This is a genomic window from Streptomyces sp. NPDC005805 (assembly GCF_040630445.1).
GTDB lineage: Bacteria > Actinomycetota > Actinomycetes > Streptomycetales > Streptomycetaceae > Streptomyces.
The window spans coordinates 1-57499 of the sequence record NZ_JBEXXN010000024.1; the positions used below are offsets into that span (position 1 = coordinate 1).

Below are 57499 nucleotides of genomic sequence, written 5' to 3' on the forward strand. Positions count from 1 at the left end.
CTACCCTCTTGTTCTCACCGTGTCTCCCACCCCTCCCCTAGTCGTATCCCCGCCGGCCGGGGGCGCGGCGTGGCCCCGGGTGGCCGCCCCGCCCCCCCCGGGGGCGGCGGCCGCCCCGGCGGCCCGCGCCCCCGCACTCTCGGCGGCTTCGCCGCCCCCCGTGCCCCCGGCAGCCGGCGGCGCGGGCACGGTGGCGTCCCCGTCGGTCTCCGCCGCCGCCCCGGCGGCTGCCGCGCCCCCCACCCCCTCCGGGGCGGGCCCCTCCACGCCCCCGGGCGGGGCCGGGTCCGTCCCGGCGGCCGGGGGCGCGGAGGGGGCGTCGGGGGACGGCGGGGTGGGGGCGCTCACAGCGTGCTCCAGTCCTGGTCGGGATAGCGGTGCACGGGCGCGGACACATCGTCCAGCGCCTGGCAGATCTCGTCAGGAAGACTAAGCGCCTCCACCGACAACGCGGCCGTGAGCTGCTGCGCGTTGCGCGCGCCGAGGATCGGGGCGACGACGCCCGGGCGGTCCCGGACCCACGCCAGGGCCACCGCGAGCGGGGTCGACGCCAGGCCGTCCGCCGCCGTGGCGACCGCGTCCACGATGCGGGCCGCCGCGTCGTCGAGGTACGGCTCGACGAACGGGGCCATGTGCTCGGACGCGCCCCGCGAGTCCGCCGGGACCGCCGTGCGGTACTTGCCCGTGAGCACGCCCCGCCCCAGCGGCGAGGACGGCAGCAGCCCGATGCCCAGGTCCAGCGCGGCCGGCAGCACCTCCCGCTCCACGCCCCGCTGGAGGAGCGAGTACTCCATCTGCGTGCTCGCCAGCCGGGTGCGCGGCCCGGGCGCCGCGAGCTGCCAGGTGCCTGCCTTGGCGAGCTGCCAGCCGCAGAAGTTCGACACGCCCGCGTACCGCGCCCGCCCGCTGCTCACCGAGATGTCGAGTGCCTGGAGGGTCTCCTCCAGCGGGGTGTCCGGGTCGAAGGCGTGGACCTGCCACAGGTCCACGTACTCCGTGCCCAGCCGCGCCAGCGACGCGTCCAGCGCGGCGAGCAGATGCCCGCGCGAGCCGTCGAACCGGCGGTCCGGATCGCGCACGCTGCCCGCCTTCGTCGCGATGACCAGGTCCTGCCGGGGCACCAGCCGTTCGACCAGCTGGCCCAGCAGGTACTCGGCCTCGCCGCCGCCGTAGACGTCCGCCGTGTCGACGAGCGTGCCCCCGGCCTCCCAGAACGCCTTCAACTGCTCCGCGGCGTCGTGCTCGCCCGTGTCCCGGCCCCAGGTGAGGGTGCCGAGCCCGATCCGGGACACGCGCAGGCCGGTGCGGCCGAGATGCCTCTGCTCCATGGGCGCTGAGATTACTGGCCAGGGGCGCACGCTGAGAGACCCTGTGGACAACGTCCCCCTGCCGGTCGCCCCGCTCGCGCGCTAGAGTCACCGGAAAGGGACGTTACTGATCAGTAAGAGGGAGCGACATGCGGCTCGGCATCAACCTCGGTTACTGGGGCGCGGGGATGGACGGCGACAACCTCGCGGTCGCGCAGGAGGCCGACAGGCTCGGCTACGACGTCTGCTGGGCGGCGGAGGCGTACGGCTCCGACGCCCCCACCGTGCTGAGCTGGGTCGCCGCCCAGACGGAGCGCATCGACGTCGGCTCCGCGATCCTCCAGATCCCCGCCCGCCAGCCAGCGATGACGGCGATGACGGCGGCCACCCTCGACTCGCTCTCCGGCGGCCGCTTCCGCCTCGGCCTCGGTGTGTCCGGCCCGCAGGTCTCCGAGGGCTGGTACGGCGTGAAGTTCGACAAGCCGCTGGCCCGCACCCGCGAGTACGTGGAGATCGTCCGCAAGGCGATGACCCGCGAGCGGCTGAGCTACGAGGGTGAGCACTGGACCCTGCCCCTCCCGGACGGGCCCGGCAAGCCACTGAAGCTCACCGTGCACCCGGAGCGCGAGCACATCCCGCTCTACATCGCCGCGATCGGCCCGAAGAACCTGGAGCAGACCGGCGAGATCGCCGACGGCGCCCTGCTGATCTTCCCCTCCGCCGAGCACCTGGAGGAGACCGCGGTCCGCCACATCCGCGCGGGCCGGGAGAAGGCCGGGAAGACGATGGACGGCTTCGACGTCTGCCCGACCCTCCCGCTGGCCGTCGGCGACGACGTGACCGGCCTCGCCGACATGTTCCGCCCGTACACCGCGCTGTACGTGGGCGGCATGGGCAGCCGCAAGCAGAACTTCTACAACCAGCTCGCGCAGCGCATGGGCTACGAGAAGGAGGCGGCGGAGATCCAGGACAAGTACCTGGACGGGGACAAGGCGGCCGCGGCCGCCGCCGTGCCGCACCAGCTGATCGACCAGACCGCCCTGCTCGGCCCGGTCCAGCGCATCGCGGACCGGATGACGGCCTACGCGGCCGCCGGGGTCACCACCCTCACCCTCGCCCCGGCCGGCTTCACCCTGGACGAGCGGATCACGGCCCTCCGGGCCGGCACCGAGGCCCTGGAGCTGGCCGGCCTCGCCTAGACCCGCGCGGCGGGGGACCCACGCAACACGCAGACCCCCGCACATGGCGAACGGCCGGTCCCCGGAGCGCGAGGCGCCCCGGGGACCGGCCGTGCTCCGGGAGGTTCTGCGGCCGTGGTGGGGGCTCGGGGGTCTTCCCCGCCACGGCCGTCACGCGGTACAACGCGCCGGCCGCGCCGTGGTTACTGCCTGCGTGCCACCGAATAACATCCCCCATTCGGGCGAGTTTGGGCCCTCAGGTGTTGGCTCGCCCGGCATGTCGCATGTGACCCTTTTCTCTGCGGTCGTCCCAAGGCGTCCGCTGTGAAGGAGGTGGCAGACATGCTCTCGGCACGCAGTCTCTTCCAGGAGATCATCGACAGCGACGACAGCTATCAGTTGTTCTGCTCCATCGCGGCCAGCGGCGAGGCCCAGGGCGGCTGGGAGAACGCCCGTATCGCCGCTCTGGTCCCCGAGAGCATGCGGGACATGGCGCCCAGGATCACCCGGCACGGCGCCGACGAGGACAAGCACGGGCGCATCTTCAACGCCCTGCTCAAGAAGCGCCAGCTCGAACCCGTGCCCGTCCCGCCCGACACCGACTACACGATGCTGCTGGAGCGGCAGGGCATCGGGCTCGCCCACGACAAGCTGCGGCGGGACGAGTCGCTGTCCGAGCAGGACATCGTCGTCTACCTCTCCCACAGCCGGGTCACCGAGCAGCGGGCCGCCGACCAGATGGAGATGCTGACGAAGTACTTCGGCGACCACCCCGAGGTCGGCAAGGCCATCCGGCAGATCTCGCACGACGAGGACAACCACCTCGCCTACTGCCACGAGGAACTGCTCCGCCTCGCGGCCGAGGGCCACGGCCGCACGATCCACCGGGTGCTCCGCGAGAGCGCGCTCGCCGAGATCAGGATCTACCGGGACGTCTCCCTCGCCGTGATGAGCCACATGGGCCGGCTGCTGAAGTGGCCCCGCGCCAAGTCCGCGGCGCTCGCGGCCGGCATCCACGCGATGTACGCGTACGAACGGCTCGGCGGCTGGCACCGGATGATCACCCTCAGGATGCCCGAGCGGCGCGGCGCCCTCGACGGCCCCCCGGCCCCCGCCCCCGCCTTCTGACGCTCCCCGCACGCCCCGGCGCACCCCGCGCCGGCCCGCACGCCCCGACCGGCCGCCCCCGGCGCACCCCGCGCCGGGGGCGGCCGGACGCCGTCACAGCCAGCCGTTCCGCTTGAACAGCCGGTACAGACCCGCCATCGCCCCCGCCATCAGCAGCACCACCAGCGGGTAGCCCCAGGTCTGCCGCAGCTCCGGCATGTGCTCGAAGTTCATCCCGTACACCCCGGCGACCATCGTCGGCACCGCGGCCATCGCCGCCCAGGCCGAGATCTTGCGCATGTCGTCGTTCTGCCGCACGCCCATCTGCGCCAGATGCGCGGCCAGGATGTCCGACACCAGCCGGTCCAGGCTCTCGACCAGCTCGTTCGCCCGGGTCAGATGATCGCTGACGTCCCGGAAGAAGGGCTGGGAGTGTTCGTGGACGAACGGGACCCCCGCGCTCGCCAGCCGGGTCATCGGTGCGGCGAGCGGGCCCGCCGCGCGGCGGAACTCCAGCACCTGCCGCTTGAAGGTGTAGATCCTCGCCGCCGTGTTCTTCGCGTCCCGGCCGCCCGGCGCGAAGACCTTGGTCTCCATCTCCTCCAGGTCCACCTGGAGTTCGGCCGCGACCTCGATGTAGTGGTCCACGACCGCGTCGCTGATCGCGTAGAGCACCGCGGTCGGCCCGTGCCGCAGCACCGCGGGCTCCGCCTCCAGCCGCTCCCGCACGGCGCCCAGCGGCGCGCCCTCGCCGTGCCGGACGGTCACGACGAAGGAGTCGCCTATGAAGACCATCAGCTCCCCGGCGCTGACCGTGTCGCTCTCCGCCTCGTAGACGATCGGCTTCAGGACGACGAACAGCGAGTCGTCGTAGACCTCCAGCTTCGGCCGCTGATGCGCCTTCAGCGCGTCCTCCACCGCCAGCGGGTGCAGGCCGAACTCCTCCGCCACATGGTCGAACTCGCCCTCCGTCGGCTCGTGCAGGCCGACCCAGAGGAACGCGTCACCGGTCGCCCGCGCCTGGGCGAGGGCCTCGGCGAAGTCCGACGGGCCCTCGGTGCGGCGCCCGTCGCGGTAGATGGCACAGTCCACGATCACGGCGCGCATTCTTCCCCGTCCCGGCCCGTGCACACACCCGGGCGCTCCCACCGGCCCGCGCTGAACCCCTCCGCACCACCCCGCCACGGCCCGGCCGCGGCCGTCGCTCCCGTCCGGGCGGCCCGTGCGGGCGCGGGCCGTAGGCTTGCCGTCATGGCCACGCTGATCCTCGTACGGCACGGACGTTCCACCGCCAACACCGCCGGGGTGCTGGCCGGGCGGACGCCCGGCGTCCACCTCGACGAACGCGGCGCCGCCCAGGCCGCGGCCCTGCCCGCGCGGCTCGCCGCACTGCCGATCGCCGCCGCGGTCTCCAGTCCCCTGGAGCGCTGCCGGGAGACCCTTCAGCCGCTCCTCGACGCCCGTCCCGGCCTCGCCCTGGAGACGGACGAGCGGATCAGCGAGTGCGACTACGGAGACTGGTCGGGCCGCAAACTCGGCGAACTCGCCGACCAGCCCCTGATGGAGATCGTGCAGCAGCACCCCTCCGCCGCCGCCTTCCCCGGCGGCGAGTCGATGCGCGCCATGCAGACCCGCGCCGTGGAGGCGGTCCGCGACTGGAACGCGCGGATCGAGGCGGCGCACGGCGAGCACGCCGTCTACGTCATGTGCTCGCACGGCGACATCATCAAGTCCCTGGTGGCCGACGCCCTCGGGATGCATCTCGACCTGTTCCAGCGGGTCCAGGTCGAGCCCTGCTCGGTGACCGCCGTGCGCTACACCCGCACCCGCCCCTTCCTCCTCAGGCTCGGCGACACCGGCGACTTCGCCGCCCTGGCGCCGCCCGCCCCGGCCGACGGGGCAGCGGAGGCGCGGGACGGAGACAACGGCCGGGCCGTCGTCGGAGGCGGCGCGGGCGCACCGTGATCGCTCCGCGCAGTAGGGTGGACAGGCCACGGCGCAGGGGGAACCCGTAGCCCGGCAGGTGGACCGACAGCCCGATCCGAAGACCGATCCCAAGGGAGATCAGGACGTGTCCCGTCAGGTGTTCCTCTACGACCCGCCGGAACGATTCGTGGCCGGCACGGTCGGGTTGCCTGGACGCCGTACGTTCTTCCTGCAGGCATCCGCCGCAGGGCGCGTCACCAGCGTCGCGCTGGAGAAGACCCAGGTCGCCGCACTCGCCGAACGGATCGACGAACTGCTGGACGAGGTCGTGCGGCGCACCGGGGGCAACGCCCCCGTCCCCGCGATGGCCCCCGCGGACGTCGCGGACACCGCGCCCCTCGACAACCCGGTCGAGGAGGAGTTCCGGGTCGGCACCATGGCGCTCGCCTGGGACGGCGAGGAACAGCGCATGATCGTCGAGGCCCAGGCGCTCGTCGAACTCGACGCGGACTCCGACGAGGACCTCGCCGAGGCCGAGGAGCGCCTGCTCCAGGACGAGGAGAACGGCCCGCCCATGCTGCGGGTGCGCCTCACCGGCGCCCAGGCCCGCGCCTTCGCCAAGCGCGCCCTGGACGTGGTGAACGCCGGCCGCCCGCCGTGCCCGCTGTGCAGCCTGCCGCTCGACCCGGAGGGACACGTATGTCCGCGCCAGAACGGATACCGGCGCGGAGCGTGACCGCGACCGGGCCCGTGAGCGGGGCCGAGGCCGGGACCGGGTCCGTGAGCGGGGCCGGGACCGGGTCCGCCGCCGGCACCGTCGCACTGCTCACCGAGGGCGAGCTGACCGTACGGGGCCGGGTCCGGGAGGCGTCCAACGCGGTCCTCTTCTGCACGGTCGCGCGCGACGGCGAGGAGGCGCACTGCGTCTACAAGCCCGTCGCGGGGGAGCGCCCCCTGTGGGACTTCCCCGACGGCAATCTCGCCCAGCGTGAGATGGCCGCCTACGAGCTGTCCGAGGCGACCGGCTGGGGCCTGGTGCCGCCCACCGTCCTGCGCGACGGCCCCTACGGGCGGGGCATGGTCCAGCTCTGGGTGGACACCGCCCCCGCCGACGGCGACGGGCTGCTGGCCCTGGTGGAGGGCGAGGAGCCCGGCGCGGGCTGGAAGGCGGTCGGCTTCGCGGACGTGGGGGAGGGCCGCACCGCCCTGCTGGTCCACGCCGACGACGAGCGGCTGCGCCGCCTCGCGGTCCTCGACGCGGTGATCAACAACGGCGACCGCAAGGGCGGCCATCTGCTGCCGACCGGCGACGGCGGGCTGTACGCCATCGACCACGGCGTCAGCTTCCACACCGACGACAAGCTGCGCACCCTGCTCTGGGGCTGGGCCGGCGAACCCCTGACCGCCGACGCCCGCGAGGCCCTCGGCTCGGTGGCCGCCTCCCTCACCGAGGGGGCGCCGCTCACCACCCGTCTGGCCGAACTGCTGACCGCGGCGGAGGTGGCCGCCCTGCGCACCCGCGTCGGCACCCTGCTGGAGAGGGGCACCCACCCCGTGCCGTCCGGCGAGTGGCCCGCGATCCCCTGGCCGCCGGTGTGACCGCGGGGGGCCACCGGCCCCCGGCACCCCGCGCTGCCAGGCACAACGCGCCCCGGAGCGCAAGAGTGCCCAACCGGCCAACAGCACAGATCCGGTTCGTATCCGGAACAGGCGTCCGGTTAGGCTCGACGCATGCATGCCTGGCCCGCTTCCGAGGTCCCCGCCCTGCCCGGCAAGGGCCGCGACCTCAGGATCCACGACACCGCGACCGGTGGTCCCGTGACCCTCGACCCCGGTCCCGTCGCCCGTATCTACGTGTGCGGCATCACGCCGTACGACGCCACCCACCTGGGACACGCGGCGACCTACAACGCGTTCGACCTCGTGCAGCGCGTGTGGCTCGACACCAAGCGGCAGGTCCACTACGTCCAGAACGTGACGGACGTCGACGACCCCCTGCTCGAACGCGCGATCCGCGACGGGCACGACTGGGCCGACCTCGCCGAGCGGGAAACGGCCCTGTTCCGTGAGGACATGACCGCCCTGCGGATGCTCCCCCCGAAGCACTACATCGGCGCCGTGGAGGCGATACCCGGCATCGTCCCCCTCGTGGAACGGCTCCGGGACGCGGGCGCCGCGTACGAGCTGGAGGGCGACGTCTACTTCTCCGTCGAGGCGGACCCCCACTTCGGGGAGGTCTCCCACCTGGACGCGGAGGCGATGCGGCTGCTCTCCGCCGAGCGCGGCGGCGACCCCGAGCGCCCCGGCAAGAAGAACCCCCTCGACCCGATGCTCTGGATGGCCGCCCGCGAGGGCGAGCCGAGCTGGGACGGCGGCAGCCTCGGCCGCGGCCGGCCGGGCTGGCACATCGAGTGCGTCGCCATCGCCCTGGACCACCTCGGGATGGGCTTCGACGTCCAGGGCGGCGGCTCCGACCTGGTCTTCCCCCACCATGAGATGGGCGCCTCGCACGCCCAGGTCCTCACCGGCGAGCACCCCTTCGCCAAGGCGTACGTCCACGCCGGCATGGTCGGCCTGGACGGCGAGAAGATGTCCAAGTCCAAGGGCAACCTGGTCTTCGTCTCCGCCCTGCGCCGCGAGGGCGTCGACCCGGCCGCGATCCGGCTCGCGCTCCTCGCCCACCACTACCGGGCCGACTGGGAGTGGACCGACACCGTGCTGCGGGAGGCCGTGGAGCGCCTCGGCCGCTGGCGCGCGGCGGTCTCCCGGCCCGACGGCCCGTCGGCGGACGGTCTGCTGGACGAGATCCGCGCGGCCCTCGCCGACGACCTGAACGCCCCCGCCGCGCTCGCCGCCGTCGACCGCTGGGCCGAGCGGCAGCAGTCCGAGGGCGGTACGGACGAGGGCGCGCCCGGTCTGGTGTCCCGTTCGGTCGACGCGCTGCTGGGCGTGGCGCTCTGACGGCCCGTTCGCGTCCCTGAGCCCGGGCCCCGGGCACGGGGGAGGGGCGGCACCCGCTGCGGGTGCCGCCCCTCCGTCCGTTTGTGTGCGTGTACCGCCGGGCGGTCACTTCCCCTGGGGGTCGTCCCCCTCCGAGGACTCGGACGACGGCGCTTCGGACGAGGGCGCTTCGGACGACGGGGACCCGTCCGGGCCCGTGTCCGGTCCGGTGGCGTCCTCGGCCGGGGCGTCCGACGCCTCCCGCGCCGAGCCGTCCGCTCCGGCAACGCCCGGGGCGCCGCTGTCACTGTCGTCGTCACCGGCATCGGGGCCCTGCTCCGCGTCCGGGCCGGTCTCGGGCCGGGACGGCATCGGCGGGCGGGTGCGGCCGCCGCCCGTGGCGGTGTCCCGCAGATAGGAGCTGCCCTCGCCGCCGTCCGTCGCGTGCCCGCCCGGACCGCCGGGGACGCCCGGGCCCGTGCCGCCGTCCCGCCGGCGCAGATAGCGCTCGAACTCGCGGGCGATGGCCTCGCCGGACGCCTCCGGGAGGTCCGCCGTGTCGCGGGCCTCCTCCAGCGTCTGCACGTACTCCGCCACCTCGCTGTCCTCGGCGGCCAGTTGGTCCACCCCGAGCTGCCACGCCCGTGCGTCCTCGGGGAGTTCGCCGAGCGGGATGCGCAGATCGATCAGGTCCTCCAGGCGGTTGAGCAGCGCCAGGGTGGCCTTGGGGTTGGGCGGCTGGGAGACGTAGTGCGGGACGGCGGCCCAGAGGCTGACCGCGGGGACGCCCGCGTGGGTGCACGCCTCCTGGAGGATGCCGACGATGCCGGTCGGCCCCTCGTAGCGGGTCTCCTCCAGGTCCATGGTGCGGGCGAGCTCGGGGTCGGAGGTGATGCCGCTGACCGGGACGGGCCGGGTGTGCGGGGTGTCGCCGAGCAGCGCGCCCAGGATGACCACCATCTCGACGCCCAGCTCATGGGCGAAGCCCAGGATCTCGTTGCAGAACGAGCGCCAGCGCATGGACGGTTCGATGCCCCGGACGAGCACCAGGTCACGCGGCTTGTCGCCGCCGATCCGGACCACGGACAGCCGGGTGGTGGGCCACACGATCTTCCGCACGGCGCCGTCCAGGTACACCGTGGGCCGGTTGACCTGGAAGTCGTAGTAGTCCTCGGCGTCGAGCGCCGCGAAGACCTCGCCCTTCCACTCCCTGTCCAGGTGCGCGACCGCCGTGGACGCGGCGTCGCCGGCGTCGTTCCAGCCCTCGAACGCGGCCACCATGACCGGGTCGATCAGCTCGGGAACCCCCTCGAGCTCGATCACCCAGGCCTCCTTCCGAAGTTCCCTCTCGTACCGCCCCAACCTTACGGCTTCCCAGGTACCCCGCCGCAGCCCTCTTGCACAGCGGGGTGAACTTCCGGCCCCCGGGGAACCGGCCCGGCGACGGGTGCGGGGCGGCCCCTCCCGGAGCCGCCCCGCGTCCGCCCCACGGGCCCGCGTCAGCGCGCCCGGAGCATCTCCTCCACCCGGCCGCGGATCTCGTCCGTCGCCAGGCCACGGATGGTGAGGGTGGTGCGGCGGCGCAGCACGTCGTCCGCGGTCTCGGCCCACTCGTGGTCGCGGGCGTAGGCGACCTGGGCCCAGATCTCGGGCGCGTCCGGGTGGACGCGCTCGGCCAGGGCCGGGTTCTCGGTCGCCAGGCGGGCGATGTCGAACGACAGGGAGCCGTAGTGCGTCGCCAGGTGCCGGGCGGTGTCGGCGGCCATCCGCGGACCGGGGGTGCCGCCGTCGACCAGGAGCCGGTGGGCCACCGCGTTCGGGTTGGCGATACCGGGCAGCGGGAGCTTCTTCGGCAGCCGGGCGATGGGCTCCATGTCCTCGGCCAGCGGACGGCCCGGGAGCGTCGCCAGCTTGTTCATGACGGTGCGTCCGATGTGCCGGAAGGTGGTCCACTTGCCACCGGCCACCGACAGCATCCCGCCGCGGCCCTCGGTGACCACGGTCTCCCGCTTGGCCTTCGAGGTGTCGCCCGGGCCGCCGGGGAGCACCCGCAGACCGGCGAAGGAGTAGGTGATCAGGTCCCGGGAGAGCTGCTGGTCGCGGATGGAGAACGCGGCCTCGTCCAGGATCTGCGAGGTGTCCTTCTCGGTCACCGCCACGTCCGCCGGGTCGCCCTCGAACTCCTCGTCCGTGGTGCCGAGCAGGAGCATGTCCTCCCAGGGCAGGGCGAAGGTGATCCGGTACTTGTCGATCGGGGTGGCGAGCGCCGCCTTCCACGGGGAGGTGCGCTTGAGGACCAGGTGGGCGCCCTTGGAGAGGCGGATCGACGGGGCCGCGCCCGCGTCCTCCATCCGGCGCAGGTGGTCCACCCACGGGCCGGTGGCGTTGAGCACCAGGCGGGCGTCGACGCCGAACTCGGCGCCGTCCGTGCGGTCCTTCAGCTCCGCGCCGGTGACCCGGCCTCGGGTGAAGCGCAGTCCGGTGACCTCGGCGTGGTTGAGGACGGTGGCGCCCGCCTCGACGGCCGCGCGGACCGTCATCAGGGCCATGCGGGCGTCGTTCATCTGGTCGTCGCCGTAGACCGCGACGGCCTTGAGGTTGTCGGTGCGCAGCTCGGGCACGTCGGCCGCGGCCTTCGCCGGGCCGAGCAGGTGGCCGACGCCGTCGCCGAAGGCGGAGAGCGCCGAGTAGGCGAAGACGCCGGCGCCCAGCTTGGCGGCGCCGTGCGGGCCGCCCTTGTAGACGGGGAGGTAGAAGGTGAGCGGGTTCGCCAGGTGCGGCGCCACCTGGCGGGAGACCGCGCGCCGCTCGAAGTGGTTCTCCGCGACCAGCTTCACCGCGCCGGTCTGCAGGTAGCGCAGACCGCCGTGGAGGAGCTTGGAGGAGGCGGAGGAGGTGGCGCCGGCGAAGTCGCCGGCGTCCACCAGGGCCACCCGCAGCCCGGACTGAGCGGCGTGCCAGGCGGTGGAGATGCCCAGGATGCCGCCGCCGATCACCAGGAGGTCGTACGTCGCCGTGGAGAGCTGCTCCCGGGTCTCGGCGCGGCTCGCCGCCTTGAAGGAGGACACCGAGCCGGATGCCGGGTACGCCCCGGAGGGGGCGCTCTGCAGGGTGGTCATTGTTAGCTGCTCCTGTCAGTTTTCCTCGTCGAGCCAGCCCATGGTCCGCTCCACGGCCTTGAGCCAGTTCTTGTACTCGCGCTCACGCTGATCGGCGTCCATGCGCGGGGTCCACTCGGCGGCCCGGCGCCAGTTGGCGCGCAGGGCGTCGGTGTCGGGCCAGAAGCCGACGGCCAGGCCGGCGGCGTAGGCGGCGCCGAGGCAGGTCGTCTCGGCGACCATCGGGCGCACCACGGGGGCGTCCAGGAAGTCCGAGAGGGTCTGCATCAGCAGGTTGTTGGAGGTCATGCCGCCGTCGACCTTGAGCGCGGTCAGCTCGACGCCGGAGTCCTTGGTCATGGCGTCGGTGATCTCGCGGGTCTGCCAGGCGGTGGCCTCCAGGACGGCGCGGGCGATGTGCGCCTTGGTGACGTACCGGGTCAGGCCGGCGATCACACCGCGGGCGTCGGAGCGCCAGTACGGGGCGAACAGGCCGGAGAACGCCGGGACGAAGTACGCGCCGCCGTTGTCCCCGACCGAGAGCGCGAGGGTCTCGATCTCGGCGGCGGAGTTGATGAGGCCCATCTGGTCGCGCATCCACTGCACCAGCGAGCCGGTGACGGCGATGGAGCCTTCCAGGGCGTAGACGGCCTTCTGGTCGCCGATGCGGTAACCGACCGTGGTGAGCAGGCCGTTGTAGGAGTTCACCGGCGTCTCGCCGGTGTTCATCAGCATGAAGGTGCCGGTGCCGTAGGTGGACTTGGCCTCGCCCTTGGCGAAACAGGTCTGGCCGAAGAGGGCGGCCTGCTGGTCGCCGAGCGCGGAGGCGACCGGGACGCCGTCGAGGGCGCCGCCCTTGGCGAGCCCGTAGACCTCGGCCGAGGACCGGATCTCGGGCAGGATCTCGGCGGGGACCTCCATGGAGGTGAGGATCTTGTCGTCCCACTCCATGGTGTGCAGGTTCATCAGCATGGTGCGGGAGGCGTTGGTGACGTCGGTGACGTGGACGCCGCCCTCGGTGCCGCCGGTCAGGTTCCAGATGACCCAGGAGTCCATGGTGCCGAAGAGGATCTCGCCGCGCTCGGCGCGCTCGCGCAGGCCCTCGACGTTGTCCAGCAGCCAGCGGGCCTTGGGGCCGGCGAAGTAGGAGGCCAGCGGGAGGCCGGTCTCGCGGCGGAAGCGGTCCTGGCCGACGTTGCGGCCCAGCTCCTTGCAGAGGGCGTCGGTGCGGGTGTCCTGCCAGACGATGGCGTTGTGGACGGGCTCACCGGTGTTCTTGTCCCAGAGCAGCGTGGTCTCGCGCTGGTTGGTGATGCCGATGGCCTTGACGTCGGCGGCGGTGATGCCGGCCTTCTCGATCGCGCCCGCCACGACCTCCTGGACGTTGGTCCAGATCTCGGCGGCGTCGTGCTCGACCCAGCCCGGCTTGGGGAAGATCTGCTCGTGTTCCTTCTGGTCGACGGAGACGATCCGGCCGTCCTTGTCGAAGACGATGCAGCGGCTGGACGTGGTGCCCTGGTCGATGGCGGCGATGAACGGACCGCTGCCGTGGGACGAGGTGGTGGTGTGTGCGTCGGTCACGGTGTGCTCCTGCTCGGGTCGGTCGGGAAGGGGATGCGGTCGGTGCGTCGGATACGGCTCGTGCTCAGGCGAACGCGAGGTTGTAGATACCCGCTGCGGCGGCTCCACCGACCAGCGGACCGACGACGGGGATCCACGCGTAGCTCCAGTCGGAGCCGCCCTTGTTCGGCAGGGGGAGCAGGGAGTGCACGATGCGCGGGCCGAGGTCGCGGGCCGGGTTGATCGCGTATCCGGTCGGGCCGCCGAGGGAGAGGCCGATGCCGACCACGACGAGGGCGGTGATCAGGGCGCCGAGCGGGCCGAGGCCCTTGCCGCTGTCGTTGAGGCCCTGCGTGAGCACGGCGAGGACGAGCACCACGGTGGCGATGATCTCGGTGGCCAGGTTCTGCCAGACGACGCGGACCTCGGGGCCGGTGGAGAAGACGCCGAGCACCGGTCCGGCCTTGGCGGCCTCCGAGTGGGGGCCCTCCTCCGGCTTGCCGGAGGCCGGCCCGCCCACGATCTCGCGGTCGGTCATATGGGCCTGGAACTGCCCGTAGTAGACGACCCAGACCAGTGCGGCGCCGATCATCGCGCCGAGCAGCTGGCCGGCGAAGTAGACCGGGACGTCGCCCCAGGCGCCGTCCTTGATGGCGATGCCGACGGTGACCGCGGGGTTCAGATGGGCCCCGGAGAGGGCACCGGTGGTGTAGACGGCGGTGAGCACCGCGAAGCCCCACCCGAAGGTGATGGCCAGCCAGCCCGCGTTGCGGGCCTTGGAGCTCTTGAGGGTCACGGCGGCGCAGACGCCGCCACCGAGCAGGATGAGCAGGGCGGTACCTATGGTCTCGCCGATGAAGATGTCGGAGCTGGACACCCGCGACTCCTTTGTCCTTCGTCCAGGGGAAGGCGAACCCCGGGTCCCTCCGGTGGTCCGCGCCCTCAGGTGAGGGCGATGGCCGGCCCTTGGCGTTGTCACACTCTAGCGTCTATTGCCGTTTGGTGTTCGACAATGCCGACCGATGAACGGCAGTTTTGTCCTGGGTGAAGACTGCGTCAAGGGGTGTGGTGTCGAAAATCGGATCGTTATCCGATGATGCGCCCGACCGGCCGGGGACGCCCGTCCGTGGGGCGGCGCCCCACCCGGCCGCGGACGGGCCCGGGAAGCGCCGGGGCCCCTGGCGGCGCGCGGAGGCGCCACCGGGGCCGCGGGAGGGGTCCGTGGTGACCCCGGTGGGTCGGCGGTGACCCCGGAAGGCCGGCCTCCGGGCCGCGCCAGGGCTGTGGAGGGGGCCGCAGTACCACCGGAAGGCCGGAAGCGCCCCCGCAGGGTCGGGCGGCCCCGGAAGGGTCGGCGGCGGCCCCCGAGGGGGTCAGAAGCGGCTCGCGCCCAGGTCGCGGGAGACCGCGCGGGCGCAGTCGCGCACCGCCGCGACCAGCTCCGAGCGCAGCTCCCCGCCGTCGCACACCCGCTCCACCGCGCCGGTCACGGCCACCGCGCCGACGGGCATCCGCCGCCGGTCGTGGATCGGCGCCGCCACCGAGGCCACGCCCTCCCAGGTCTCCTCCACGTCCGCCGCCCAGCCCTTGGCGCGGGTCAGGTCCAGCACCGACTCGAAGGCGTCCAGGTCGGTCACGGTCGCCGGGGTGAACGCCTTGCGCTCGACCTCCACCGCCTCGGTGTGCGCCACCGGGTCGTAGGCCGCCAGGACCTTGCCGAGGGCGGTGGAGTGCAGCGGCTGCATGGCGCCGACCTCCAGCACCTGGCGGCTGTCGTCCGGCCGGAAGACGTGGTGCACGATGAGCACGCCGTGCTGGTGCAGGACGCCCAGGTGCACGCTCTCGCCGCTGGAGCGCGCCAGGTCGTCCGTCCACACCAGGGCCCGGGCCCGCAGCTCGTGCACATCGAGGTAGCTGTTGCCCAGGCGCAGCAGCTCCGCGCCGAGCTGGTACCGGCCGGAGGCGGGGTCCTGCTCGACGAAGCCCTCGGCCTGGAGGGTGCGCAGGATCCCGTGGGCCGTGCCCTTGGCCAGGTCCAGTGAGGAGGCGATGTCCGACAGACCCAGCCGGCGCTCGCCGCCCGCGAGGAGGCGCAGCATCGCGGCCGCCCGCTCCAGTGACTGGATGTTCTTCGCCATCGGATCGGCCCTTCTCCACTGCTGTTCGACGAGCGGGGTGCGACTAGCGGGGTACGACAAGCGGTCTAGCGGTGTGCGGCCCCGCGGACGGGACCGGCGGGTGCGGCGGAGTCCGCCGCGAGGGGTTCGGCAATGCTGAACACTATCGGTCGATGCCGACCTTTGACGCGGCGATGCGAGTATCCCCCGGCGGGCCGCGTCACGGAAACCCGCACGCACTCCACCGTCCGGCCCGCAAGACACGAGGACGCCGCGAGGGCACCCACGGCTACCCTGGCTCCGTGCGCCCTCCCCATGGGGGGTGCAAAGCCGACAGCCGTCGCATCCCAGGGAGCTCATCCATGGCCTCGTCGCCGACCCCGTCCCCCGACAGCCGGACCCGTATCGAAGCGCTCCGCGAGGCGCTGGCCACCCGGGTGGTGGTCGCCGACGGCGCGATGGGCACCATGCTCCAGGCCCAGGACCCCACGATGGAGGACTTCCAGCAGCTCGAAGGCTGCAACGAGGTCCTCAACGTGACCCGCCCCGACATCGTCCGCTCGGTCCACAGCGCCTACTTCGAGGTCGGCGTCGACTGCGTCGAGACCAACACCTTCGGTGCCAACCACGCGGCCCTCGGCGAGTACGACATCCCCGAGCGCGTCTTCGAACTCTCCGAGTCCGGCGCCCGGATCGCCCGCGAGACCGCCGACGAGTTCACCGCCGCCACCGGTCAGCAGCGCTGGGTGCTCGGCTCCATCGGCCCCGGCACCAAGCTGCCCACCCTCGGCCACGCCCCCTACACCGTGCTGCGCGACGCCTACCAGCGGAACGCCGAGGGCCTGATCGCCGGCGGCGCCGACGCCCTCCTCGTCGAGACCACCCAGGACCTGCTGCAGACCAAGGCCGCCATCCTCGGCTCCCGGCGGGCCCTGGAAGCCACCGGCACCAACCTCCCGATCATCTGCTCGGTCACCGTCGAGACCACCGGCACCATGCTCCTCGGCTCCGAGATCGGCGCCGCGCTCACCGCGCTGGAGCCCCTCGGCATCGACATGATCGGCCTCAACTGCGCCACCGGCCCGGCCGAGATGAGCGAGCACCTGCGCTACCTCGCCCGCCACTCCCGCATCCCGCTCTCCTGCATGCCCAACGCGGGCCTGCCCGTCCTCGGCAAGGACGGCGCCCACTACCCGCTGACCGCCCCGGAACTCGCCGACGCCCAGGAGACCTTCGTCCGCGACTACGGGCTCTCCCTGGTCGGCGGCTGCTGCGGCACCACCCCCGAGCACCTGCGCCAGGTCGTCGAGCGGGTCCGGGACCTCGCCCCCGCCGCCCGCGAGCCGCGCCCCGAGCCGGGCGCCGCCTCCCTCTACCAGACGGTCCCGTTCCGCCAGGACACCTCCTACATGGCCATCGGCGAGCGCACCAACGCCAACGGCTCCAAGAAGTTCCGCGAGGCCATGCTCGACGGCCGCTGGGACGACTGCGTGGAGATGGCCCGGGACCAGATCCGCGAGGGCGCGCACATGCTCGACCTCTGCGTCGACTACGTCGGCCGGGACGGCGTGGCCGACATGGACGAGCTGGCCGCCCGCTTCGCCACCGCCTGCACCCTGCCGATCGTGCTGGACTCCACCGAGGTCGGCGTCATCCGCGCCGGCCTGGAGCGCCTCGGCGGCCGTGCCGTCATCAACTCCGTCAACTACGAGGACGGCGACGGCCCCGAGTCCCGTTTCGCCCAGGTCACCCGCCTCGCCCAGGAGCACGGCGCCGCGCTGATCGCCCTGACCATCGACGAGGAGGGCCAGGCCCGCACCGTCGAGAACAAGGTCGCCATCGCGGAGCGGCTGATCGAGGACCTGACGGGCAACTGGGGCATCCGCGAGTCGGACATCCTCATCGACACCCTGACCTTCACCATCTGCACCGGTCAGGAGGAGTCCCGCAAGGACGGCATCGCCACCATCGAGGCGGTCCGCGAACTCAAGCGCCGCCACCCGGACGTGCAGACCACCCTCGGCCTGTCGAACATCTCCTTCGGCCTCAACCCGGCGGCCCGGATCCTGCTCAACTCCGTCTTCCTGGACGAGTGCGTCAAGGCGGGCCTGGACTCGGCCATCGTGCACGCCTCCAAGATCCTCCCGATCGCCCGCTTCGACGAGGAGCAGGTCACCACCGCCCTGGACCTGATCTACGACCGCCGGTCCGAGGGCTACGACCCCCTCCAGAAGCTGATGGCCCTCTTCGAGGGCGCCACCGCGAAGTCCATGAAGGCCGGCAAGGCCGAGGAACTGGCCGCCCTGCCCCTGGAGGAGCGCCTCAAGCGCCGCATCATCGACGGCGAGAAGAACGGCCTGGAGGCCGACCTCGAAGCGGCCCTGGAGACCCGCTCGGCCCTCGACATCGTCAACGAGACCCTGCTCGACGGCATGAAGGTCGTCGGCGAGCTGTTCGGCTCCGGGCAGATGCAGCTCCCCTTCGTCCTCCAGTCCGCCGAGGTCATGAAGAACGCGGTCGCCCATCTGGAACCGCACATGGAGAAGACCGACGAGGCCGGCAAGGGCACCATCGTCCTCGCCACCGTCCGCGGCGACGTCCACGACATCGGCAAGAACCTCGTCGACATCATCCTGTCCAACAACGGCTACAACGTGGTCAACCTGGGCATCAAGCAGCCGGTCTCCGCGATCCTGGAGGCCGCCCAGGACCACAAGGCCGATGTCATCGGCATGTCCGGCCTGCTGGTCAAGTCCACGGTGATCATGAAGGAGAACCTGGAGGAGCTGAACCAGCGCAAGCTGGCGGCCGACTACCCGGTCATCCTCGGCGGCGCCGCCCTGACCCGCGCCTATGTCGAGCAGGACCTCCACGAGATCTACGAGGGCGAGGTCCGCTACGCCCGGGACGCCTTCGAGGGCCTGCGCCTGATGGACGCCCTGATCGCCGTCAAGCGCGGCGTCCCCGGCGCCACCCTGCCCGAGCTCAAGCAGCGCCGGGTGCGGTCCACCGCCAACGTGGTGGTCGAGGAGCGCCCCGAGGAGGGCCCCGCCCGCTCCGACGTGGCCACCGACAACCCGATCCCGGCCCCGCCGTTCTGGGGCACCCGCGTGATCAAGGGCATCCAGCTCAAGGAGTACGCCTCCTGGCTCGACGAGGGCGCCCTCTTCAAGGGCCAGTGGGGCCTCAAGCAGAACCGCGCGGGCGACGGGCCGAGCTACGAGGAACTGGTCGAGACCGAGGGCCGCCCCCGGCTGCGCGGCTGGCTGGACCGTTTGCACACCGACAACATGCTGGAGGCGGCCGTCGTCTACGGCTACTTCCCGTGCGTCTCCAAGGGCGACGACCTGATCCTCCTCGGCGAGGACGGCTCGGAGCGGACCCGGTTCTCCTTCCCGCGCCAGCGCCGGGGCCGCCGCCTGTGCCTGGCGGACTTCTTCCGGCCCGTGGAGTCGGGCGAGACGGACGTGGTCGGGCTCCAGGTGGTCACCGTCGGCTCCCGGATCGGCGAGGAGACCGCCAAGCTCTTCGAGTCCGACTCCTACCGCGACTACCTGGAGCTGCACGGCCTCTCGGTGCAGCTCGCCGAGGCGATGGCCGAGTACTGGCACGCCCGGGTCCGCGCCGAGCTGGGCTTCGGCGGTGAGGACCCGGCGGACGTGGAGGACATGTTCGCCCTCAAGTACCGCGGCGCCCGGTTCTCCCTCGGCTACGGGGCGTGCCCGGACCTGGAGGACCGGGCCAAGATCGCCGAGCTGCTGGAGCCGGAGCGGATCGGGGTCCAGCTCTCGGAGGAGTTCCAGCTCCACCCCGAGCAGTCCACCGACGCCATCGTGATCCACCACCCCGAGGCGAAGTACTTCAACGCGCGCTGAGCCGGCCGGGGCGCGCAGGGCCGTACCCCTCCCGGCGCCCCGTCGGTCCGTGCCGGGGCGCGCCCGGAGGTATGTCGGGGCACATTGATCGCGGCAGTCGTACACTGGTCGGTCCATGCAGGCCGGTCACCTGTCACCGCGGCACCGTCGCGGGCGAGGGGTGACCGGCCTTCTCGTCCCTTCCGGAGGTGTGCCCATGACCAGCACGGTCCCCGCGTCCCTGCCCCTGACCGCCGGGGGAGCGGCCCTGCAGGCCGTCTTCCTGGACATGGACGGCACCCTCGTCGACACCGAGGGCTTCTGGTGGGACGCCGAGGTCGCGGTCTTCGCCGACCTGGGGCACCGGCTGAAGGAGGAGTGGCGGGACGTGGTGGTCGGCGGGCCGATGGCCCGCAGTGCCGGCTATCTGATCGAGGCCACGGGCGCGGACATCTCCCTCGCCGAGCTGAGCGTGCTGCTCAACGACAAGTTCGAGGAGCGCATCGACCGGGGCGTGCCGCTGATGCCGGGCGCCGAGCGGCTGCTCGCCGAGCTGGCCCGCCACAACGTCCCCACCGCGCTGGTCTCCGCCTCGCACCGGCGGATCATCGACCGGGTGCTCGACTCCCTGGGCCCGCACCGCTTCACCCTGTCGGTCGCGGGCGACGAGGTGGAGCGGACCAAGCCGCACCCCGACCCCTATCTGCTGGCCGCCCGGGGGATCGGCGCCGAGCCGGTGCGCTGTGCGGTGATCGAGGACACGGCGACCGGGGTGGCGTCCGCCGAGGCCGCCGGCTGCCGGGTGGTCGCGGTGCCGTCGGTCGCGCCGATCCAGCCCGCCGCGGGCCGAATCGTCGTTCAGTCCCTGGAAGAAGTCGACCTGCTCTTTCTGCGCACCCTGATCACCTCACCGCGCTGACGGCCGGGGCCGGTCGTTCCCCTTGTCCGGGGGCGGAACTCAGCGCGCCGGAGCATGTATTTTCCGTGACCATCCACATTACCCAGCGGTAATCGCCTGCGCCTTTCCCGGCGTGACCTTCGTCACTGCGCGTACAACTGCCCGGGGCCGGCGGTGGCCTCCCGGGTGCCCGGCGACGGGTGTCCGGGACTCCCGCGCGCCCGATTTGCCTGAGGAGCGGGTGAAACATCCGGGGTGAGAGTGCCTACGCGCAGGCATAGGTGATCACTCAGCGATTACGGCCCAACTCGGGCCCGTTCACGCTTTCCTGGCACCTCCGACTAATCTCGTCGCGAGAACTCCGCCGCCACGCCACGGTGTTCCGCCGACCCATCAGGACGACGGAAACACCCGGATCGATCGCTCTGTGTCCCCGGCCCGATCGCACCGCCCAGACCGGGCGGAAGCGGCGCAGTGACCTGCCACACGCTGTAGTCCCAGTGCCGGATGGATGAGGGAGAACGTCCACGATGAACCGCAAGACCCTGGTGCCGCTGGCCGTCACCGGCCTGCTCGCCCCCGTCCTCGTCGCATGCGGCAGCACGGACGGCGCCTCGGGCGGCGGTGACGCCATCGTCGTGGGCACCACGGACCAGTTCGTCGCGAGCGCCGATTCCCCCGCCCCCCTGGACCCCGCCTACGCCTACGACACCGGCACCTGGAACGTCCTGCGCCAGACCGTCCAGACCCTGATGCGCTCCCCGCGCGGCGGCGGCGAGCCCGTCCCGGATGCGGCCGAGTCCTGCTCGTTCACCGACAACGCCAGCGAGAGCTACCGCTGCAAGCTGCGCGACGGCCTCACCTTCGCCGACGGCACCCCGGTGACCGCCGAGGACGTGGTCTTCTCCATCCAGCGGGTCCTCGACATCGACGGCGACAACGGCACCGCCGCCCTGCTGTCGAACATCGACACCATGGAGACCAAGGGCGAAGACGAGGTGATCTTCCACCTCTCCACCCCGGACGCGACCTTCCCCTACAAGCTGTCGACGCCGGTGGCCGCCATCGTCAGCCCCGGGAAGTACGACGGCAAGAAGCTCCGCTCGGGCTTCGAGGTCGACGGCAGCGGCCCGTACACGATGAAGACCGAGACCGACGGGGACCGGGTCAGCAAGATCGTCTTCACCCGGAACGAGAAGTACAAGGGCGGGGTCAAGCTCCGCAACGACCGCATCGAGCTGCGCTCCTTCGCCGACTCCGGGTCCATGGGCACCGCCCTGGAGGCCGGCGACATCGACATGATGACCCGCGCGATGTCCCCCGAGCAGATCCGGGAGCTGTCCGAGAGCCCCAAGGAGGGCATCAAGCTCACCGAGGTCCCCGGCCTGGAGATCCGCTACCTCGCCTTCAACACCGCCGACTCCACGGTCAGGAGCAAGGCCGTCCGCCAGGCCATGGCCGCCGTCGTCGACCGCGGCGCGATCGCCGGACAGGTCTACGGCTCCACCGCCGAGCCGCTGTACTCGCTCATCCCCAAGAGCATCGCCGCGCACACCAACTCGTTCTACAACAAGTACGGCGAGCCCAACCGCAAGAAGGCCGCGGGCATCCTCGCCCAGGCGGGCATCGACACCCCGGTCGAGCTGGAGCTGAACTACACCACCGACCACTACGGCGAGGGCACCGCCAAGGAGTTCGAGGCGCTGCGCGACCAGCTCAACGCCACCAAGCTCTTCGACGTGAAGGTCAAGGGCGCCGAGTGGTCCGAGTTCCGCCCCGCCCAGAAGCGCGGCGAGTACGCGGTCTACGGCCTCGGCTGGTTCCCCGACTTCCCGGACCCGGACAACTACACCGCCCCCTTCCTCGACAAGGGCAACTTCCTCAACACGCCCTATGCGAACGAGGAGGCCCGCGGCCTCATCCCGCGGTCCCGCCGCGAGGCCGACCGCACCGCCGCCTCCCCGGCCTTCCAGCGGATCCAGGACATCGTCGCCGACGAGGTCCCCTTCCTCCCGCTGTGGCAGGGCAAGCAGTACGTCGCCGCGCGCGAGGACGTCACCGGTGTCGAGTGGGCCCTCAACACCAGCTCCGACCTCCAGTTGTGGGAGCTGGCCCGCGGCAGCAGCTCCTGACCGGGCGCCCGACCCGCCCGCGGCCGTCCCGGCCGGTTCATGTGAACCGGCCGGCTCCCGAGAACCGGCCGGCCACCCGTACCGGCCGGCTCCCGAGAAACAGAGGCACGTCCTGTGAAGGCTCTACTCACGAAGGGCGCGGCGCCCCTCGCCGTCGTCCTCTCCACGGCCCTGCTCGCCGGCTGCGGCATCGACCAGGGTGACGGGGGCGGCGGTGACGGCGTCGTCGTCGGCATGTCCGACCAGGTCCTCGCCACCGACCCCGCGGACGGCTACGACCCCGGATCGTGGCTGCTCTTCAACAACGTCTTCCAGTCCCTGCTGAGCTTCCCCAAGGGCAGCACCACCCCGCGCCCCGACGCCGCCGAGGCCTGCGGCTTCGACGGCAGCGGCAGCACGGTCTACCGCTGCGTCCTGCGCGACGGCCTCACCTTCAGCAACGGCAACAAGCTGACCTCGAAGGACGTCAAGTTCTCCTTCGAGCGGGCCCTGAAGATCGACAGCGACACCGGCCCGGTGCCGCTGCTCACCACCATCGACCGCATCGAGACCCCCGACGAGCGGACCGTCGTCTTCCGCCTGACCGCCCCCGACGCCACCTTCCCCAGCAAGATAGCCTCGGGCGCCGGCTCGATCGTGGACCACCGCGAGTACGAGGACGGGGAGCTGCGCACCGACGGCAAGGCCGTCGGCTCGGGCCCGTACAAGCTCGACTCCTTCAGCGAGGACCGCGCCGTCTTCTCGGTCAACCCCGAGTACAAGGGCGACGCCGAGCCCCGCAACGGCGGCGTCACGCTGACCTTCTTCGACGGCGACCAGAAGGCCCTCGCCGCCGCCCTCAAGAAGGGCGAGGTCGACATCGCCTACCGCGGTCTCACCGCGAAGGACGTCGCCGACCTCCAGAACTCCGGCTCCTCGGGCGAGGAGCGGATCTCGGTGATCGAGGGCACCAGCGCCGAGGTCCAGCACCTGGTCTTCAACATGGACCACCCCGTCGCCGGCAAGCTCGCCGTCCGCCGCGCCTTCGCCCAGCTCGTCGACCGCGACGCCCTGGTCAGGGACGTCCACCGGGCGACCGCCACCTCGCTCTACTCGATCGTCCCGGCGGGCATCGCGACCCACAACACCGCCTTCTTCGACCGCTACGGCGGCAGCCCCCGGCCCGCCGAGGCCCGCAAGACGCTGCGCGAGGCCGGCATCACCGAGCCCGTCGAGCTGACCCTCTGGTCCACGCCCAGCCGCTACGGCCCGGCCACCGACCAGACCCTGCGCGCCGTCGCCGCCCAGCTCAACAAGAGCGGCCTCTTCCGCGCCACCGTCGAGTCGGTCCCCTTCGAGAAGTACGAGAAGGAGATCCACGCCGGGAAGTACGGCGTCTACGTCAAGGGCTGGGTGCCCGACTACCCGGACCCCGACAACTTCACCCAGCCGTTCTTCGGCCCGGACAACGTCCTCGCCAACAACTACGAGAACAAGAAGATCACCGGGGAGATCATCCCGGGGACCTCGGCGGTGACCGACCGCGCCTCGACCGAGGGCGCCTTCGGCGAGCTCCAGGACCTGGTGGCCGAGGACGTGCCCGTCCTCCCGCTGTGGCAGGGCAAGCAGTACGCCGTCGCCCGCGGGAACGTCACGGGTCTGGAGTGGACCCTCGACGCGTCGACGGTCTTCCGCTTCTGGGAGATCAAGAAGGGCTGACCGGCCCCGGCCTCGCCCGCTGGCACGACGAACGGGACGGCCCCCGGAGCTCCGGGGGCCGTCCCGTCTCGGTTCCGCGATGCCGGCTGGGGGCTCACTGCGCCCCGGGACGCACCAGCCCGCTCTCGTACGCGTAGACCGCGGCCTGCACCCGGTCCCGCAGACCCAGCTTCGTCAGCACATGGCCCACATGCGTCTTGACCGTGGTCTCGCTGACGAACAGGTCCGCCGCGATCTCCGCGTTCGACAGGCCGCGCGCCACCAGCTTCAGGACCTCCACCTCGCGCTCGGTCAGCGTGTTCAGCGCGTCCGGGACGGGCTCCTCGCCCGAGGGCAGATGGTCCGCGTACTTGTCCAGCAGGCGGCGCGTGACGCTCGGCGCCAGCATCGCCTCACCGGCCGCGACCACCCGGATCGCCTGCACCAGCTCGTTCGCCGGGGCGTCCTTGAGCAGGAAGCCGCTGGCCCCCGCGCGCAGCGCCTCCACCACGTACTCGTCCAGGTCGAAGGTGGTCAGCACCAGCACCTTCGCCGGACCGTCCCGGCCCGGGCCGGTGATCTGCCGGGTCGCCTCGACGCCGTCCATCCGCGGCATGCGGATGTCCATCAGCACCACATCGGGCTGGAGCGCCCGCACCTGGTCGAGGGCCTGGAGGCCGTCCCCGGCCTCGCCGACCACCGCGAGATCCGGCTCCGCCTCCAGGATCATGCGGAAACCGGTGCGCAGCAGCGGCTGGTCGTCGACCAGCAGGACGCGGATAGCCACAGGGAGTCCTCCTTCAGACCGGGCCCATTCTGCCCTGACCATCCTCCGCCGACGCGGCCGGGGAGACGCTCAGCGGATAGACCGGGGGAGTCCCGCCGAACTCGGGACAGAACTCCTGGTGGTCGCACCAGCCGCAGAGCTTCGTCCGCCGGGGCCGCCAGTCGCCCGTGCGCGTCGCCAGCTCGATCGCCTCCCACAGCGCGAGCAGCTTGCGCTCCATGCGCTCCAGGTCGGCCATCACGGGGTCGTACGTCAGCACATCGCCGCTGCCCAGGTAGACGAGCTGGAGCCGACGCGGCAGCACCCGCTTCAGCCGCCAGACCACCAGCGCGTAGAAGGTCATCTGGAACAGGGCGCCCTCGTTGTACTCCGGGCGTGGCGCCTTGCCCGTCTTGTAGTCGACGATCCGCACCTCGCCCGTGGGCGCCACGTCCACCCGGTCGATGACCCCGCGCAGCCGCAGCCCGGAGTCCAGCTCGGCCTCCACGAACAGCTCCCGCTCGGCCGGCTCCAGCCGCGTCGGGTCCTCCAGCGAGAACCAGCGCTCCACCAGGTGCTCCGCCTCGCCCAGCCAGCGCGCCAGCCGCTCGCCCTCCGCGTCGTCCGCGAACAGCCCGGCCAGCTCCGGGCGCGACTCCAGCAGACGGTCCCACTGGCCGGGCACCAGCGAACGGGCCCGCGGCGCCGTTCGCTCGGCCGCCGGGGCGTCGAACAGCCGCTCAAGGACCGCGTGCACCAGGGTGCCGCGGGTGGCCGCCTCGCTCGGCTTCTCGGGCAGCCGGTCGATCACCCGGAAGCGGTACAGCAGCGGGCACTGCATGAAGTCGCTCGCCCGCGACGGCGACAACGACGACGGCGGCGCGGCCACGCGCCTGGCCGCACCGGGCGCCCCGCCGGGCTGGGCTCCGCCCGCCTGGGCCCCAGCCGCCTGCGTCCCGCCTGCGCCGGACCGTGCCCCGTCCGGGCCTGCGGCGCTGGACGCGCCGGGTCCGCCCTCGTCCGCGCCGGGCGCGGTAGGCGCCGCGCTGGGCCCGCCCGCCTGGGCCGCCTGCGTTCCGCCCGCTTGAGCCCCAGCCGCCTGCGTCCCGCCCGGCGGGGCCCCTTCCGCGCCTGCGGCGCCGGGCGCGGCCGGCGCCCCGCCGCGCGATGCCTCGCCCGCACCGGGCGCGGACCCTGCCGGGTCCGCTTGCGCGCCGCCCGCGCCGGGCGCGGCACCCGCGCCGGACCGGGCCCCACCCGCGCTGTCGGGCGCCCCCGCCCGCTCCGCGGGCGAGGCGCCGGTCTGCGCGGGGACGGCGGCGGCAGGGCCGCCCGCCGCCGGAGGGGGCCCCGCGGCGGCCCCGCCGCGGGGCCCGTCGGTGGACGGCTGACTCGTACTCATGACGTAAGACCCTACGGCCCGCCACCGACAGTCGTCGGCATACCATCGACGGCAGACCCCCGGACCGGCATGCTCGAACGAGCGGAACCGGTCCGCAAGATCCTCGGCGACGAAGGGACCCCGTGAACGAGGACGAGACGAGCGGCGAGCGCGAGCGGCCGCGGTCCGAAGCGGGCGGCACCACCGGGAAGAACAGCACCCCGGAGCCCCGGGGCACGGAAACGGCGGGGGCGGCCACCGGCAAGGACGCCGCGACGCCCGACCCGCACCGCTCCGCACCCGGCGGCGGCATCCTGATGGGCCGCCCCTTCGGCGTGCCCGTCTACGTCGCCCCCAGCTGGTTCGTCGTCGCCGCCCTCATCACCTGGATCTTCGGCGGCCAGCTCGACCGCGTGCTGCCCGAACTCGGCGGCGCCCGCTACCTCGTCTCCCTCTTCTTCGCCGTCGCCTTCTACGCCTCCGTCCTCGTCCACGAACTGGCCCACACCGTCGCCGCGCTCCGCTTCAAGCTGCCCGTGCGCCGCATCCAGCTCCAGTTCTTCGGCGGGGTCTCCGAGATCGAGAAGGAGACCGAGACCCCCGGCCGCGAGTTCGTCCTCGCCTTCGTCGGACCGCTGCTCTCCCTCGTCCTCGCCGGGGTGTTCTACCTCGGCATGGCCGCCGTGGAGCCCGGCACCGTCCCCGGCGTCCTGCTCGCCGGCCTGATGATCTCCAACCTGATCGTCGCCGCCTTCAACCTGCTGCCCGGCCTCCCGCTCGACGGCGGCCGGATGCTCCGCGCGGTGGTCTGGAAGCTCAGCGGCAAGCCCATGACCGGCACCATCGCCGCCGCCTGGGTCGGCCGCGCCCTCGCCGTCGCCGTCCTCATCGGCCTCCCGCTGCTCACCCACACCGGCGCCCTCGGCAACGCCACCGAGGACATCGGCGGGATGGAGACGGTGATGGACGCCCTCCTCGCCGCGATCCTCGCCGCCATCATCTGGACCGGCGCCGGGAACAGCCTGCGGATGGCCCGCCTCCGCGAGCACCTGCCCGAACTCGCCGCCCGCGCCCTCACCCGCCGGGCCGTCCCCGTCGAGACCGACACCCCCCTCTCCGAGGCCCTGCGCCGGGCCAACGAGGCCGGCGCCCGCGCCCTCGTCGTCGTCGACGGCCAGGGCGACCCGACCGCCCTCGTCCGCGAGGCCGCCATCGTCGGCGTCCCCGAGCACCGGCGCCCCTGGGTCGCGGTGGGCACCCTCGCCCAGGACCTCACCGACGGCATGCGCGTGCCCGCCGAACTCGCCGGCGAGGCCCTTCTCGACCGGCTGCGCGCCAGCCCCGCCACCGAGTACCTGGTCGTCGAGGAGACCGGCGCGATCTACGGCGTCCTCTCCACCGCCGACGTGGAACGCGCCTTCGTCCAGGCCATGGCCCGTCCCGCGGGCTGACCCCGGGGCCCGGAGGGCGTCCCGGGGCGCCGGAACGAGCCGGTACTCTGGTCACATGTCCGAACCGACCGGTGCCGCCCGCCGTCGCGGGCCCTTCAAGGTCGGGGACCAGGTCCAGCTCACCGACCCCAAGGGACGCCACTACACGTTCACGCTCGAGGCCGGGAAGAACTTCCACACCCACAAGGGTTCCTTCCCCCACGACGAGCTGATCGGCGCTCCCGAGGGCAGTGTTGTCCGTACCACGGGAAACGTCGCCTACCTTGCGCTGCGCCCCCTGCTCCCCGACTACGTCCTGTCCATGCCCCGCGGCGCCGCCGTGGTCTACCCCAAGGACGCGGGGCAGATCCTCGCCTTCGCCGACATCTTCCCCGGCGCGCGCGTCGTCGAGGCGGGCGTCGGCTCGGGCTCGCTGAGCGCCTTCCTGCTGCGGGCCATCGGCGACCAGGGGATGCTCCACTCCTACGAGCGCCGCGAGGACTTCGCCGAGATCGCCCGCGGGAACGTCGAGCGCTACTTCGGCGAGCCGCACCCCGCCTGGCAGCTCACCGTGGGCGACCTCCAGGACAACCTCACCGACGCCGACGTGGACCGGGTCATCCTGGACATGCTCGCCCCCTGGGAGTGCCTGGACGCGGTCTCCAAGGCCCTCGTCCCCGGCGGCATCCTCTGCTGTTACGTGGCCACCACCACCCAGCTCGCGCGCACCGTCGAGTCCATCCGGGAGATCGGCTGCTTCGCCGAGCCGCAGCCCTGGGAGTCGATGATCCGCAACTGGCACGTCGAGGGACTGGCCGTCCGCCCGGACCACCGGATGATCGGCCACACCGGCTTCCTCGTCACCGCCCGCCGGCTCGCCGACGGCGTGGAGCCCCCGATGCGCCGCCGCCGCCCCGCCAAGGGCGCCTACGGCGAGGACTACGAAGGCCCCAACAAGGGCTGATACCCCACCCGGGGCACCGACCCGACAACGCACCGGCGCCGCCGTCGAGTTCCCGCCACCCCGCGGGGAACTCGGCGGCGGCGCCGTCGTCTTGACCCGGCGGCGCACACCGCCCCGTACCGATTGCGCACCCCCCTGTTCCCCGGGCGTGTGACGTGTGGCACGATGCTGGCCACTCCCACCGCGCACGACCCCTCAGGAGACAGCCGGCGTGCCACATCCCGTCGTTCCGGACCTCGCGCACACCCACGCCCGCCCGGTGCACTGGCTGCTGACGGCGACGGCGATGGCGGCGGTCGTCGCGGCCGCGGGACTCCTCCAGCCGGAGGCCGCCACCGCGACCCAGAAGGCCCCCGGGAAGCCCCCGGCCGAAGCCCCCGCGGCCGCACCCGCCCCGGCGCCCGATCCCGCCGACGCGGAGCTGCCGCTGGACTGCGGCGGGCTCGACAGCGTGATCACCCAGCGGGCCACCGGCGATCTGGACGGCGACCGCAACCCCGAGACCGTGGTGGCCGCCCGCTGCGACGCCGGCTCCGGTACCCCGCCGCACGGCGTCTACGTCATAGCCACCGGCCGCGACGGCACGCCCCGGACCGTGGCCACCCTCGTGGACCCCGCCCGGAAGAACAGCGTCGACGAGCTGACCGTCGGCGACCGGACCGTCACCGCGACGCTGCTCGGCTACTCCTCGCCCGACGTCCCGAGCTGCTGCCCCGATCTGCGCGAGCGGGCCGAATGGCGCTGGCAGGACGGGAAGTTCGTGCAGAGCCGCGCCGCCGAAGCGCTGGGTGTGTGATCCGTCACTCCGCGTCGGGGCCGTAGACCTCGACCTTGTCCGAAACGCGACGTACATGGATGCAGTCGCCCGGGCACTCCTTGGCCGAGTCGACCACGTCCGTCAGCAGCGGCAGCGGTACCGGGGTCGTCGCGCCCGGGTCCTGGAGCAGCTCGTCGTCCCCGGACTTCACATACGCCAGGCCGTCGATGTCCAGCTCGAACACCTCGGGCGCGTACTGCGCGCAGATGCCGTCGCCGGTGCACAGGTCCTGGTCGATCCAGACCTCCAACGCCTCGGCGGCGCCATCGGTGGGAACCTCGTCCTGCACGGTCATATCTCCTGCCGTTTCCTTCGTCGGCCCCGCGGAACGAAGCAAGTCGCGCCAGCTCTGACGGGTGTTGAACGCTTCGACGATACAACCGACCGCTTTCCGATGTTGCCGGGTGGGTATCTCCTGGGTATTCCCTGGGCACGAGGGAGAGCGCAAGGGTGAAGATCGGACACACCCCTTCCGTCTTTGTGATCTAGGGGTTTCAATCACCACCCACACAGGTAGGGTCAGGAAGCGTCCAGCTCCCCTTGGAGGAGGTGAGGACCGTGGCAGCCCACGACGACGACATCAACCGCGGCATCCGGCCGGGGCGAGGGTCTGAGGACCCCGCCGGCCAGGTTGCCTATCTCGAGCAGGAAATCGCCGTCCTGCGCCGCAAGCTCGCCGACTCTCCGCGCCACACGAGGATTCTCGAAGAGCGGATCGTCGAGCTGCAGACCAACCTGGCCGGCGTGTCCGCGCAGAACGAGCGGCTCGCCAACACACTCCGTGAGGCCCGCGACCAGATCGTGGCCCTCAAGGAGGAGGTCGACCGGCTCGCACAGCCCCCCGCCGGCTTCGGAGTGTTCCTCCAGGCCAACGAGGACGGCACCTGCGACATCTTCACCGGGGGCCGCAAGCTCCGGGTGAACGTCAGCCCCAGTGTCGAGCCGGAGGAGCTCCGGCGCGGCCAGGAGGTCATGCTCAACGAAGCGCTCAACGTGGTCGAGGCCATGGAGTTCGAGCGCGCCGGGGACATCGTCACCCTCAAGGAGATCCTGGAGGACGGCGAACGCGCCCTGGTGATCGGGCACACCGACGAGGAACGGGTGGTGCGGCTCGCCGAGCCCCTGCTGGACATCACCATCCGCCCCGGCGACGCCCTGCTGCTCGAACCCCGCTCGGGATACGTCTACGAGGTCGTCCCCAAGAGCGAGGTCGAGGAACTGGTCCTCGAAGAGGTTCCGGACGTCGACTACGACAAGATCGGCGGCCTCGGCGGCCAGATCGAGATGATCCGCGACGCGGTCGAGCTCCCGTACCTCCACCCCGACCTCTTCAAGGAGCACGAACTGCGGCCGCCCAAGGGCATCCTGCTCTACGGCCCGCCCGGCTGCGGCAAGACGCTGATCGCCAAGGCCGTCGCCAACTCCCTTGCCAAGAAGGTCGCCGAGGTCACCGGACAGCCCCAGGGCAAGAGCTACTTCCTCAACATCAAGGGCCCCGAGCTGCTCAACAAGTACGTCGGCGAGACCGAGCGGCACATCCGCCTGGTCTTCCAGCGGGCCCGGGAGAAGGCGAGCGAGGGCACGCCCGTCATCGTCTTCTTCGACGAGATGGAGTCCCTGTTCCGCACCCGCGGCTCCGGTGTCAGCTCCGACGTGGAGAACACGATCGTCCCCCAGCTCCTCGCCGAGATCGACGGCGTCGAGGGCCTGGAGAACGTGATCGTCATCGGCGCCTCCAACCGCGAGGACATGATCGACCCCGCGATCCTGCGCCCCGGCCGGCTCGACGTGAAGATCAAGATCGAGCGTCCGGACGCGGAGGCCGCCAAGGACATCTTCGCCAAGTACCTGACCCCCTCCCTCCCGCTGCACTCCGACGACCTCGGCGAGCACAGCGGGTCCAAGGAGGCCGCCGCGAGCGCCATGATCCAGTCGGTCGTGGAGCAGATGTACGCGGAGTCCGAGGAGAACCGCTTCCTTGAGGTCACCTACGCCAACGGCGACAAGGAAGTCCTCTACTTCAAGGACTTCAACTCCGGCGCGATGATCCAGAACATCGTCGACCGGGCCAAGAAGATGGCCATCAAGCAGTTCCTCGACCACAACCAGAAGGGAATCCGCGTCTCCCACCTCCTCCAGGCCTGCGTGGACGAGTTCAAGGAGAACGAGGACCTCCCCAACACCACCAACCCCGACGACTGGGCCCGTATCTCCGGAAAGAAGGGCGAGCGGATCGTCTTCATCCGCACCCTGGTCACCGGAAAGCAGGGCGCCGACACCGGCCGGTCCATCGACACCGTCGCCAACACCGGCCAGTACCTGTAACCACCCTCGGTGACGCACGGCACACCGGCTGCGGATGCCCGTCCCCTGCCACGGCAGAAGGACTCCCAGCATCCGCAGCCGGTCGCATTCCGGCCAGGCACGGCCCCCGGTCGGCCACACCGGAGCAATGACGCAAACGATCTCCCCACCCACGCGGCGGCGCAATAGGCTCTCCGGTAGCGCCGGGCGGCGCGCGGCGGGGCAGTACACCGCACGCGCACCGGAGAGCAGCGGTATCTGAGCGCCACCCCGGCACGGGGGCGCCGCAGGGCAAGGAGGGCCGCATGACCGTACGGCGAGTAATGGGCATCGAGACGGAGTACGGGATCTCCGTCCCCGGTCACCCGAACGCCAATGCCATGCTCACCTCGTCCCAGATCGTCAACGCGTACGCGGCGGCGATGCACCGGGCGCGCCGCGCCCGCTGGGACTTCGAGGAGGAGAACCCGCTGCGGGACGCCCGGGGCTTCGACCTCGCCCGGGAGGCCGCCGACTCCAGCCAGCTCACCGACGAGGACATCGGCCTCGCCAACGTCATCCTCACCAACGGCGCCCGGCTCTACGTGGACCACGCCCACCCCGAGTACAGCTCCCCGGAGGTCACCAACCCGTGGGACGCCGTCCTCTGGGACAAGGCCGGCGAGCGGATCATGGCGGAGGCCGCCGAGCGCGCGGCCCAGCTGCCCGGCGCCCAGCCCATCCACCTGTACAAGAACAACACCGACAACAAGGGCGCGTCCTACGGCACGCACGAGAACTACCTGATGAAGCGGGAGACCCCCTTCTCGGACATCGTGCGCCATCTGACCCCGTTCTTCGTCTCCCGCCAGGTGGTGACCGGCGCGGGCAGGGTCGGGATCGGGCAGGACGGCCGGGAGCACGGCTTCCAGATCAGCCAGCGCGCGGACTACTTCGAGGTCGAGGTCGGCCTGGAGACCACCCTCAAGCGCCCCATCATCAACACCCGGGACGAGCCGCACTCCGACGCCGAGAAGTACCGCCGGCTCCATGTGATCATCGGCGACGCCAACCTCTCCGAGATCTCGACCTACCTCAAGCTCGGCACCACGGCGCTGGTCCTGTCCATGATCGAGGACGGCTTCATCACCGTCGACCTGGCCGTGGAGCAGCCCGTGCGCACCCTGCACGAGGTCTCCCACGACCCCGGCCTCCAGCACCTGGTCACTCTCCGCAGCGGCCGGATGCTCACCGCGGTCCAGCTCCAGATGGAGTACTTCGAGCTGGCCCGCAAGTACGTCGAGGAGCGCTTCGGGGCGGACGCGGACGAGCAGACCAAGGACGTCCTCACCCGCTGGGAGGACACCCTGAACCGTCTGGAGACCGACCCGATGAGCCTCTCCGGCGAGCTGGACTGGGTCGCCAAGCGGGAGCTGATGGAGGGCTACCGCCGCCGTGACAGCCTGGACTGGGACGCGGCGCGCCTGCACCTGGTGGACCTCCAGTACGCCGACGTACGGCCCGACAAGGGCCTCTACAACCGTCTGGCGGCCCGCGGGAAGATGAAGCGCCTGCTGGACGAGGAGGCCGTGGAGCGGGCCGAGAGCAAGCCCCCGGAGGACACCCGGGCCTACTTCCGCGGCCGCTGCCTGGAGCAGTACGCGGACGACGTGGCCGCGGCCTCCTGGGACTCGGTGATCTTCGACCTCCCGGGCCGGGACTCGCTCCAGCGCGTGCCCACCCTGGAGCCGCTGCGCGGCACCAGGAACCACGTCAAGGAGCTCCTGGACCGCTGCCGGACGGCCGAGGACCTGGTGAGGGTCCTCTCCGGCCAGTGACCGGCGGCCCCTCGGAGGGCTGAAAGCACTCCCGTCCGGGAATCATGGAGATGGTCCCCGGACGTTGAGTCAAAGCACGGGGCCGATGTCGGACCCGGCTTGTAGGGTCTGATCTTGACCGAACGAACTCACGTCAGGGCACATAGAGCGGGGTGAGGGACATGGCGACCAAGGACACCGGCGGCGGGCAGCAGAAGGCCACGCGTTCCACGGAGGAGGTCGAGGAGCAGGCGCAGGACGCGCAGGCCGCGGAAGACCTCAAGGAGCGCCAGGAGAAGCTGAGCGACGACGTCGACTCGGTACTGGACGAGATCGACGACGTCCTGGAGGAGAACGCCGAGGACTTCGTGCGTTCCTTCGTGCAGAAGGGCGGCCAGTAGGCCGATCCGCCTTCGATCCGAAGGCGTGCGGAGGGTTGTGGTGGGCGGTGCGCGGCCCGGTTCCGGCCGGGCCGCGTGGCGTCCGCACATCCGTTCCGTTGGTCGGGCCGTTCATGTGGATCACCGCCGGAACGCGGGTAGGGTCCGTGGCACAGTCTGCTTCAACTGCAATTCGGCCACCGGCATGTTGGGGGGATCCACCCCCTTCACCCTGCGTCGGGCCGTCGCACACCTGGAGGGAAACGCGTGGAAGCCAACACTCGTAGCACCGGGCGTCTACCCGCTGCCTTCCTGACGCCGGGCTCGTCGTCCTTCATGGACTTCCTCGGGGACCACTCGCCCGAGCTGCTTCCCGGGAACCGCGTCCTGCCGCCCCTCCAGGGGGCGATCGAGGCGCCGCACGGCACGACGATCGTGGCCGTGACCTTCCCCGGAGGCGTGGTGCTCGCGGGTGACCGGCGGGCCACCATGGGGAACATGATCGCCCAGCGGGACATCGAGAAGGTGTTCCCGGCCGACGAGTACTCGGCGGTGGGCATCGCCGGCACGGCGGGGCTCGCGGTGGAGATGGTGAAGCTGTTCCAGCTGGAGCTGGAGCACTTCGAGAAGGTCGAGGGCGCGCAGCTCTCCCTGGAGGGCAAGGCGAACCGCCTGTCCACGATGATCCGCAGCAACCTCGGCATGGCCATGCAGGGCCTGGCCGTGGTGCCGCTCTTCGCCGGGTACGACCTCGACCGGGAGCGCGGCCGGATCTTCTCGTACGACGTGACGGGCGGCCGTTCCGAGGAGCACGGCTACGCGGCGACTGGATCGGGCTCGATCTTCGCCCGCGGCGCCATGAAGAAGCTCTTCCGGGACGACCTGACCGAGCAGGAGGCGACGACGCTGGTCGTCCAGGCGCTGTACGACGCCGCGGACGACGACTCCGCGACGGGCGGCCCGGACGTGGCGCGGCGGATCTATCCGATCGTGACCGTGATCTCGGACGAGGGCTTCCGCCGGCTGTCGGAGGAGGAGACCTCGGGGATCGCCCGCGCGATCCTGGACGGCCGCCTCACCCAGCCCGACGGCCCGCGCGCCGCGCTGCTCTGATGTTTTCGCCTTCTCCGAGAGAGCCTTCTCCGACAGAAAGGGACGGATAGCCGGTGTCGACGCCGTTCTATGTCTCGCCTCAGCAGGCGATGGCCGACCGGGCGGAATACGCCCGGAAGGGGATCGCCCGTGGTCGCAGCCTGGTGGTGCTGCAGTACGCCGACGGCATTGTGTTCGTCGGTGAGAACCCGTCCCGTGCCCTGCACAAGTTCAGTGAGATCTACGACCGGATCGGCTTCGCCGCGGCCGGCAAGTACAACGAGTACGAGAACCTGCGGATCGGCGGTGTGCGCTACGCGGATCTGCGCGGCTACACCTACGACCGCGACGATGTGACGGCCCGTGGCCTGGCCAACGTGTACGCGCAGACGCTGGGCACCATCTTCTCCAGCGCGGGGGAGAAGCCGTACGAGGTCGAGCTGGTGGTCGCCGAGGTGGGCGACTCCCCGGAGGGCGACCAGATCTACCGCCTCCCGCACGACGGCTCGATCGTGGACGAGCACGGCTCGGTCGCGGTCGGCGGCAACGCCGAGCAGATCAGCGGCTATCTGGACCAGCGGCACCGTGACGGGATGTCGCTGGCGGAGGCGCTGAAGCTCGCGGTGCAGGCGCTGTCCAGCCAGGCCAACGGCAACGACCGGGAGATCCCGGCGGAGCGCCTTGAGGTGGCGGTGCTGGACCGCACACGGCCCCAGCAGCGGAAGTTCAAGCGGATCGTGGGCCGGCAGCTCTCCCGGCTGCTGGAGGCCGAGGAGGCGGCGACGACGCCGACGGACGCCCCGTCGGACGAGGCCGACTCCCCGGATTCCACGGGCTCCACGGATTCCGCGCCGGAGTAGCCGTACGGCAGGTCGAACGGTGCCCCGGGCCGCGCAGAGCGGCCCGGGGCACCACTGTGTCCGGGGCCGGGTCTCAGGTGGCGGGCGGGGGAGCGGTGGAGCCGCGGGCCACCAGTTCGACGGGGAGGTCCCCGGGGGCGGGCCGGCGGCCGTCGAGGACGGCGAGCAGGGCGCTCATGCCCTGCTCGCCGATCTGCTCGGCGGGCAGGCGGACGGTGGTCAGCTCGGGTTCCAGCGCGGTGGCGAGGGCGAGGTCGTCGAAGCCGGTGACGGAGAGGTCCCCGGGCACGCGCAGGCCGAGGCGGCGGGCCGCCTTGCAGGCGCCGGCGGCGAGGATGTCGTCGTCGCAGACCAGGGCGGTGGGCCGGGGGCCGGGGGCGGTGAGGGCCGTCTCGGCGGCCCGGCGCGCGGAGTCCACGTCCAGGGCGGAGGGGGCGGTGGTCAGTTCGACGCCCGGAGCGGCGGTGAGCGCGGTGCGCAGGGCACGGGCGCGGACGTCGAAGGTCCAGGAGGGCACGGCGGAGGCGAGGTGCAGGATGCGGCGGTGGCCGAGCCCGAGGAGATGGGCGGCGATCTGCCGCATGCCGTCGGCGACGTCGAGGTTGACGTGGGCGGCGGCGTCGGTGCCCGCGGGGTCGCTGTCGAGCATCACCAGCGGGAGGTCGGTGCCGCGGATGGCGCGCAGGGCCTCGGCGGCCATGGAGGAGGCGATGACCCCGTCCAGGGCGGCACGGGCGGAGGCGAAGGGGTCCCGGGCCGGGCCGATGCCCTCGGGGGAGGGGTAGAGCACCACGCCGAAGCCGTGGCGGGCGGCGAGGGCGGCCGCGCCGGTGTAGACGCGGGCGAAGTACTCGTTGGTGAGGGCGGGGACCACCAGGAGGGCGGTGCGGGTGTGCCCGAGGCGGAGGTTGCGGGCGGCGAGGTTGGGGCGGTAGCCGAGGTCGCGCGCGGTGTCGCGGACGAGGGCGGCGGTGCGTTCGGAGACCCGGCCGCGCCATTTGTCGCCGAGCACCAGGGAGACGGTGGCCTGGGACACTCCGGCGGCCCGGGCGACGTCCTTGCTGGTGGGCCGGGCGGCCGCGGCCGGCGGGGACGGGCGTCCGGTGGGGTGTGCCATGGGTGCCCGTCCTCGGCCGCGCGGCGGGGTGGCCCGTCCGGGGCGGCGGCTCGGTGGACCCGCGGACTGAGGTCATGGTACGTATGGGGGAACACGTTATACGTAAAACTTCGAGGGATCCGAGATCGTTTCCGGGCACGTGCCGAGCGTCCCGGGGCCGGTGCTCCGGTGGATCCGAGGGAGAGGGGCGGCCCCATGGCGGCCGGATACGCGGACATCCTCAAGGCGCCGCACGCGGCCCGCCTGCTGGCGGGCACCCTGGTGGGCCGGCTGCCCAACGCGACCGCGCACATCGCGATCGTCCTGTTCACCCGTGCCGAGGGCGGCAGTTACACCCTGGCCGGAGCCCTCGCCGCGGTGTACGGCCTGGCCACCGCCGTCGGCCAGCCCCTCCTCGGGCGGGCGGTCGACCTCTACGGCCAGCCGCGGGTGCAGCTCCCCTCCGCCGTGGTCTCCGCGCTCGGCATGGCCCTGCTCGCCTCCTCGGGCACCGGATCGCTGCCCGTCGCCTATCTGGCCGTCACGGTCGCGGGCCTGTTCACGCCCCCGCTGGAGGGCGGGCTGCGGGCCCTGTGGCCGAGCGTCCTGGGCCGGGAGGACCGGGTGCACCGGGCGTACGCGATGGACGCCGTGGCGCAGGAGATCATGTTCACCCTCGGCCCGCTGCTGGTCACGCTGCTCGTCGCGATCTGGTCCCCGGCCGCCGCGCTGCTGGTGATCAACGCCATCGGTGTCGTCGGCGCCCTCTCCGTCGTGCTGTCGAAGCCCTCGCGGACCTGGCGCTCCGCTCCCCGGGAGGCGCACTGGCTGGGCGCGCTGCGCTCCCCGGGCCTGCTGGCCCTGCTGGGCGCGTTCTTCTTCGTCGGCCTGGCCCTTGGCTCGATCACGGTCGCGGGCGTCGCCTACGCCGACGACCAGGGCCGGGAGGCGGTGTACGGCTGGCTGATGGCCGCCCTGGGCCTGGGTGCCCTGATCGGCGGGCTCCTCTACGGCGCCCGCCAGTGGGCGGGGGAACCGGAACGCAGGCTGCGGATCATCACCGCCCTGCTGGCCCTCGGCTACCTCCCGCTGGTGCTCACCCCGGGGGTCGCGGCGATGACCGCCCTGTCCGCCCTCGCGGGCGTGTTCCTGGCCCCGGCCATCGCCTGCGCGTTCATCGTCGTGGACCGGCACGCGCCGCGCGGGACCGTCACGGAGGCCTTCTCCTGGCTGGTGACCACCTTCGGCGTGGGCGCCGCCGTGGGCACGGCGGTGGCCGGTCCCGCGGTGGAGATCGGCGGCACGGCGTGGAGCTTCGCGGTCGCGGGCGCCGGCGGGTTCGCCGCCCTGCTGGTGCTGACGGCCACTCAGAAAGTGCTCGCGGCCCCCGCGCGCACCGGCGCCCCGGCGGGCCCGGAGACCCGGCCCGGAGCGGGTACTTCGGAAAATGATCGAAACGGGGCCGCTCAACCCGGTTTCAGCTCAGGCCGCGAGGCGTAATGTTCAGACATGGACCGCCGCATTTTCGGGCTGGAGAACGAGTACGGCGTCACGTGCACGTTCAGGGGACAGCGCCGACTGTCACCTGACGAAGTGGCGCGCTACCTTTTCCGCCGTGTCGTGTCATGGGGCCGCAGCAGCAATGTGTTCCTGCGGAACGGCGCCCGCCTGTACCTCGACGTGGGTTCGCATCCGGAATACGCCACACCGGAATGCGACAACGTGACCGAACTGGTCACCCACGACAAGGCCGGCGAGCGCATTCTCGAGGGCCTGCTCGTCGACGCCGAACGCCGCCTGCACGAGGAGGGGATCGCGGGCGACGTCTATCTCTTCAAGAACAACACCGACTCGGCGGGAAACTCCTACGGCTGCCACGAGAACTATCTCGTCGCACGGCACGGAGAGTTCTCCCGGCTGGCCGACATCCTGATTCCCTTCCTGGTCACCCGGCAGCTCATCTGCGGTGCCGGCAAGGTGCTCCAGACGCCCCGCGGCGCGGTCTACTGCGTCAGCCAGCGCGCCGAGCACATCTGGGAGGGCGTCAGCTCCGCCACCACCCGCTCGCGGCCGATCATCAACACCCGTGACGAGCCGCACGCCGACGCCGAGCGCTACCGCCGCCTCCACGTCATCGTCGGCGACTCCAACATGTCCGAGACGACCATGCTCCTCAAGGTCGGCGCCACCGATCTGGTGCTGCGCATGATCGAGGCGGGCACCGTGATGCGCGACCTCACCCTGGAGAACCCGATCCGGGCCATCCGCGAGGTCAGCCACGACATCACCGGCCAGCGCAAGGTGCGCCTCGCCTCCGGCCGTGAGGCGTCCGCCCTGGAGGTCCAGCGCGAGTACTACGAGAAGGCCGTCGACTTCGTGGACCGCCGGGGTATCCGCACCGGCACCGTCGCCCAGGTCCTGGAGCTGTGGGGCCGCACCCTGGACGCGATCGAGGCCGAGGACCTGGACCGCATCGGCACCGAGATCGACTGGGTCATGAAGTACAAGCTCCTGGAGCGGTACCGGGCCAAGCACAACATGACCATGTCGCACCCGAGGGTCGCGCAGATAGACCTCGCCTACCACGACATCCACCGCCGGCGCGGGCTGTACTACCTCCTGGAGCGCAAGGGCCAGGCCGCCCGCATCTGCAACGACCTGAAGATCTTCGAGGGCAAGTCCGTGCCCCCGCAGACCACCCGCGCGCGGCTGCGCGGGGACTTCATCCGGCGGGCGCAGGAGCAGCGCCGGGACTTCACCGTCGACTGGGTGCACCTCAAGCTCAACGACCAGGCGCAGCGCACGGTGCTCTGCAAGGACCCCTTCCGATCGGTCGACGACCGGGTCGAGAAACTGATCGCCGGAATGTGATCGCGGCGGTGCGGTGGCCGGCCGCACCACCCGGCAGGGTCGTCCAGCACACAGGACCGGAACGTCACCCGGGCCCCGTACGTTTCTCGTACGGGGCCCGGGGCACGCCCTAGAGTGTCCCGGACCGATTGACCGACCGTGCCGTCTGAGATCTGAGGAACACGTGCGCCGACTTGCCGGCCTTCTCGTCGTCCCGCTGCTGCTGCTGTCGGCAGTGGCGTGCGGCAGCGAAAACAAGGACTCCGATTCCGCCTCGTCCACGAACGGGCTGCCCGCCATCACCAAGGGCGAGAAGTTCGGCGAGAAGCCCACGCTCGCCAAGGGCGAGGGCGAGCCGCCGAAGGAGCTGAAGAGCGAGGTCGTGAGCGAGGGCGACGGCGCCACGACCAAGAAGGGCGACCAGATCCAGGTCAACTACCTGGGGCAGACCTGGGACTCCGACCAGCCGTTCGACAACAGCTTCGACCGCGGCCAGCCCTTCGATCTGACGCTGGGCGCCGGACAGGTCATCAAGGGCTGGGACCAGGGCCTGGAGGGCAAGAAGGTCGGCAGCCGCGTCGAGCTGTCCATCCCGCCGGACCTCGCCTACGGGGACCAGGGCCAGGGCCAGATCAAGCCGAACTCCACGCTGGTCTTCGTCGTCGACATCCTGAAGTCGACCACCGTCCCCAAGGTCGCCAAGGGCACCGAGGTCGCCCAGGACAACATCGACCTGCCCAAGGTCGGCACCAACACCGACGGCAAGGCCCCGTCGATCACCGTCCCGAAGAAGGACGCCCCCACCAAGCTCGTGTCGAACTACATCATCGAGGGCGACGGCGCCGCGGTGAAGAAGACCGACACCCTCGCCGTCGCCTACAAGGGCGTCCTGTGGAAGGACGGCAAGGAGTTCGACAGCAGCTACGCCCGCGGCGGCGCGCCGGTCAGCTTCCCGCTCGCCCAGGTCATCCCGGGCTGGCAGGAGGGCCTGGAGGGCAAGAAGGTCGGCAGCCGGGTGCTGCTGGTCATCCCGCCGGACAAGGGCTACGGCGACCAGGAGCAGCAGGGCATCCCGCCGAAGTCGACGCTGGTCTTCTCGGTCGACATCCTCTCGGCCTCCTAGGTCGTGTCCGGAACGTCTCGCCTGGTTCGCGACGTCCGGGCGAACGGCGCGGCCTTTCGGACACCCCCTGGCACGACGTGCTGCCCGGGACCTGCCGGACAGGCCCCGGGCAGTCCGCGTTTCACCTGCGCGTTCTGCGAGAATGACCCGGCCCGCTCGACATGAGAGACACAAGGAGCACCATTCCGTGAGCATCGAGAAGCCCGAGATCGACTTCCCGGGCGGCGAGCCGCCGGCCGACCTGGAGATCAAGGAGGTCTGGGAGGGCGACGGCCCCGAGGCCAAGGCGGGCGACACCGTCCAGGTCCACTACGTGGGCGTGGCCTTCTCCACCGGTGAGGAGTTCGACGCCTCCTGGAACCGCGGCACCCCGCTGCGCTTCCAGCTCGGTGCCGGCCAGGTCATCCAGGGCTGGGACAAGGGCATCCAGGGCATGAAGGTCGGCGGCCGCCGCCAGCTGACCATCCCGGCCCGCCTCGCCTACGGCGACCGCGGCGCCGGCAGCGCCATCGCCCCCGGCGAGACGCTGATCTTCGTCTGCGACCTGGTCGCCGTCTGAGAACACCCCGTGCGCGGCCGCGCACGGTGACGAGGGCCCACGCCGTCCGGCGTGGGCCCTCGCTTTTGTCCGGACACCCCGGGGCGGTACGGTCGACGCTCACAGGGACGACACGAAGAGGTGAAGGGCGTCGATGGCCATCGCCAAGGCCGAGCGGCTGATGAACCTGGCACTGTGCCTGCTCGGCACCCGGCGCCCGCTCAGCAAGCGTGAACTGCGCGGGTCCATCGAGGCGTATCTGGAGGCGTCCACGGACGACTCCTTCAACCGCATGTTCGAGCGGGACAAGGACGATCTCCGTGAACTGGGCCTGGTCATCGAGACCGTGGAGGCTCTGGACGGTGAAATCGGCTACCTGGCACGCCGCGACAGCAACCGGCTCCCGCCGATCACCCTGGACGCCGAGGAGGCCGCCGCCCTGGGGCTGGCCGCCAGGGTCTGGCAGCAGGCCCGCCTCGCCGGCGCCGCCAGCGGAGCCCTCCAGAAGCTGCGCGCCGCGGGAATGCCCGAGGCGGACGACGCCTTCGAGGACCGGCCCGGCGCCCTGGAGCCCCGTATCCCCGTCCACGAGGCCGCGTTCGAGCCGCTGATGCTCGCCTGCCGGGACCGCCGCCCCGTCGTCTTCGACTACCGCAAGGCCAACGCGGCCCGGCCCGAGCAGCGCCATGTCGAGCCGTGGGCCCTGGAATGCTGGCGCGGCCACTGGTACCTCGCCGGGTACGACCGCGACCGCGGCGCCGAACGCGTCTTCCGGCTCTCCCGGATCGTCGGCCGCGTCAAGGCCCGGACCGGCGCCTTCACCGTGCCCGTCCCCGACGTGGTGACCGTCCGGGAGACCGTCGCCGAGTGGGCGGGCGAGACCGCGACCCGCACCGCCCTCATCCGGCTGCGGGCCGGCAGCGGCTACCCGCTGCGCGCCCGGGCCGTCGTCGTCCGGGAACTCGGGGACGGGTGGGACGAGTTGGAGATTCCGTACGGACACGGACTGGACGCCTGGCTCGTCGAGCTGGGCCCGGACGTCGTCGTGCTGGAGCCCGCCGATCTGCGGGCCGACGTGGTCGACCGGCTGCGCGCCGTGGCCAAGGGCTGAGAGGGAGTCGTACGACCGTGGCCGCGAACGCCATCGACCAGACCCGGCGGATGCTGTCGCTGGTGACCTATCTGCGCGAGCGCCCCGGCGCCCGGATCGCGGACGTCGCCCGCGCCTTCGGCATCACCGAGGACGAACTCATCTCCGACCTCGATGTGCTGCCCATGTGCGGCACCAGCTTCCGCGGCGGGGACCTGCTCGACATCGACACCGACGGCGAGCGGATCTGGTGGCGCAACCCCGACGCCTCGGGGGAGTCCACCGCCGAGCCGCTGCGCCTCGCCGCCGACGAGGCCACCGCCCTGCTCGTCGCCGCCCGCGCCGTCGCCACCCTGCCCGGGCTGCGCGAGGGCGACCGGGACGCGCTGCTGCGCGCCACCGCCAAGATCGAGGGGGCGGCCGGCGAGGCGGCGGGCGCGAGTTCCCGGCTGTCGGTCACCTTCGAGGCCGAGGGCGGGGTCTTCGCCGAAGTGGACCGCGCGATCTCGGAGCGGCGGCGGCTCTGGCTGCGCTACTACTCGCCCGCCCGCGACGAGCTCACCGAGCGGGAGGTCGACCCGATCCGGCTCTTCGCCGTCGGCCACACCTATATGGAGGCGTGGTGCCGGCAGTCCGAGGCGCGCCGCACCTTCCGGCTCGACCGGGTCGCGGAGATCCGGCTGCTCGACGCCCCGGCCGCGCCGCCGGAGATCGAACTGCGCGATCTCTCCGAGGGCCTGGTCCAGCCGTCCGCCGACGACCCCGAGGTGGTCGTGGAGGTCGGCCCCGGCGGGCGCTGGGTCGCCGAGTACTACCCCCACGACAGCGCCGAGGAGCTGCCCGACGGCGGCCTGCGCATCACCCTGCGGACCCCGGCGCCCGCCTCGCTGCGCCGGCTCGCCCTCAGACTCGGCCGGGACGGGCGGATCGTGTCCCCGCCCGAGCTGGCCGAGAGCGCGAGGACCGCGGCGCGGGACGCGCTCGCGGCGTACGACGGCCGGGACTGACGGCCGGGATCGAGGAGCTGCACACCGTATGACATCCGCATCCGCCTCCGTGACCCTTCCCCTGGCCGCGCCGCTCGGACCGGTGCTCTTCAAGGCGGCCTGCCCCGACTGCCGGGCCCGGTTCGAGCTGTCGGCGGGCGCGCTGCGGCTCGCGATCGGCGGGAGCCGGCGGACGACCTTCTACTCGTTCACCTGCCCCGAGTGCGGCACCGCGGTCCGCAAGCCGGCGGGCGAGCGGATAGTGGAGCTGCTGACCGGCGGCGGGGTGCGGACGCTGCGGCTGCACTCGGCGGGGTGAGCGCGGGGTGAGCGGGGCTGGGGGTCGCCCGTACCGGGCGGCGGGCCGGACCGTCTAGGCTCGGCGCATGTTCTGGCCCATGCTCGCCGTCGCTCTCGGCTTCCTCGGGATCGCGGTGCTCGGTGTTCTCGGTATCAAGGTCTTCGTCGAGGCCCGCCGCCTCTCCCAGGAGGTCGCCCGCACCGCCCGCCGCATCGACAGAGCCGCCCAGGACCTGGAACGCGCGGCGACGGACCTGGCGCGCACGGGGGAGGCGCTGCGCTGACCTGGGGAGCGCGGGGTTCCGGACAGGCGCCGAGGGGGTGCCCGTGCGGCTCGGGACGGGGAGTACGCTGAAGATCCCGGTGCTCAGGGCCGGAACGCACCGGGCCGGGAGTACGCAAGGGCATTGCCCCCTGTTTACCCCCGCGGGTTACGATCGCAGCGAATGCGCGGTGACCGGACTCGTGTCCGACGCCGGGTAACCAGCCGCAGCCGCCACGGTAATAAGGAAGTCGCCCATGATCGGCAATCTGAAGCCTCTCGAGATCGTTCTGATCATCGCGGTCATCCTGCTGTTGTTCGGTGCCAAGAAGCTTCCCGATATGGCCCGTTCGCTCGGCAAGTCCGCTCGTATCCTCAAGAGCGAGGCCAAGGCGATGAAGAAGGACGACGAGGCGGCGGCCCCCGCTCCGCAGCCCGCCGACCAGGAGCCCGCCCAGCCCACCACCCACCGGACGATCCAGGCCGCGCCCGGGGATGTGACCAGCTCGCGCCCGGTGACCGACACCAACCGCACGACCCAGAGCTGACCCCCAGGCCGCCGCCGTACGAGACGAGGAACGTGGGTTGCTCAAGTCTGCCCGCAAGCAGGAGAAGGACGCCGAGGGGCGGATGCCCCTGGCCGAACACCTGCGTGAGCTGCGCAACCGACTGCTGAAGTCGGTTCTCGCCGTCGTTGTCGCCGTGGTGGTCGCGGCCTACTTCCAGAAGGAGATCTTCGATTTCCTGATGCGGCCGATCCTGGAGTCCGTGGGCTGCACGGACGGTGCCCTGAGGACCAGGAACGGCGAGCCCTGCGCCACGATGACGACGAACGGTCTGCTGTCGCCGTTCACCATCACGCTGAAGGTCTCCCTGATGGCTGGTGTGCTCTTCGCCACGCCGGTCTGGCTGTACCAGCTCTGGGCCTTCGTGGCCCCCGGTCTGCACCGCACGGAGAAGCGGTACTCGCTCGTCTTCGCCTCCATCGGCGTCCCGCTCTTCGCGGCGGGCTCGTACCTCGCGTACACGATCCTTCCGCAGACCGCGGAGATCATGCTCAGCTTCACGCCGGACAACGCGCAGAACCTGCTTCCGCTGGACGACTACCTCGATCTGATCACCCGCATGATCGTGGTGTTCGGCGCGGCCTTCGAGCTCCCGCTGCTGCTCATCCTCCTCAACTTCACCGGTGTCCTCACCGGCAAGCGGATGCTCGGCTGGTGGCGCGGCATGATCATCGGCCTCACGGCGTTCGCCGCGATCGCGACGCCCGGCGGTGAGCCGATCTCCATGCTGCTGCTCGCCGGCCCGCTGGCACTCCTCTACTTCGTCGCGGTCGGCATCTCGATGGCCAACGACTTCCGCCGCCGCAAGCAGGACCCGGACGCGGGGCTCTCCGACGACGAGGCGTCCGAACTCGACCTCACCCCGGCGGCCCTCGGTGGCGTGGAGCCCGTCGCCCCGCCGCGGGCGCTGCCCGAGCAGGCGAGCGGCGAGTCCGACCGACGCGCGCCCGGCGGGTACGACGACGTCACCTGAGTTCGCCCGGAACAGGACCATGGCCCCTGACGACAACGCGGCGAGCGTGCGTGCCGGGCGTCGTGGACCAGGCGAGACGTTCCGGACACGAACCAGTGCCGTGCGTGGCCTCGGACGGACCTCAGATGGACGGTGAACCGCCGAGGTCCCAGACCTTGTCGCCTGCGCCATCGCTCTGGATGTTGTAGGTGACCTTGCCGTCGGCGGTCCAGCCGCCGGCCGAACTCGACGTGTAGGTGCTCGTCCTGATCGGGATCGTCCCGCTCGCGGAGCCGCTCATGGAAGCCTGGAGATTCCCGGTGGCCTTCCGCTGTACGACGTCCCGGCGCTCCAGCCGGACCTCGACGAGCACCTTCTCCATGCCGCAGCAGGCACCCCCGCCGCCGTCCGCCCACTTGACCGTCGCACGGGCGTGGTAGCGGTTCGACGAGTCCCTGACGACGCACAGCTCGATGTACATGTCGAGGTTCGGGCCTACGGTGTCGACTTCCTTGTGCTGCGTCTTGGAGCACTTCGTGGCGGCGGCCGCCGCCACCGGGGTGGGCGCGGCCATCACCCCGACCAGAGCGGCGCTCGCCGCCACCGTGGTGGCCACGGCCTTCCTGCGCAGATTCATTCGTTTCCCCCCGAGTGCCGCGGAGCATGATGTTCCGCTACATAAGGTGACTTCGGTCCTGAGTGATCATGCCTGGCCCGCCGGACCGCGTCATCCGAGAATTCGGACGGATGTGGCCTGATCGCGGTCAACCTGCGGGAGCGCCCGACCGTGCAGGCGAGTTGCACCGCCCCCGGCCAGCGGCCCGATAAAGATCCGCTGAGTGTCCGAGGCGGCGGGTAGGCTCGAAGCAAGATGACCGAGGATCTCTCCCCCGCCGAGCGCTATGCCGCCGCCCGCGTCCGCGCCCGTGAGGAGGCCACCGCGCTGGCCCCCTTCCGCGCGATGTACGAGTTCGGCCTCGACCCCTTCCAGGTCGAGGCGTGCCAGGCCCTGGAGGCCGGCAAGGGCGTGCTCGTCGCGGCGCCGACCGGTTCCGGCAAGACCATCGTGGGCGAGTTCGCCGTCCACCTGGCGCTCGCCCAGGGCCGCAAGTGCTTCTACACGACGCCGATCAAGGCCCTGTCCAACCAGAAGTACGCGGACCTCGTGCGGCGCTACGGCCCCGAGAAGGTCGGCCTGCTCACCGGGGACAACTCCGTCAACTCCGAGGCGCCCGTGGTCGTCATGACCACCGAGGTCCTGCGGAACATGCTGTACGCGGGGTCCTCCTCGCTCAGCGGCCTGGGCTATGTCGTCATGGACGAGGTGCACTACCTCTCGGACCGCTTCCGCGGTGCCGTCTGGGAGGAAGTGATCATCCACCTGCCCGAGTCGGTGACCCTGGTGTCGCTCTCCGCGACCGTGTCCAACGCCGAGGAGTTCGGCGACTGGCTGGACACCGTCCGCGGCGACACCGAGGTGATCGTCTCCGAGGAGCGGCCCGTTCCGCTGTGGCAGCACGTCATGGCCGGCCGCCGGATGTACGACCTCTTCGAGGAGAGCACCGACCACGGCGGCCGGGGCCGGACCAAGCGCGAGGTCAACCCGGACCTGGTGCGCCTGGCCCGGATGGAGAACCAGCGGACGTACAACCCGCGCGACCGGCGCCGCGGCAAGATGGTCCGCGAGGCCGACCGGGAGCGCGAGCGCCGTCAGCGCAGCCGCATCTGGACGCCGGGCCGGCCCGAGGTGATCGACCGGCTCGACGCCGAGGGGCTGCTGCCCGCGATCACCTTCATCTTCAGCCGGGCCGGCTGCGAGGCCGCCGTCCAGCAGTGCCTGTACGCCGGGCTCCGCCTCAACGACGAGGACGCGCGCGCCGAGGTGCGCCGGATCGTGGAGGAGCGCACCGCCGCCATCCCCGGCGAGGACCTGCACGTCCTCGGCTACTACGAGTGGCTGGAGGGCCTGGAGCGGGGCATCGCCGCGCACCACGCCGGCATGCTGCCGACCTTCAAGGAGGTCGTGGAGGAGCTGTTCGTCCGCGGCCTGGTGAAGGCCGTGTTCGCCACCGAGACCCTGGCGCTGGGCATCAACATGCCCGCGCGGACGGTGGTGTTGGAGAAGCTCGTCAAGTGGAACGGCGAGCAGCACGCCGACATCACCCCCGGCGAGTACACCCAGCTCACCGGCCGGGCCGGGCGGCGCGGGATCGACGTCGAGGGCCACGCGGTGGTCCTGTGGCAGCGCGCGATGGACCCGTCCGCGCTGGCCGGGCTCGCGGGCACCCGCACGTATCCGCTGCGCTCCAGCTTCAGGCCCTCGTACAACATGGCCGTCAACCTTGTGCACCAGTTCGGCCGGCACCGCTCCCGGGAGCTGCTGGAGACCTCCTTCGCGCAGTTCCAGGCGGACCGGTCGGTCGTCGGGATCTCCCGCCAGGTCCAGCGCAACGAGGAAGGGCTGGAAGGCTACCGGGAGGGCATGACCTGCCACCTGGGCGACTTCGAGGAGTACGCGCGGCTGCGCCGGGAGCTCAAGGACCGGGAGAACGAGCTGGCCAAGCAGGGCGCCGCGCAGCGCCGGGCAGCGGCCGCCGCCTCCCTGGAGAAGCTCCGGCCGGGCGATGTGATCCATGTGCCGACCGGCAAGTTCGCCGGCCTGGCGCTGGTCCTGGACCCGGGGCTCCCGGCCGGCCGGACCAACGGCCACCGGGGCTTCGACCACCACGACGGGCCGCGCCCGCTGGTCCTCACCGCCGAGCGCCAGGTCAAGCGGCTGGCCTCGATGGACTTCCCGGTGCCGGTGGAGGCGCTGGAGCGGATGCGCATCCCCAAGTCCTTCAACGCCCGCTCCCCGCAGTCCCGCCGCGACCTGGCCTCGGCGCTGCGCACCAAGGCCGGGCACATCGTGCCGGACCGGCACCGCCGGGGCCGGTCATCGGCCGCGGACGACCGCGAGATCAGCAGGCTGCGGACCGCGCTGCGCGCCCACCCGTGCCACGGCTGCGACGAGCGCGAGGACCACGCCCGCTGGGCCGAGCGCTACCACCGGCTCCAGCGCGACACCCGGCAGCTGGAGCGGCGCATCGAGGGCCGCACCAACACCATCGCGCGCACCTTCGACCGGATCGTCGCCCTGCTGACCGAGATGGACTACCTCCGCGGCGACGAGGTCACCGAGCACGGCAGGCGCCTCGCCCGCCTCTACGGCGAACTCGACCTGCTGGCCAGCGAGTGCCTGCGCGAGGGCGTCTGGGAGGGCCTCGTCCCCGCCGAACTCGCCGCCTGCGTCTCGGCCCTGGTCTACGAGTCCCGCCAGGCGGACGACGCGGTGGCCCCCAAGGTCCCGGCCGGCGCGGCCAAGACCGCCCTCGGCGAGATGGTCCGCATCTGGGGCCGCCTCGACGCGCTGGAGGAGGACTTCCGGATCAACCAGGCGGAGGGCGTCGGCCAGCGCGAGCCCGACCTCGGCTTCGCCTGGGCCGCGTACCAGTGGGCCTCCGACCGGGGCCTGGACGAGGTCCTGCGGGAGGCGGAGATGCCGGCCGGCGACTTCGTCCGCTGGTCCAAGCAGGTCATCGACGTCCTCGGCCAGATCGCCGCCGCGGCCCCCAGGGAGAACAGCACCGTCGCGAAGAACGCGCGCAAGGCGGTGGACGCGATGCTGCGGGGGGTGGTGGCGTACAGCTCCCTGGGCTGAGCGGGAGAACCGGCCCGGCCCGCCCCGGTCACCGCCCACATGGCGGTGGCCGGGGCGGCTGCGTTGTGCGGCGCCCCCGCGGGCCAGGGCGCCGGTGCGAAAAGATTCCCGCCGGACCAATCCGATCACCCCCGTCGGCACGAATAGCACCCGAGGGGCGGCTCCCAGCCGCTCGGAGGGAGCGGAATGAGAGCGACGGAGCGGCGGCGGACCGCCGTGGTGGGGAGTGGGGTCGCCGGGCTGACCGCCGCGTACATCCTTCAGCGTGAGCACGAGGTGACCCTGTACGAGGCGGACTCGCGGCTCGGCGGGCATGCGCACACCCATGACGTACCGGGGCCCGGTGGGCGGCTGACGCGGGTGGACTCCGGGTTCATCGTGCACAACGAGCGGACCTATCCGCAGCTGCTGCGCCTCTTCGGGGAACTCGGGGTGGCCACGCAGGAGTCGGAGATGAGCATGTCCGTGCGGTGCGAGGGCTGCGGGCTGGAGTACGCGGGCGCGCGCGGGCCCGCCGGGCTGTTCGCGCGGCCCCGGCAGGCGCTGCGCGGGGCGTATCTGCGGATGCTCACCGAGGTGCCCCGCTTCCACCGGCGGGCGCGGCGGCTGCTGGACGAGGAGCGCGACGAGACGCTGACCGTGGGGCGGTTCATCGCGGACGCGGGCTTCTCCCCGTATTTCACGGCCCACTTCATGGCGCCGGTCGTCTCCTGCGTCTGGTCCTGCGACGCCCGCACCGCCCTGCGGTACCCCGCGCTGCACCTGTTCCGCTTCCTCGACCACCACGGGATGCTCGCGATCTCCGGCTCCCCGGTCTGGCGCACGGTCACCGGCGGCTCGCGCGAGTACGTGGACCGGATCGGCAAGCAGCTCTCCGCCGTGCGTACCGGCACCCCCGTCCGGGCCGTGCGCCGCCACGCCGACGGCGTCGAGGTCACCGGGGAGGACGGGGAGAGCCGGGAGTACGACGGCGTGGTCGTCGCCACCCACCCCGACCAGGCCCTGCGCCTCCTCGCCGACCCGACCGCCGAGGAGACCAGGGCCCTCGGCGCGTTCACCTACTCCCGCAACACGACCGTCCTGCACACCGACGACTCCGTCCTCCCGCGCTCCGCCGGGGCCCGGGCGAGCTGGAACTTCTCCATGCCGGACTGCGACGCGGGCGCCGCGGCGGTGCGGGTGAGCTATGACATGAACCGGCTGATGCGGCTGGACGCCCCCGAGTCCTACGTCGTCACCCTGGGCGGCGCGGAGCGCGTACCCGAGGACCGGGTGCTGGCGCGGATGGCGTACGAGCACCCGGTCTTCACGCCCGAGTCCGTCGCCGCCCAGCGGCTGCTGCCCGCCCTCAGCGGGCCCGTCACCGCCTTCGCCGGGGCGTACCACGGCTGGGGCTTCCACGAGGACGGCTGCCGCTCCGGGGTCGAGGCGGCCCGCGCCCTGGGGGTGGAGTGGTGAGCAGCGCACCCGCCGCCCGCGCCCCGGCCCCCGCCCTGTACCCGTGCGAGGTCGCCCATGTGCGGACCGCGCCGAGCACCTACGCCCTGCGGCACCGCACCTATCTCTGGCTGGTCGACCCCGACGCCCCGCCCCGGCTTCCGCTGCCGCTGCGGCCCCTCGCCCGCTTCGACGCCCGGGACCACTTCGGTGGCGGCGCGCCCAGCATCCGCGCCGGGCTCGCCGCGTTCCTCGCGGCGCGGGGCATCGAACTCGGCGACGCGCGGGTGCTGATGCTCGCCCACGGCCGCGTCCTCGGACATGTCTTCAACCCGCTGACCCTCTACTGGTGCCGCCGCCCCGACGGCACCCCGCTCTGCACCGTCGCCGAGGTCCACAACACCTACGGCGAGCGCCACTGCTACCTCCTCCACGCCGACGAGGAGCACCGGGCCACCGTGGACAAGGAGTTCTACGTCTCCCCGTTCTTCGACGTCGAGGGCCGCTACCGGATGCGGCTGCCCGAACCGGGGGAGCGGCTCGCCCTGACGGTCCATCTGGAGCAGGACGGCGGGCGCCCGTTCACCGCGACCGTGCGCGGCGAACGCCGCCCCGCCACCACCGGCGCGGTGCTGCGCTGCGTGCTGCGCCGCCCCCTCGCCACCCTCGCCGTGTCCGCGGGTATCCGCTACCACGGCATACGCCTCTACCTGCGCCGCCTGCCCGTGCGGCCCCGTCCCCGTCACAGCCCCCAGGAGGGTGTCCAGTGAGCGTGCCCGTCATCCCCGTCCCGCCGATCCCGAACCCGGCCTCGCCCCCGACCCCGGCCCCGACCGCCGGCGCGGTCCGCGTCGACGCGGAGCGGTGGCCGGACGTCGCCGCGCCGCCCGAGGTGTCCCGGCTGCGCACGGCGGTCGCCGAGCGGATCGTCCGGCACGCCGTGCGGCCGCTCCCGCTGCGGGTCCGGATCGCCGGTGAGGACGAACCCCTGGGCCTGGGCGGGCCGTTGATGCGCGTCCACCAGCCGCGCGCCTTCTTCCGGCGCATCGCGGCGGGCGGGCTCATCGGCTTCGGGGAGTCCTATATGGCGGGCGAGTGGGACGCCCCGGACCTGGTGGGCGTCCTCGAAGTCCTCGCGGGGAACGCGGCGACGCTGGTGCCCCCGTCCCTCCAGCGGCTGCGCGGACTCTGGGCCCCTCGGCAGCCGGACCGGCACCGCAACACCACCGACGCGACCCGCGCCAACATCAGCCACCACTACGACCTCTCCAACGAGCTGTTCGCCCTGTTCCTCGACGAGACGATGACCTACTCCGCCGGGGTGTTCCGGGCGCTGCCCGCCGAGCCGGAGCTGCTGGCCGCCGCCCAGCACCGCAAGATCGACCGGCTGCTGGACCTGGCGGGGGTCGGCGAGGGCACCCAGCTCCTGGAGATCGGCACCGGCTGGGGCGAACTCGCCCTGCGCGCCGCCCGCCGGGGCGCGAAGGTCGTCAGCGTCACCCTCTCCGAGGAGCAGCAGCGCCTGGCCCGGCGGCGGCTGCGGGAGGCGGGCCTCGCGGACCGGGTCACCGTCCTGCTGCGCGACTACCGCAAGGTGCTGGGCACCTATGACGCCGTGGTCAGCGTGGAGATGATCGAGGCGGTCGGCGCCGAGTTCTGGCCGGAGTACTTCCGGACCCTGGACCGGCTGCTCGCCCCCGGCGGCCGGGTCGCCCTCCAGGCGATCACCATGCCGCACGAGCGGATGCTCGCCTCCCGGGACACCCACACCTGGATCCAGAAGTACATCTTCCCCGGCGGAATGCTCCCCTCCACCCAGGCGATGCGCGAGGTCACCGAGGAGCACACCGCCCTGCGCGTCACGGCCTGCGACGGCTACGGACCGCACTACGCGGAGACCCTGCGGCTGTGGCGGGAGACCTTCAGCGCCCGGGCCGCCGAGGTGGACGCGCTCGGCTTCGACGAGACCTTCCGCCGGATGTGGACCTTCTACCTGGCCTACTCGGAGGCGGGCTTCCGCTCCGGTTACCTGGATGTGCGCCAGCTGAGGCTGACCCGGCCCGGCAGGAACGGAGAGACGGCATGACGGCTTCCGCGACCACTCCGGCCCGGGGCGCGGCGACCGGACCGGGCCGCGGCGACCGCACCCCGCGCACCCGCACCCGCACCCGCACCCGCACCGGCGCCGCCCAGCGCCTGCTACCCCTCGTCGAGGAGGTCCTCGGCGGGCGGCTGCCCCTGCGGCTGCGCGCCTGGGACGGCTCCACCGCGGGCACCGGCACCGGACCGGTGGTGGTGATCCGTTCCCGGCGGGCCCTGCGCCGGCTGCTGTGGCAGCCCGGTGAACTCGGCCTCGCCCAGGCGTACATCACGGGCGAGATCGATGTCGAGGGCGACCTCGCGGAGGGGCTGCGCACCGTCTGGGCCGCCGTCCGCGGGCGCGCCCTCGCCCCGCACCGGCTCACCCTCGCCGACCGGGCCCGGGCGCTGGGCACCGCGCTGCGCCTCGGCGCCGTCGGGCCCCGCCCGCCCGCGCCCGCCTCCCAGGCCCGGCTCAGCGGCGACCCGCACAGCAAGTCCCGTGACCGGGCGGCGATCAGCCACCACTACGACCTGTCCAACGACTTCTACGCCCTGCTGCTCGACGACACCATGGCGTACTCCTGCGCGTACTGGACCGACGCCGACGCCGACGCCGACGCCGACGCGGGTGCGGGCCCGGGCGCGGGCGCGGGTCAGAGTCTCGGGGACGCGCAGCGCGCCAAGCTGGAGCTGATCTGCCGCAAGCTCGGACTGCGCGCCGGTGACCGGCTGCTGGACATCGGCTGCGGCTGGGGCTCGCTCACCCTGTACGCGGCGGCGGAGCACCAGGTCCGGGTCACCGCCGTGACCCTCGCCGCCGAACAGGCCGCCCATGTACGGCGGCAGGTCGAGGAGCGGGGGCTCGGCGGGCTGGTCGAGGTCCGGCACAGCGACTACCGGGACATCGAGGGCGGCGGCTACGACGCGGTCTCCACCGTCGAGATGGGCGAGCACGTCGGCGACGCCGAGTACCCGGCGTTCACCGCCGTGCTGCACGGGATGGTCCGGCCGGGCGGCCGGGTCCTCGTGCAGCAGATGTCCCGGGGCGCCAACGCGCCCGGCGGGGGCACGTTCATCGAGTCGTACATCGCCCCGGACATGCATATGCGCCCGGTCGGAGACACGGTCTCCCTGCTGGAGGGCGCCGGGTTGGAGGTCCGGTCCGTGGAGTCGCTGCGCGAGCACTACGCGCGCACGGTCGCGGCCTGGCACCGGACGCTGGAGGAGCGCTGGGCCGAGTTCGCCGCCCTCGCCGGGGAGGAGACGGCCCGGGTCTGGCGGCTCTATCTGGTCGGCGGCGGGCTGGCGTTCGAGGAACGGCGGATGGGCGTCGACCAGATCCTCGCGGTGCGGCCCGGCGCGGGCGGGGCTTCCGGAATGCCCGCGACACCGAAGGAGTGGTACGCGTCATGAACGGCTTCTCGTGGGCGGCGTTCGCGCAGGGGCTCGGCCTCAGCGCGGGCGCCGCGCTCGCCGTGATGCTGGTGACCTTCGCCGTGGCGGTGCGCAAGGGGCTGCACCGGATCGTGGACGTCGCCTGGGGGCTCGGGTTCGCGGCGGTGGCCCTGACCTCGTACGCCGCCTCCGCCGGTGAGGGCGACGACCCGCGCCGGCTGCTCGTCACCGTACTGACCTGCGTCTGGGGGCTGCGGCTCGCCGCGCACATCGCGCGGCGCGGCCGGGGCCACGGCGAGGACCCCCGGTACGAGCGGATGCTCTCCCGCGCCCCCGGCAACCGGAACCTCTACGCGCTGCGGATGGTCTACCTCCTCCAGGGCGCCCTGGTGTGGCTGGTCTCGCTCCCCGTGCAGGCCGCGCAGTACGTCCACGGCCCGGCCGGGGCCGTGGTCTGGGCGGGCTGCGCGGTCTGGCTCGCCGGTCTCGTCTTCGAGGCGGTGGGGGACGCGCAGCTCGCCCGGTTCAAGGCGGACCCGGCGAACAAGGGCCGGATCATGGACCGGGGCCTGTGGTCGTGGACGCGGCACCCGAACTACTTCGGGGACTTCCTGGTGTGGTGGGGCCTGTTCCTCTTCGTCTGCGACCTGCCGGCCGTGGCCGCGATGTGCCTGGTCAGCCCGGTGGTGATGAGCTTCCTGCTGACCCGGGGGAGCGGCAAGCGGCTGCTGGAGCGGCATATGGCGGACCGGCCGGGCTTCGCCGCGTACGCGGCCCGTACCAGCGGCTTCCTCCCGCTGCCGCCGAAGCGGGACGCGGTCCCCGGGACCCGGCGGCCCTGAGCCCGGGCGCCTTGAGACCGGGGCCCGGCCGCCCGGCCCCGGCCGGGCCCCGCGCTCAGGGGCCGCCGGGCCTCACGCGGGGAAGTCCATCAGGGCCACCGGCTCCGAGGTCGGCGCCTCGGAGCCGCCCGCCGGCTCGACCGTGATCCCCATACCCGAGGCGCCGCCCACCGGCCCCTCCATCAGCACCGCGCCCCCGGTCGCCGCCGGGTCCATGAGCCCCGCCGAGCGCATCGCCTCGCCGTCGTTGAACCAGAGCTGGTAGACCTTGCCCGCCGGGGGCCTGGGCATCCCCGAGGCGAGGAACACGGCCCGGTCCCGGTCGCGTGAGACGACGACCGTGGCCCGCGCCCCGTCAGCCAGGTTCCCGCTCTCCACGACGGCGTCCGGGGCGGAGAGCACCGCCGTCAGCTCGTCCGTCCTGCGCTCGGCCCGCTCCGCGCGTTCCCTCGCGTCCCGGGCCTCCTGGTACTGCCAGACCGCCACCCCGCCGAGCGAGGCCGCCGCCGCGACGCACGCGGCGAGGACGAACCGGGACACGGCCCGGCGCCGGCCACCGGTGACCCGGACGGCCTGGCGCGGGACGACGGGGCCCTCCTGACGCTCCGCCGGGAGCCGGGCCATCACCCGCTGCTTGAGCGCGGGCGGCGCGGTCACGGTCACGGCGGCGGCCAGCCTCCCCGCGGTCGCGGCCAGTTCGCGGACCTCCTGCGCGCAGGACGGGCAGGCGCGCAGATGGCTCTCGAACTCCGCGCGCTCCTCGGGCGAGAGGGCGTGCAGCACATAGGCCCCCGTCAGCATGTGCAGATCAACGGTGTTCACGCGCTCACCCCCAGGCAGTCGCGCAGCCGGATCAGCCCGTCGCGCAGTCGGGTCTTGACCGTGCCGAGCGGCACGGACAGCAGTTCGGCGACCTCGCGGTACGCGAGGCCCCGGTAGTACGCCAGCGTCACGGACTCGCGCTGGAGTTCGGTCAGCCCGCCGAGGCAGCGGCGCACCTGCTCGCGCTCCAGCCGGGCCTCCACCTGCTCGGTGACCTCGTCGTACGCGGGCGTCCGCTCCAGCAGGGCGGCTCGCCGCTCCCGGTCGGTGGCCGCCTGGGCGGAGCGCACCCGGTCCACGGCCCGGCGGTGGGCCAGGGTGAGGATCCAGGTCTTCGCGGAGCCGCGGGCGGGCTGGTAGCGGGCCGCCGTGCGCCAGACCTCGACGAGGACCTCCTGCGCGACCTCCTCCGACTGGGCGGGGTCGCGCAGGACCGTGCGCACCAGCCCGAGGACCGCACCGCTCACGGCGTCGTAGACCTCGGAGAAGGCGTCCTGGTCGCCTCTGGCCACCAGGGCGAGCAGCTCCTGAAGATCGGGCCCCGCCGGGGCGGGGCCACCGATGTGGACGGCTTCTTTCACGCGGTGTTCCTCCACGGTGCGCACGGCCGGGACGTCCGTCGCGGACGTCTGTCGTGCCGTATTCGGAGCCGGGAGGGGAGCGGATTGGTCCGCGGCGGAACGTTCCGGAGCGGACGGGCCGGAGCCGCCCGGTCCCGGTGCCGCGCATCGTGTCATGCGAAGGACCGCCCCGGTCGGCCGGGGCGGTCCGGGGCGGTGGGCGGGTCAGGCCGCCGGCTGGTCCTGCTCGCGCTCCACCTGCTCGTTCCACTCGCGCTTGATCGCGCGCCACGCCTCGTCCGTCTTGCCGACCCGCCAGTAGCCCGAGATCGAGAGGCGGGCGAGCGGGATGCCGTGCTCCACATGGAGATGGCGGCGCAGCTCCTTCACCGCGCCCGCCTCGCCGTGCACAAAGGCGCAGACCTCGCCCTCGGGGAAGTCCAGCCCGGTCACGGCCTCGACCAGGGCGGCGCCCGCGGGCCGGTCGCCGCGGTGCAGCCAGACGACCTCCACCCCGTCCGGGGTGACGATCTTCTGCTCGTCCTCCGCGCCCCCGACCTCCACGAAGGCGTGCACCACCGCGCCCTGCGGCATCCGCTCCAGGGCCGCGGCGATGGCCGGCAGCGCGCTCTCGTCGCCCGCCAGCAGGTGCCAGTCGGCCGCCGGGTCCGGGGCGTAGCCGCCGCCGGGGCCGAGCAGGTACATCGGGTCGCCGACCCGGGCCCGCGCCGCCCAGGGGCCGGCCAGGCCCTCGTCGCCGTGGACCACGAAGTCGATCGTCGCCTCGCGGTGGGCCGCGTCCCAGGTTCGGATCGTGTACGTGCGGTTGGCGGGCCACTGCTCGCGGGGGAACTCCGCGCGGACGCGGTCCATGTCGAACGGCTCGGGGTAGCTCACGCCCTCGGGCGCGAAGAGCAGTTTGACGTAGTGGTCGGTGTACTCGTCGGCGCTGAAGGAGGTGTCCTCGGGGAGCCCGAGCACCACCCGCACCATGTGCGGGGTGAGCCGCTCGGTGCGGACCACCTTCGCCTCGTGGACCTGCGGTGCCTTGCGGGCCGGTCGTTCAGCCACGGTGTCTCCCCTGACGATGTACGTACTTAGGCTTGCCTAAGTTAACACTCCGTACGGCGGGCCGCCCGCCGCTCAGCCCGCCAGGGCCGTCCGCAGCCGCACCACCGCGCCGCCCAGCCCCCAGCGCTCGGCCAGCGCGTCCAGGGCGGCCGGGTCCCGCGGTTCCTCGGGCAGCGAGAGGTCGGCCTCGGGCAGCGGTACGTCCGAGGCGACGCGCACCACCTTCGGCGCGACCGCCAGATA

General features: G+C 72.4%; 51 protein-coding genes (1 of these 51 cut by a window edge). 35 read left to right on the forward strand and 16 right to left on the reverse strand.

Annotated elements, in window-relative coordinates; genetic code table 11:
* Window positions 1–344: 344 nt before the first annotated feature.
* The gene (locus tag ABZ457_RS15805; RefSeq protein WP_359158093.1) at window positions 345–1328 is read right to left on the reverse strand and encodes an aldo/keto reductase; all 984 of its coding nucleotides are present in this window, start codon (window positions 1326–1328) and stop codon (window positions 345–347) included.
* 128 nt (window positions 1329–1456) lie between these two features.
* Between ABZ457_RS15805 and ABZ457_RS15810 the strand changes: the two genes are divergently transcribed.
* Together ABZ457_RS15810 and ABZ457_RS15815 are read left to right on the forward strand one after the other, a co-directional pair.
* Window positions 1457–2506: an LLM class F420-dependent oxidoreductase gene (locus tag ABZ457_RS15810; protein WP_359158095.1), complete on the forward strand. Its 1050-nt coding sequence runs from the start codon at window positions 1457–1459 to the stop codon at window positions 2504–2506.
* Window positions 2507–2827: 321 nt separating this feature from the next.
* A complete protein-coding gene (locus ABZ457_RS15815; protein ID WP_359158096.1) occupies window positions 2828–3613 on the forward strand; it encodes a ferritin-like domain-containing protein in 786 nt (261 codons plus the stop codon).
* Between the two features lie 93 nt (window positions 3614–3706).
* On the opposite strand, the gene corA is transcribed toward ABZ457_RS15815, so the two are convergent.
* A complete protein-coding gene (gene corA / locus ABZ457_RS15820; RefSeq protein ID WP_359158097.1) occupies window positions 3707–4699 on the reverse strand; it encodes a magnesium/cobalt transporter CorA in 993 nt (330 codons plus the stop codon).
* A 144-nt stretch (window positions 4700–4843) separates the two neighbouring features.
* Between corA and ABZ457_RS15825 the strand changes: the two genes are divergently transcribed.
* The 4 genes from ABZ457_RS15825 to mshC all read left to right on the forward strand — a co-directional run bounded on the left by ABZ457_RS15825 (window position 4844) and on the right by mshC (window position 8479).
* Entirely contained in the window at window positions 4844–5557 is a 714-nt protein-coding gene (locus tag ABZ457_RS15825; RefSeq protein ID WP_359158099.1) for a histidine phosphatase family protein, read from the forward strand.
* A 106-nt stretch (window positions 5558–5663) separates the two neighbouring features.
* Complete coding sequence (locus tag ABZ457_RS15830) at window positions 5664–6254, forward strand: DUF3090 domain-containing protein (RefSeq protein ID WP_018849017.1); 591 nt, start codon at window positions 5664–5666, stop codon at window positions 6252–6254.
* Window positions 6218–7117, forward strand: coding sequence for an SCO1664 family protein (locus tag ABZ457_RS15835; protein WP_359158101.1), 900 nt, complete (start codon window positions 6218–6220; stop codon window positions 7115–7117). Before ABZ457_RS15830 ends, ABZ457_RS15835 begins: the two co-directional genes overlap by 37 nt.
* A 132-nt stretch (window positions 7118–7249) precedes the next feature.
* Window positions 7250–8479 carry a cysteine--1-D-myo-inosityl 2-amino-2-deoxy-alpha-D-glucopyranoside ligase gene (gene mshC / locus ABZ457_RS15840; protein WP_359158102.1) on the forward strand — a complete coding sequence of 410 codons (1230 nt, stop codon included), beginning with the start codon at window positions 7250–7252 and terminating at the stop codon, window positions 8477–8479.
* 105 nt (window positions 8480–8584) lie between these two features.
* On the opposite strand, the gene ABZ457_RS15845 is transcribed toward mshC, so the two are convergent.
* The 5 genes from ABZ457_RS15845 to ABZ457_RS15865 all read right to left on the reverse strand — a co-directional run bounded on the left by ABZ457_RS15845 (window position 8585) and on the right by ABZ457_RS15865 (window position 15254).
* Window positions 8585–9781 carry a PAC2 family protein gene (locus tag ABZ457_RS15845; RefSeq protein WP_359158103.1) on the reverse strand — a complete coding sequence of 399 codons (1197 nt, stop codon included), beginning with the start codon at window positions 9779–9781 and terminating at the stop codon, window positions 8585–8587.
* A gap of 176 nt (window positions 9782–9957) precedes the next feature.
* On the reverse strand, window positions 9958–11577 hold the full coding sequence (locus ABZ457_RS15850) for a glycerol-3-phosphate dehydrogenase/oxidase (protein ID WP_359158104.1): 1620 nt from the start codon (window positions 11575–11577) through the stop codon (window positions 9958–9960).
* Between the two features lie 15 nt (window positions 11578–11592).
* Complete coding sequence (gene glpK, locus ABZ457_RS15855) at window positions 11593–13137, reverse strand: glycerol kinase GlpK (protein WP_359158106.1); 1545 nt, start codon at window positions 13135–13137, stop codon at window positions 11593–11595.
* Between the two features lie 64 nt (window positions 13138–13201).
* Window positions 13202–13993 carry an MIP/aquaporin family protein gene (locus ABZ457_RS15860; protein ID WP_359158107.1) on the reverse strand — a complete coding sequence of 264 codons (792 nt, stop codon included), beginning with the start codon at window positions 13991–13993 and terminating at the stop codon, window positions 13202–13204.
* Between the two features lie 496 nt (window positions 13994–14489).
* On the reverse strand, window positions 14490–15254 hold the full coding sequence (locus tag ABZ457_RS15865; protein ID WP_359158108.1) for an IclR family transcriptional regulator: 765 nt from the start codon (window positions 15252–15254) through the stop codon (window positions 14490–14492).
* Between the two features lie 341 nt (window positions 15255–15595).
* Between ABZ457_RS15865 and metH the strand changes: the two genes are divergently transcribed.
* From metH to ABZ457_RS15885, 4 genes are all read left to right on the forward strand, one after another.
* Window positions 15596–19108: a methionine synthase gene (gene metH, locus ABZ457_RS15870; protein ID WP_359158109.1), complete on the forward strand. Its 3513-nt coding sequence runs from the start codon at window positions 15596–15598 to the stop codon at window positions 19106–19108.
* A gap of 196 nt (window positions 19109–19304) precedes the next feature.
* Window positions 19305–20006 (forward strand): HAD family phosphatase, encoded by a 702-nt coding sequence (locus tag ABZ457_RS15875; RefSeq protein ID WP_359158110.1) that lies wholly within the window; start codon window positions 19305–19307, stop codon window positions 20004–20006.
* A 509-nt stretch (window positions 20007–20515) separates the two neighbouring features.
* Complete coding sequence (locus ABZ457_RS15880; protein WP_359158111.1) at window positions 20516–22117, forward strand: ABC transporter substrate-binding protein; 1602 nt, start codon at window positions 20516–20518, stop codon at window positions 22115–22117.
* Between the two features lie 114 nt (window positions 22118–22231).
* On the forward strand, window positions 22232–23815 hold the full coding sequence (locus tag ABZ457_RS15885; RefSeq protein WP_359158112.1) for an ABC transporter substrate-binding protein: 1584 nt from the start codon (window positions 22232–22234) through the stop codon (window positions 23813–23815).
* A 94-nt stretch (window positions 23816–23909) separates the two neighbouring features.
* Here the strand turns inward: ABZ457_RS15885 and ABZ457_RS15890 are convergent, their stop codons facing one another.
* Window positions 23910–24581, reverse strand: coding sequence for a response regulator transcription factor (locus ABZ457_RS15890; protein ID WP_359158113.1), 672 nt, complete (start codon window positions 24579–24581; stop codon window positions 23910–23912).
* 13 nt (window positions 24582–24594) lie between these two features.
* The gene (locus ABZ457_RS15895) at window positions 24595–25449 is read right to left on the reverse strand and encodes a RecB family exonuclease (protein WP_359158114.1); all 855 of its coding nucleotides are present in this window, start codon (window positions 25447–25449) and stop codon (window positions 24595–24597) included.
* Between the two features lie 635 nt (window positions 25450–26084).
* Between ABZ457_RS15895 and ABZ457_RS15900 the strand changes: the two genes are divergently transcribed.
* The 3 genes from ABZ457_RS15900 (at window position 26085) to ABZ457_RS15910 (ending at window position 29131) form a co-directional block, all read left to right on the forward strand.
* Window positions 26085–27392 (forward strand): site-2 protease family protein, encoded by a 1308-nt coding sequence (locus tag ABZ457_RS15900; protein WP_359158115.1) that lies wholly within the window; start codon window positions 26085–26087, stop codon window positions 27390–27392.
* Between the two features lie 55 nt (window positions 27393–27447).
* Complete coding sequence (locus tag ABZ457_RS15905) at window positions 27448–28335, forward strand: tRNA (adenine-N1)-methyltransferase (RefSeq protein WP_359158116.1); 888 nt, start codon at window positions 27448–27450, stop codon at window positions 28333–28335.
* 211 nt (window positions 28336–28546) lie between these two features.
* On the forward strand, window positions 28547–29131 hold the full coding sequence (locus tag ABZ457_RS15910) for a hypothetical protein (RefSeq protein WP_359158118.1): 585 nt from the start codon (window positions 28547–28549) through the stop codon (window positions 29129–29131).
* Window positions 29132–29135: 4 nt separating this feature from the next.
* On the opposite strand, the gene ABZ457_RS15915 is transcribed toward ABZ457_RS15910, so the two are convergent.
* Entirely contained in the window at window positions 29136–29447 is a 312-nt protein-coding gene (locus ABZ457_RS15915; protein WP_018849000.1) for a ferredoxin, read from the reverse strand.
* Window positions 29448–29710: 263 nt separating this feature from the next.
* Here ABZ457_RS15915 and arc point away from each other — a divergent pair, with 263 nt between their 5' ends.
* The 6 genes from arc to prcA all read left to right on the forward strand — a co-directional run bounded on the left by arc (window position 29711) and on the right by prcA (window position 35584).
* Complete coding sequence (arc, locus tag ABZ457_RS15920) at window positions 29711–31477, forward strand: proteasome ATPase (protein ID WP_359158119.1); 1767 nt, start codon at window positions 29711–29713, stop codon at window positions 31475–31477.
* Between the two features lie 284 nt (window positions 31478–31761).
* Window positions 31762–33273, forward strand: a complete 1512-nt coding sequence (gene dop, locus ABZ457_RS15925) for a depupylase/deamidase Dop (protein ID WP_359158120.1) — start codon at window positions 31762–31764, stop codon at window positions 33271–33273.
* A 161-nt stretch (window positions 33274–33434) separates the two neighbouring features.
* The gene (locus ABZ457_RS15930) at window positions 33435–33653 is read left to right on the forward strand and encodes a ubiquitin-like protein Pup (protein WP_018848997.1); all 219 of its coding nucleotides are present in this window, start codon (window positions 33435–33437) and stop codon (window positions 33651–33653) included.
* Window positions 33654–33693: 40 nt separating this feature from the next.
* Window positions 33694–33948 carry an endonuclease domain-containing protein gene (locus ABZ457_RS15935; RefSeq protein ID WP_359158184.1) on the forward strand — a complete coding sequence of 85 codons (255 nt, stop codon included), beginning with the start codon at window positions 33694–33696 and terminating at the stop codon, window positions 33946–33948.
* Window positions 33900–34745, forward strand: a complete 846-nt coding sequence (gene prcB, locus ABZ457_RS15940; protein WP_359158121.1) for a proteasome subunit beta — start codon at window positions 33900–33902, stop codon at window positions 34743–34745. The genes ABZ457_RS15935 and prcB overlap by 49 nt, the downstream gene beginning before the upstream one ends.
* A gap of 53 nt (window positions 34746–34798) precedes the next feature.
* Window positions 34799–35584, forward strand: coding sequence for a proteasome subunit alpha (gene prcA / locus ABZ457_RS15945; protein ID WP_359158122.1), 786 nt, complete (start codon window positions 34799–34801; stop codon window positions 35582–35584).
* Between the two features lie 73 nt (window positions 35585–35657).
* Here prcA and ABZ457_RS15950 read toward each other — a convergent pair whose 3' ends face one another.
* Complete coding sequence (locus tag ABZ457_RS15950; RefSeq protein WP_359158123.1) at window positions 35658–36701, reverse strand: LacI family DNA-binding transcriptional regulator; 1044 nt, start codon at window positions 36699–36701, stop codon at window positions 35658–35660.
* 195 nt (window positions 36702–36896) lie between these two features.
* Between ABZ457_RS15950 and ABZ457_RS15955 the strand changes: the two genes are divergently transcribed.
* From ABZ457_RS15955 to tatC, 10 genes are all read left to right on the forward strand, one after another.
* Complete coding sequence (locus ABZ457_RS15955) at window positions 36897–38180, forward strand: MFS transporter (protein ID WP_359158125.1); 1284 nt, start codon at window positions 36897–36899, stop codon at window positions 38178–38180.
* A 9-nt stretch (window positions 38181–38189) separates the two neighbouring features.
* Complete coding sequence (gene pafA, locus ABZ457_RS15960) at window positions 38190–39551, forward strand: Pup--protein ligase (RefSeq protein ID WP_026277853.1); 1362 nt, start codon at window positions 38190–38192, stop codon at window positions 39549–39551.
* Between the two features lie 163 nt (window positions 39552–39714).
* Window positions 39715–40653, forward strand: coding sequence for an FKBP-type peptidyl-prolyl cis-trans isomerase (locus ABZ457_RS15965; protein WP_359158127.1), 939 nt, complete (start codon window positions 39715–39717; stop codon window positions 40651–40653).
* A gap of 187 nt (window positions 40654–40840) precedes the next feature.
* Window positions 40841–41212, forward strand: coding sequence for an FKBP-type peptidyl-prolyl cis-trans isomerase (locus tag ABZ457_RS15970; protein WP_359158129.1), 372 nt, complete (start codon window positions 40841–40843; stop codon window positions 41210–41212).
* Between the two features lie 133 nt (window positions 41213–41345).
* Window positions 41346–42302 carry a WYL domain-containing protein gene (locus ABZ457_RS15975; RefSeq protein WP_359158130.1) on the forward strand — a complete coding sequence of 319 codons (957 nt, stop codon included), beginning with the start codon at window positions 41346–41348 and terminating at the stop codon, window positions 42300–42302.
* A 17-nt stretch (window positions 42303–42319) separates the two neighbouring features.
* A complete protein-coding gene (locus tag ABZ457_RS15980; RefSeq protein WP_018848988.1) occupies window positions 42320–43288 on the forward strand; it encodes a WYL domain-containing protein in 969 nt (322 codons plus the stop codon).
* 28 nt (window positions 43289–43316) lie between these two features.
* Window positions 43317–43586, forward strand: a complete 270-nt coding sequence (locus tag ABZ457_RS15985) for a hypothetical protein (protein ID WP_359158131.1) — start codon at window positions 43317–43319, stop codon at window positions 43584–43586.
* 67 nt (window positions 43587–43653) lie between these two features.
* Window positions 43654–43851 carry a hypothetical protein gene (locus tag ABZ457_RS15990; RefSeq protein WP_018848986.1) on the forward strand — a complete coding sequence of 66 codons (198 nt, stop codon included), beginning with the start codon at window positions 43654–43656 and terminating at the stop codon, window positions 43849–43851.
* A gap of 235 nt (window positions 43852–44086) precedes the next feature.
* The gene (gene tatA, locus ABZ457_RS15995; protein WP_359158133.1) at window positions 44087–44377 is read left to right on the forward strand and encodes a Sec-independent protein translocase subunit TatA; all 291 of its coding nucleotides are present in this window, start codon (window positions 44087–44089) and stop codon (window positions 44375–44377) included.
* A gap of 37 nt (window positions 44378–44414) precedes the next feature.
* Window positions 44415–45368, forward strand: a complete 954-nt coding sequence (gene tatC / locus ABZ457_RS16000; protein ID WP_359158134.1) for a twin-arginine translocase subunit TatC — start codon at window positions 44415–44417, stop codon at window positions 45366–45368.
* A 121-nt stretch (window positions 45369–45489) separates the two neighbouring features.
* Here tatC and ABZ457_RS16005 read toward each other — a convergent pair whose 3' ends face one another.
* Window positions 45490–45984: a hypothetical protein gene (locus tag ABZ457_RS16005; RefSeq protein ID WP_359158135.1), complete on the reverse strand. Its 495-nt coding sequence runs from the start codon at window positions 45982–45984 to the stop codon at window positions 45490–45492.
* Window positions 45985–46218: 234 nt separating this feature from the next.
* Between ABZ457_RS16005 and ABZ457_RS16010 the strand changes: the two genes are divergently transcribed.
* From ABZ457_RS16010 to ABZ457_RS16035, 6 genes are all read left to right on the forward strand, one after another.
* Complete coding sequence (locus tag ABZ457_RS16010; protein ID WP_359158136.1) at window positions 46219–49047, forward strand: DEAD/DEAH box helicase; 2829 nt, start codon at window positions 46219–46221, stop codon at window positions 49045–49047.
* A 186-nt stretch (window positions 49048–49233) separates the two neighbouring features.
* Complete coding sequence (locus ABZ457_RS16015; RefSeq protein ID WP_359158138.1) at window positions 49234–50505, forward strand: FAD-dependent oxidoreductase; 1272 nt, start codon at window positions 49234–49236, stop codon at window positions 50503–50505.
* Window positions 50502–51254 (forward strand): DUF1365 domain-containing protein, encoded by a 753-nt coding sequence (locus ABZ457_RS16020; protein WP_359158139.1) that lies wholly within the window; start codon window positions 50502–50504, stop codon window positions 51252–51254. The genes ABZ457_RS16015 and ABZ457_RS16020 overlap by 4 nt, the downstream gene beginning before the upstream one ends.
* 26 nt (window positions 51255–51280) lie before the next feature.
* Window positions 51281–52570 carry a cyclopropane-fatty-acyl-phospholipid synthase family protein gene (locus ABZ457_RS16025; protein ID WP_359158185.1) on the forward strand — a complete coding sequence of 430 codons (1290 nt, stop codon included), beginning with the start codon at window positions 51281–51283 and terminating at the stop codon, window positions 52568–52570.
* A complete protein-coding gene (locus tag ABZ457_RS16030) occupies window positions 52567–53979 on the forward strand; it encodes a cyclopropane-fatty-acyl-phospholipid synthase family protein (RefSeq protein ID WP_359158140.1) in 1413 nt (470 codons plus the stop codon). Before ABZ457_RS16025 ends, ABZ457_RS16030 begins: the two co-directional genes overlap by 4 nt.
* Window positions 53976–54803, forward strand: a complete 828-nt coding sequence (locus ABZ457_RS16035; RefSeq protein ID WP_359158141.1) for a DUF1295 domain-containing protein — start codon at window positions 53976–53978, stop codon at window positions 54801–54803. Before ABZ457_RS16030 ends, ABZ457_RS16035 begins: the two co-directional genes overlap by 4 nt.
* 72 nt (window positions 54804–54875) lie before the next feature.
* Here ABZ457_RS16035 and ABZ457_RS16040 read toward each other — a convergent pair whose 3' ends face one another.
* From ABZ457_RS16040 to ABZ457_RS16055, 4 genes are all read right to left on the reverse strand, one after another.
* Entirely contained in the window at window positions 54876–55625 is a 750-nt protein-coding gene (locus ABZ457_RS16040; RefSeq protein WP_359158142.1) for an anti-sigma factor, read from the reverse strand.
* Window positions 55622–56206 (reverse strand): sigma-70 family RNA polymerase sigma factor, encoded by a 585-nt coding sequence (locus tag ABZ457_RS16045; protein ID WP_359158144.1) that lies wholly within the window; start codon window positions 56204–56206, stop codon window positions 55622–55624. The genes ABZ457_RS16040 and ABZ457_RS16045 overlap by 4 nt, the downstream gene beginning before the upstream one ends.
* Window positions 56207–56410: 204 nt before the next feature.
* A complete protein-coding gene (locus ABZ457_RS16050; protein WP_359158145.1) occupies window positions 56411–57256 on the reverse strand; it encodes a siderophore-interacting protein in 846 nt (281 codons plus the stop codon).
* Window positions 57257–57328: 72 nt separating this feature from the next.
* A protein-coding gene (locus ABZ457_RS16055; protein WP_359158187.1) for a 5'-3' exonuclease crosses the window boundary here: on the reverse strand, window positions 57329–57499 show its 3' end. Its footprint extends 735 nt past the window's final position; the window shows 171 of its 906 coding nt (coding positions 736–906); its start codon lies off the right edge, out of view; it ends in the stop codon at window positions 57329–57331.

What these genes read in the sequence shown, in the direction of transcription:
- ABZ457_RS15985 (WP_359158131.1), top strand. Translation starts at nt 43,317, where the DNA reads ATGACATCCGCATCCGCCTCCGTGACCCTTCCCCTGGCCGCGCCGCTC.
- ABZ457_RS16010 (WP_359158136.1), top strand. Translation starts at nt 46,219, where the DNA reads ATGACCGAGGATCTCTCCCCCGCCGAGCGCTATGCCGCCGCCCGCGTC.
- ABZ457_RS15990 (WP_018848986.1), top strand. Translation starts at nt 43,654, where the DNA reads ATGTTCTGGCCCATGCTCGCCGTCGCTCTCGGCTTCCTCGGGATCGCG.
- ABZ457_RS15805 (WP_359158093.1), bottom strand. Translation starts at nt 1,328, where the DNA reads ATGGAGCAGAGGCATCTCGGCCGCACCGGCCTGCGCGTGTCCCGGATC.
- ABZ457_RS15865 (WP_359158108.1), bottom strand. Translation starts at nt 15,254, where the DNA reads ATGGCGAAGAACATCCAGTCACTGGAGCGGGCGGCCGCGATGCTGCGC.
- ABZ457_RS15875 (WP_359158110.1), top strand. Translation starts at nt 19,305, where the DNA reads ATGACCAGCACGGTCCCCGCGTCCCTGCCCCTGACCGCCGGGGGAGCG.
- ABZ457_RS15850 (WP_359158104.1), bottom strand. Translation starts at nt 11,577, where the DNA reads ATGACCACCCTGCAGAGCGCCCCCTCCGGGGCGTACCCGGCATCCGGC.
- ABZ457_RS15905 (WP_359158116.1), top strand. Translation starts at nt 27,448, where the DNA reads ATGTCCGAACCGACCGGTGCCGCCCGCCGTCGCGGGCCCTTCAAGGTC.
- ABZ457_RS15815 (WP_359158096.1), top strand. Translation starts at nt 2,828, where the DNA reads ATGCTCTCGGCACGCAGTCTCTTCCAGGAGATCATCGACAGCGACGAC.
- ABZ457_RS15955 (WP_359158125.1), top strand. Translation starts at nt 36,897, where the DNA reads ATGGCGGCCGGATACGCGGACATCCTCAAGGCGCCGCACGCGGCCCGC.
- ABZ457_RS15835 (WP_359158101.1), top strand. Translation starts at nt 6,218, where the DNA reads ATGTCCGCGCCAGAACGGATACCGGCGCGGAGCGTGACCGCGACCGGG.
- ABZ457_RS15810 (WP_359158095.1), top strand. Translation starts at nt 1,457, where the DNA reads ATGCGGCTCGGCATCAACCTCGGTTACTGGGGCGCGGGGATGGACGGC.
- ABZ457_RS15825 (WP_359158099.1), top strand. Translation starts at nt 4,844, where the DNA reads ATGGCCACGCTGATCCTCGTACGGCACGGACGTTCCACCGCCAACACC.
- ABZ457_RS16015 (WP_359158138.1), top strand. Translation starts at nt 49,234, where the DNA reads ATGAGAGCGACGGAGCGGCGGCGGACCGCCGTGGTGGGGAGTGGGGTC.
- tatA (WP_359158133.1), top strand. Translation starts at nt 44,087, where the DNA reads ATGATCGGCAATCTGAAGCCTCTCGAGATCGTTCTGATCATCGCGGTC.
- ABZ457_RS15950 (WP_359158123.1), bottom strand. Translation starts at nt 36,701, where the DNA reads ATGGCACACCCCACCGGACGCCCGTCCCCGCCGGCCGCGGCCGCCCGG.
- ABZ457_RS15880 (WP_359158111.1), top strand. Translation starts at nt 20,516, where the DNA reads ATGAACCGCAAGACCCTGGTGCCGCTGGCCGTCACCGGCCTGCTCGCC.
- ABZ457_RS15915 (WP_018849000.1), bottom strand. Translation starts at nt 29,447, where the DNA reads ATGACCGTGCAGGACGAGGTTCCCACCGATGGCGCCGCCGAGGCGTTG.
- ABZ457_RS16035 (WP_359158141.1), top strand. Translation starts at nt 53,976, where the DNA reads ATGAACGGCTTCTCGTGGGCGGCGTTCGCGCAGGGGCTCGGCCTCAGC.
- metH (WP_359158109.1), top strand. Translation starts at nt 15,596, where the DNA reads ATGGCCTCGTCGCCGACCCCGTCCCCCGACAGCCGGACCCGTATCGAA.
- ABZ457_RS15930 (WP_018848997.1), top strand. Translation starts at nt 33,435, where the DNA reads ATGGCGACCAAGGACACCGGCGGCGGGCAGCAGAAGGCCACGCGTTCC.
- dop (WP_359158120.1), top strand. Translation starts at nt 31,762, where the DNA reads ATGACCGTACGGCGAGTAATGGGCATCGAGACGGAGTACGGGATCTCC.
- mshC (WP_359158102.1), top strand. Translation starts at nt 7,250, where the DNA reads ATGCATGCCTGGCCCGCTTCCGAGGTCCCCGCCCTGCCCGGCAAGGGC.
- corA (WP_359158097.1), bottom strand. Translation starts at nt 4,699, where the DNA reads ATGCGCGCCGTGATCGTGGACTGTGCCATCTACCGCGACGGGCGCCGC.
- ABZ457_RS16005 (WP_359158135.1), bottom strand. Translation starts at nt 45,984, where the DNA reads ATGAATCTGCGCAGGAAGGCCGTGGCCACCACGGTGGCGGCGAGCGCC.
- ABZ457_RS15975 (WP_359158130.1), top strand. Translation starts at nt 41,346, where the DNA reads ATGGCCATCGCCAAGGCCGAGCGGCTGATGAACCTGGCACTGTGCCTG.
- pafA (WP_026277853.1), top strand. Translation starts at nt 38,190, where the DNA reads ATGGACCGCCGCATTTTCGGGCTGGAGAACGAGTACGGCGTCACGTGC.
- ABZ457_RS16030 (WP_359158140.1), top strand. Translation starts at nt 52,567, where the DNA reads ATGACGGCTTCCGCGACCACTCCGGCCCGGGGCGCGGCGACCGGACCG.